At 71.7% G+C, this 55,372-nt stretch carries 54 protein-coding genes and 7 tRNA genes (2 of these 61 only partly in view); 39 read left to right on the top strand and 22 right to left on the bottom strand.

Going from position 1 to position 55,372, the window contains the following annotated elements; all coding sequences use genetic code 11:
• Window positions 1-255, bottom strand: the 5' portion of a protein-coding gene (locus VT50_RS14760) for a hypothetical protein (protein ID WP_046089179.1). Its footprint begins 42 nt before the window's first position; the window shows 255 of its 297 coding nt (coding positions 1-255); its start codon is at window positions 253-255; the stop codon falls past the left edge of the window.
• A 31-nt stretch (window positions 256-286) separates the two neighbouring features.
• Window positions 287-1,003, bottom strand: a complete 717-nt coding sequence (locus VT50_RS14755; protein WP_046089178.1) for an SDR family NAD(P)-dependent oxidoreductase — start codon at window positions 1,001-1,003, stop codon at window positions 287-289.
• A gap of 65 nt (window positions 1,004-1,068) precedes the next feature.
• Between VT50_RS14755 and VT50_RS14750 the strand changes: the two genes are divergently transcribed.
• From VT50_RS14750 to VT50_RS14735, 4 genes are all read left to right on the top strand, one after another.
• Entirely contained in the window at window positions 1,069-1,647 is a 579-nt protein-coding gene (locus VT50_RS14750) for a MarR family winged helix-turn-helix transcriptional regulator (protein WP_046089177.1), read from the top strand.
• A gap of 82 nt (window positions 1,648-1,729) precedes the next feature.
• A complete protein-coding gene (locus tag VT50_RS14745; protein ID WP_046089176.1) occupies window positions 1,730-2,926 on the top strand; it encodes an argininosuccinate synthase in 1,197 nt (398 codons plus the stop codon).
• Window positions 2,927-3,041: 115 nt separating this feature from the next.
• Window positions 3,042-4,472: an argininosuccinate lyase gene (gene argH, locus VT50_RS14740; protein WP_046089175.1), complete on the top strand. Its 1,431-nt coding sequence runs from the start codon at window positions 3,042-3,044 to the stop codon at window positions 4,470-4,472.
• Window positions 4,473-4,535: 63 nt separating this feature from the next.
• On the top strand, window positions 4,536-5,525 hold the full coding sequence (locus VT50_RS14735; RefSeq protein WP_046089174.1) for an aldo/keto reductase: 990 nt from the start codon (window positions 4,536-4,538) through the stop codon (window positions 5,523-5,525).
• Between the two features lie 457 nt (window positions 5,526-5,982).
• Here the strand turns inward: VT50_RS14735 and VT50_RS14730 are convergent, their stop codons facing one another.
• Window positions 5,983-6,789 carry an alpha/beta fold hydrolase gene (locus tag VT50_RS14730; RefSeq protein WP_046089731.1) on the bottom strand — a complete coding sequence of 269 codons (807 nt, stop codon included), beginning with the start codon at window positions 6,787-6,789 and terminating at the stop codon, window positions 5,983-5,985.
• A gap of 437 nt (window positions 6,790-7,226) precedes the next feature.
• Window positions 7,227-7,901 (bottom strand): lysophospholipid acyltransferase family protein, encoded by a 675-nt coding sequence (locus tag VT50_RS14725; RefSeq protein WP_046089730.1) that lies wholly within the window; start codon window positions 7,899-7,901, stop codon window positions 7,227-7,229.
• Window positions 7,902-8,163: 262 nt separating this feature from the next.
• Between VT50_RS14725 and VT50_RS14720 the strand changes: the two genes are divergently transcribed.
• From VT50_RS14720 to VT50_RS14710, 3 genes are all read left to right on the top strand, one after another.
• Window positions 8,164-9,327, top strand: a complete 1,164-nt coding sequence (locus VT50_RS14720; RefSeq protein ID WP_107424803.1) for a glycerophosphodiester phosphodiesterase — start codon at window positions 8,164-8,166, stop codon at window positions 9,325-9,327.
• Window positions 9,328-9,450: 123 nt separating this feature from the next.
• On the top strand, window positions 9,451-9,972 hold the full coding sequence (locus VT50_RS14715) for a sigma-70 family RNA polymerase sigma factor (RefSeq protein ID WP_046089728.1): 522 nt from the start codon (window positions 9,451-9,453) through the stop codon (window positions 9,970-9,972).
• Window positions 9,973-10,095: 123 nt separating this feature from the next.
• Window positions 10,096-10,599 carry a GNAT family N-acetyltransferase gene (locus VT50_RS14710; protein WP_046089727.1) on the top strand — a complete coding sequence of 168 codons (504 nt, stop codon included), beginning with the start codon at window positions 10,096-10,098 and terminating at the stop codon, window positions 10,597-10,599.
• Between the two features lie 72 nt (window positions 10,600-10,671).
• On the opposite strand, the gene VT50_RS14705 is transcribed toward VT50_RS14710, so the two are convergent.
• Together VT50_RS14705 and VT50_RS14700 are read right to left on the bottom strand one after the other, a co-directional pair.
• On the bottom strand, window positions 10,672-11,133 hold the full coding sequence (locus VT50_RS14705; protein ID WP_046089726.1) for a hypothetical protein: 462 nt from the start codon (window positions 11,131-11,133) through the stop codon (window positions 10,672-10,674).
• 19 nt (window positions 11,134-11,152) lie between these two features.
• Window positions 11,153-11,521 carry a hypothetical protein gene (locus VT50_RS14700; RefSeq protein ID WP_046089725.1) on the bottom strand — a complete coding sequence of 123 codons (369 nt, stop codon included), beginning with the start codon at window positions 11,519-11,521 and terminating at the stop codon, window positions 11,153-11,155.
• A gap of 148 nt (window positions 11,522-11,669) precedes the next feature.
• Between VT50_RS14700 and VT50_RS14695 the strand changes: the two genes are divergently transcribed.
• The 9 genes from VT50_RS14695 (at window position 11,670) to VT50_RS14655 (ending at window position 24,752) form a co-directional block, all read left to right on the top strand.
• A complete protein-coding gene (locus tag VT50_RS14695; RefSeq protein WP_046089724.1) occupies window positions 11,670-12,317 on the top strand; it encodes an HAD-IA family hydrolase in 648 nt (215 codons plus the stop codon).
• A gap of 403 nt (window positions 12,318-12,720) precedes the next feature.
• The gene (locus tag VT50_RS14690) at window positions 12,721-13,803 is read left to right on the top strand and encodes a methionine ABC transporter ATP-binding protein (protein ID WP_046089723.1); all 1,083 of its coding nucleotides are present in this window, start codon (window positions 12,721-12,723) and stop codon (window positions 13,801-13,803) included.
• A complete protein-coding gene (locus VT50_RS14685) occupies window positions 13,800-14,591 on the top strand; it encodes a methionine ABC transporter permease (protein ID WP_046089722.1) in 792 nt (263 codons plus the stop codon). Before VT50_RS14690 ends, VT50_RS14685 begins: the two co-directional genes overlap by 4 nt.
• Before the next feature lie 97 nt (window positions 14,592-14,688).
• Window positions 14,689-15,513, top strand: a complete 825-nt coding sequence (locus VT50_RS14680; RefSeq protein ID WP_046089721.1) for a MetQ/NlpA family ABC transporter substrate-binding protein — start codon at window positions 14,689-14,691, stop codon at window positions 15,511-15,513.
• A gap of 197 nt (window positions 15,514-15,710) precedes the next feature.
• Window positions 15,711-16,358, top strand: a complete 648-nt coding sequence (locus VT50_RS14675; RefSeq protein WP_046089720.1) for a GNAT family N-acetyltransferase — start codon at window positions 15,711-15,713, stop codon at window positions 16,356-16,358.
• Window positions 16,359-16,709: 351 nt separating this feature from the next.
• Window positions 16,710-17,963, top strand: coding sequence for a precorrin-6y C5,15-methyltransferase (decarboxylating) subunit CbiE (gene cbiE / locus VT50_RS14670; protein WP_046089719.1), 1,254 nt, complete (start codon window positions 16,710-16,712; stop codon window positions 17,961-17,963).
• Window positions 17,964-18,244: 281 nt separating this feature from the next.
• Window positions 18,245-22,510 (top strand): nicotinate-nucleotide--dimethylbenzimidazole phosphoribosyltransferase, encoded by a 4,266-nt coding sequence (gene cobT, locus VT50_RS14665; RefSeq protein ID WP_046089718.1) that lies wholly within the window; start codon window positions 18,245-18,247, stop codon window positions 22,508-22,510.
• Window positions 22,511-22,617: 107 nt separating this feature from the next.
• The gene (gene cobA / locus VT50_RS14660) at window positions 22,618-23,853 is read left to right on the top strand and encodes a uroporphyrinogen-III C-methyltransferase (protein WP_046089717.1); all 1,236 of its coding nucleotides are present in this window, start codon (window positions 22,618-22,620) and stop codon (window positions 23,851-23,853) included.
• An 80-nt stretch (window positions 23,854-23,933) separates the two neighbouring features.
• The gene (locus VT50_RS14655; protein ID WP_046089716.1) at window positions 23,934-24,752 is read left to right on the top strand and encodes a TrmH family RNA methyltransferase; all 819 of its coding nucleotides are present in this window, start codon (window positions 23,934-23,936) and stop codon (window positions 24,750-24,752) included.
• A gap of 811 nt (window positions 24,753-25,563) precedes the next feature.
• Here VT50_RS14655 and VT50_RS14650 read toward each other — a convergent pair.
• Window positions 25,564-26,949, bottom strand: a complete 1,386-nt coding sequence (locus tag VT50_RS14650) for a serine/threonine-protein kinase (RefSeq protein WP_046087666.1) — start codon at window positions 26,947-26,949, stop codon at window positions 25,564-25,566.
• A gap of 313 nt (window positions 26,950-27,262) precedes the next feature.
• Between VT50_RS14650 and VT50_RS14645 the strand changes: the two genes are divergently transcribed.
• Window positions 27,263-27,499 carry a hypothetical protein gene (locus VT50_RS14645; RefSeq protein WP_037951761.1) on the top strand — a complete coding sequence of 79 codons (237 nt, stop codon included), beginning with the start codon at window positions 27,263-27,265 and terminating at the stop codon, window positions 27,497-27,499.
• Window positions 27,500-27,784: 285 nt separating this feature from the next.
• Complete coding sequence (locus VT50_RS14640; RefSeq protein ID WP_046087667.1) at window positions 27,785-28,003, top strand: hypothetical protein; 219 nt, start codon at window positions 27,785-27,787, stop codon at window positions 28,001-28,003.
• 180 nt (window positions 28,004-28,183) lie between these two features.
• Here VT50_RS14640 and VT50_RS14635 read toward each other — a convergent pair whose 3' ends face one another.
• The 4 genes from VT50_RS14635 to VT50_RS14620 form a co-directional block, all read right to left on the bottom strand.
• Window positions 28,184-28,540: an ASCH domain-containing protein gene (locus VT50_RS14635; protein WP_046087668.1), complete on the bottom strand. Its 357-nt coding sequence runs from the start codon at window positions 28,538-28,540 to the stop codon at window positions 28,184-28,186.
• Window positions 28,537-29,652, bottom strand: a complete 1,116-nt coding sequence (locus VT50_RS14630; RefSeq protein ID WP_046087669.1) for a hypothetical protein — start codon at window positions 29,650-29,652, stop codon at window positions 28,537-28,539. Before VT50_RS14630 ends, VT50_RS14635 begins: the two co-directional genes overlap by 4 nt.
• A 182-nt stretch (window positions 29,653-29,834) precedes the next feature.
• Complete coding sequence (locus VT50_RS14625) at window positions 29,835-30,311, bottom strand: hypothetical protein (protein WP_053048651.1); 477 nt, start codon at window positions 30,309-30,311, stop codon at window positions 29,835-29,837.
• Window positions 30,308-30,748, bottom strand: coding sequence for an ATP-binding protein (locus VT50_RS14620; protein ID WP_046087671.1), 441 nt, complete (start codon window positions 30,746-30,748; stop codon window positions 30,308-30,310). Before VT50_RS14620 ends, VT50_RS14625 begins: the two co-directional genes overlap by 4 nt.
• 153 nt (window positions 30,749-30,901) lie before the next feature.
• On the opposite strand from VT50_RS14620, the gene VT50_RS14615 reads away from it, so the two are divergent.
• From VT50_RS14615 to VT50_RS14595, 4 genes are all read left to right on the top strand, one after another.
• On the top strand, window positions 30,902-32,260 hold the full coding sequence (locus tag VT50_RS14615; RefSeq protein ID WP_046087672.1) for an NsdA family TPR-like regulatory protein: 1,359 nt from the start codon (window positions 30,902-30,904) through the stop codon (window positions 32,258-32,260).
• Window positions 32,261-32,740: 480 nt separating this feature from the next.
• Window positions 32,741-33,184, top strand: coding sequence for a hypothetical protein (locus VT50_RS14605; protein ID WP_046087673.1), 444 nt, complete (start codon window positions 32,741-32,743; stop codon window positions 33,182-33,184).
• A 225-nt stretch (window positions 33,185-33,409) separates the two neighbouring features.
• Entirely contained in the window at window positions 33,410-34,414 is a 1,005-nt protein-coding gene (locus VT50_RS14600; RefSeq protein WP_053048652.1) for a phosphotransferase, read from the top strand.
• 78 nt (window positions 34,415-34,492) lie between these two features.
• Entirely contained in the window at window positions 34,493-34,780 is a 288-nt protein-coding gene (locus tag VT50_RS14595; protein WP_046087674.1) for a TFIIB-type zinc ribbon-containing protein, read from the top strand.
• Window positions 34,781-34,855: 75 nt separating this feature from the next.
• On the opposite strand, the gene VT50_RS14590 is transcribed toward VT50_RS14595, so the two are convergent.
• The 5 genes from VT50_RS14590 to VT50_RS14570 form a co-directional block, all read right to left on the bottom strand.
• Window positions 34,856-34,927: transfer RNA gene (locus VT50_RS14590), tRNA-Val, on the bottom strand.
• Window positions 34,928-34,938: 11 nt separating this feature from the next.
• Window positions 34,939-35,010, bottom strand: a tRNA-Val gene (locus VT50_RS14585).
• 25 nt (window positions 35,011-35,035) lie between these two features.
• Window positions 35,036-35,107: transfer RNA gene (locus VT50_RS14580), tRNA-Val, on the bottom strand.
• A 1-nt stretch (window position 35,108) separates the two neighbouring features.
• Window positions 35,109-35,179: transfer RNA gene (locus VT50_RS14575), tRNA-Cys, on the bottom strand.
• Between the two features lie 28 nt (window positions 35,180-35,207).
• Window positions 35,208-35,280: transfer RNA gene (locus VT50_RS14570), tRNA-Gly, on the bottom strand.
• Between the two features lie 160 nt (window positions 35,281-35,440).
• Here VT50_RS14570 and VT50_RS14565 point away from each other — a divergent pair.
• The 3 genes from VT50_RS14565 (at window position 35,441) to VT50_RS14555 (ending at window position 38,320) form a co-directional block, all read left to right on the top strand.
• Window positions 35,441-36,550, top strand: a complete 1,110-nt coding sequence (locus VT50_RS14565) for a chorismate-binding protein (RefSeq protein ID WP_046087675.1) — start codon at window positions 35,441-35,443, stop codon at window positions 36,548-36,550.
• On the top strand, window positions 36,547-37,374 hold the full coding sequence (locus VT50_RS14560) for an aminotransferase class IV (RefSeq protein WP_046087676.1): 828 nt from the start codon (window positions 36,547-36,549) through the stop codon (window positions 37,372-37,374). Before VT50_RS14565 ends, VT50_RS14560 begins: the two co-directional genes overlap by 4 nt.
• A 100-nt stretch (window positions 37,375-37,474) precedes the next feature.
• Window positions 37,475-38,320 (top strand): GNAT family N-acetyltransferase, encoded by an 846-nt coding sequence (locus tag VT50_RS14555; RefSeq protein ID WP_046087677.1) that lies wholly within the window; start codon window positions 37,475-37,477, stop codon window positions 38,318-38,320.
• A gap of 29 nt (window positions 38,321-38,349) precedes the next feature.
• On the opposite strand, the gene VT50_RS14550 is transcribed toward VT50_RS14555, so the two are convergent.
• Complete coding sequence (locus tag VT50_RS14550) at window positions 38,350-38,865, bottom strand: DsbA family protein (RefSeq protein WP_046087678.1); 516 nt, start codon at window positions 38,863-38,865, stop codon at window positions 38,350-38,352.
• 133 nt (window positions 38,866-38,998) lie between these two features.
• Between VT50_RS14550 and VT50_RS14545 the strand changes: the two genes are divergently transcribed.
• Together VT50_RS14545 and VT50_RS39605 are read left to right on the top strand one after the other, a co-directional pair.
• The gene (locus VT50_RS14545; protein WP_063893231.1) at window positions 38,999-39,475 is read left to right on the top strand and encodes a hypothetical protein; all 477 of its coding nucleotides are present in this window, start codon (window positions 38,999-39,001) and stop codon (window positions 39,473-39,475) included.
• Between the two features lie 68 nt (window positions 39,476-39,543).
• Window positions 39,544-39,717, top strand: a complete 174-nt coding sequence (locus VT50_RS39605; RefSeq protein WP_167396601.1) for a hypothetical protein — start codon at window positions 39,544-39,546, stop codon at window positions 39,715-39,717.
• A gap of 90 nt (window positions 39,718-39,807) precedes the next feature.
• Here the strand turns inward: VT50_RS39605 and VT50_RS14540 are convergent, their stop codons facing one another.
• Both VT50_RS14540 and VT50_RS14535 read right to left on the bottom strand, forming a co-directional pair.
• A complete protein-coding gene (locus VT50_RS14540) occupies window positions 39,808-40,377 on the bottom strand; it encodes a CGNR zinc finger domain-containing protein (RefSeq protein ID WP_046087679.1) in 570 nt (189 codons plus the stop codon).
• A gap of 298 nt (window positions 40,378-40,675) precedes the next feature.
• Window positions 40,676-41,089 (bottom strand): SsgA family sporulation/cell division regulator, encoded by a 414-nt coding sequence (locus tag VT50_RS14535; RefSeq protein ID WP_003959770.1) that lies wholly within the window; start codon window positions 41,087-41,089, stop codon window positions 40,676-40,678.
• A 190-nt stretch (window positions 41,090-41,279) separates the two neighbouring features.
• On the opposite strand from VT50_RS14535, the gene VT50_RS14530 reads away from it, so the two are divergent.
• The 5 genes from VT50_RS14530 to VT50_RS14510 all read left to right on the top strand — a co-directional run bounded on the left by VT50_RS14530 (window position 41,280) and on the right by VT50_RS14510 (window position 43,339).
• On the top strand, window positions 41,280-41,735 hold the full coding sequence (locus VT50_RS14530; protein ID WP_046087680.1) for a TIGR02611 family protein: 456 nt from the start codon (window positions 41,280-41,282) through the stop codon (window positions 41,733-41,735).
• A 66-nt stretch (window positions 41,736-41,801) separates the two neighbouring features.
• A tRNA-Val gene (locus VT50_RS14525) sits at window positions 41,802-41,873 on the top strand.
• 307 nt (window positions 41,874-42,180) lie between these two features.
• Window positions 42,181-42,693 carry an SRPBCC family protein gene (locus VT50_RS14520; protein WP_046087681.1) on the top strand — a complete coding sequence of 171 codons (513 nt, stop codon included), beginning with the start codon at window positions 42,181-42,183 and terminating at the stop codon, window positions 42,691-42,693.
• Between the two features lie 66 nt (window positions 42,694-42,759).
• A tRNA-Val gene (locus VT50_RS14515) sits at window positions 42,760-42,834 on the top strand.
• A gap of 133 nt (window positions 42,835-42,967) precedes the next feature.
• Window positions 42,968-43,339: a VOC family protein gene (locus VT50_RS14510; protein ID WP_046087682.1), complete on the top strand. Its 372-nt coding sequence runs from the start codon at window positions 42,968-42,970 to the stop codon at window positions 43,337-43,339.
• Between the two features lie 70 nt (window positions 43,340-43,409).
• Here VT50_RS14510 and VT50_RS14505 read toward each other — a convergent pair whose 3' ends face one another.
• Window positions 43,410-44,135, bottom strand: coding sequence for a 3'-5' exonuclease (locus tag VT50_RS14505; RefSeq protein WP_046087683.1), 726 nt, complete (start codon window positions 44,133-44,135; stop codon window positions 43,410-43,412).
• A gap of 161 nt (window positions 44,136-44,296) precedes the next feature.
• Between VT50_RS14505 and VT50_RS14500 the strand changes: the two genes are divergently transcribed.
• The 4 genes from VT50_RS14500 to VT50_RS14485 all read left to right on the top strand — a co-directional run bounded on the left by VT50_RS14500 (window position 44,297) and on the right by VT50_RS14485 (window position 48,968).
• Window positions 44,297-44,875 (top strand): DUF4365 domain-containing protein, encoded by a 579-nt coding sequence (locus tag VT50_RS14500; RefSeq protein WP_046087740.1) that lies wholly within the window; start codon window positions 44,297-44,299, stop codon window positions 44,873-44,875.
• Window positions 44,875-46,077 (top strand): hypothetical protein, encoded by a 1,203-nt coding sequence (locus VT50_RS14495; protein ID WP_107424802.1) that lies wholly within the window; start codon window positions 44,875-44,877, stop codon window positions 46,075-46,077. Before VT50_RS14500 ends, VT50_RS14495 begins: the two co-directional genes overlap by 1 nt.
• A gap of 226 nt (window positions 46,078-46,303) precedes the next feature.
• Complete coding sequence (thrS, locus tag VT50_RS14490) at window positions 46,304-48,283, top strand: threonine--tRNA ligase (RefSeq protein ID WP_046087685.1); 1,980 nt, start codon at window positions 46,304-46,306, stop codon at window positions 48,281-48,283.
• Between the two features lie 124 nt (window positions 48,284-48,407).
• On the top strand, window positions 48,408-48,968 hold the full coding sequence (locus VT50_RS14485) for an HIT family protein (RefSeq protein ID WP_046087686.1): 561 nt from the start codon (window positions 48,408-48,410) through the stop codon (window positions 48,966-48,968).
• 56 nt (window positions 48,969-49,024) lie between these two features.
• On the opposite strand, the gene VT50_RS14480 is transcribed toward VT50_RS14485, so the two are convergent.
• On the bottom strand, window positions 49,025-50,677 hold the full coding sequence (locus tag VT50_RS14480; protein ID WP_206269410.1) for a hypothetical protein: 1,653 nt from the start codon (window positions 50,675-50,677) through the stop codon (window positions 49,025-49,027).
• A gap of 301 nt (window positions 50,678-50,978) precedes the next feature.
• Entirely contained in the window at window positions 50,979-53,186 is a 2,208-nt protein-coding gene (locus VT50_RS14475; RefSeq protein WP_046087688.1) for an elongation factor G-like protein EF-G2, read from the bottom strand.
• A 206-nt stretch (window positions 53,187-53,392) separates the two neighbouring features.
• On the opposite strand from VT50_RS14475, the gene pgsA reads away from it, so the two are divergent.
• The 3 genes in view from pgsA to VT50_RS14460 are tightly spaced (each overlapping or abutting the next) and all read left to right on the top strand, a layout consistent with a single transcriptional unit that may run on beyond the window.
• A complete protein-coding gene (gene pgsA / locus VT50_RS14470) occupies window positions 53,393-54,061 on the top strand; it encodes a phosphatidylinositol phosphate synthase (RefSeq protein WP_046087689.1) in 669 nt (222 codons plus the stop codon).
• Window positions 54,058-55,011: a phosphatidylinositol mannoside acyltransferase gene (locus VT50_RS14465; protein WP_046087690.1), complete on the top strand. Its 954-nt coding sequence runs from the start codon at window positions 54,058-54,060 to the stop codon at window positions 55,009-55,011. Before pgsA ends, VT50_RS14465 begins: the two co-directional genes overlap by 4 nt.
• Window positions 55,008-55,372 carry the 5' portion of a glycosyltransferase family 4 protein gene (locus tag VT50_RS14460; RefSeq protein WP_046087691.1) on the top strand. Its footprint extends 796 nt past the window's final position, so 365 of the gene's 1,161 nt are visible here — the first part of the coding sequence; it begins with the start codon at window positions 55,008-55,010; its stop codon lies off the right edge, out of view. Before VT50_RS14465 ends, VT50_RS14460 begins: the two co-directional genes overlap by 4 nt.

The following is a 55,372-nucleotide window of genomic DNA, read 5'->3' as shown; positions in this document are numbered from 1 at the left end:
CGGTGCGGGCCGCTTCTCTGCGCCCTTCCCGCCGTCCTTCTTCCCGCCGTCCTTCTTCCCGGTCCCCTTCTCGAAGTGGACGGGGTACCGGGCCGTCTGATGGGGGTTCGGCGACGTGCCGTCGCGGGTGTTGCCATCACCGTTGTGGTTGATCCACAGGACCCCGACCACGAATACGCCGAGCACCATCATCTGCTTCTTCTGCACCGGTCCCGACTCCCCCTCGGTCCGCAGCTGCGCTCCCCGCCCCGCCATGGTCTCAGCCGGGCGGCCGAATGGGCAGGTGCTACCGGGTGGTGAAAGCGCCTCCGTTGACGTGGAGGGTCTGGCCGGTGATGTGCCGCGCGCCGGACGAGGCCAGGAAGAAGGCGGTCCGGGCGATGTCCCAGGCCGTGCCCGCGCGCTTGTTGTGGGTCTCCGCCACGAGCGCGGCGCGGCGCTCGTCGGTCATCCCGCCCTGGAAGAAGTTCGTACCGGCGATGAAGCCCGCGGAGATGACATTGCAGGTGATGCCCTTCGGCGCGAGTCCGGCGGAGGCCGAGGCGTTCCACGCCGCCAGGGCGGCCTTCGCCGCGCCGTAGGAGCCGCCCCCGCGCTCGGCGCCGATCGAGCCGATGCTGATGACGGAGCCGCCACCGGCCAGCTTCTCCTGGACCGAGGCGGTGGTCAGCACCGCGGTGAGCAGGTTCTGGGAGAGGCTGCTGTGCCACTGGGCGAGCAGCGCGTCCAGGGGCGGGAGGCCGTCGGACGCCGCCTCCGGCAGCCCACCGGCCGCGTTGACCAGGACGTCCAGCGTGCCGAGCCGGTCGGCGAGGGCGGCGACCGACTCGGGGGAACCGGCGTCACAGACGACGCCGTGCGCACCCGTCTCCTTGGCGGTCCGTTCGACGGTGTCGGGGTGCCGGCCGGTGACGAAGACCTCCGCCCGGTCGGCGATGAACGCTTCGGCGATGGCGCGGCCGATGCCGCTGGTGCCACCGGTGACGAGCACGGTCCGGCTCACAAGTCCTCCTGCGCTGAGTTACGTTTAGATCTAAACGTAACTCATGGCGACAGGAGAACGCACCCATGGCCGATCCCGCCCTCGATGTCCCCGCCCCCGATGTCCCGGAGCCCGGCGCCCCCGGCTCATCGGAGGACCCCAGGGGCGTCCACTCCGCCGCGGACATCGCCACCGCCTGGCAGCGGGAGCGCCCCGGCGCCCCGACCGAGTCGATCGAGATCGTCACCCCCATCTGGTGGCTGGGGAAGCTCTTCGCCGACGACCGCGACCGGGCGCTGCGCGCGGCGGGGATCGACGCGGCCACCCTCGATCTGCTCTCCGTCATCCGTCGCTCCGGCCCGCCCTACGCCCTGAGCACGCGCGAGATCGCCTGCCGGACCCTGGTGACCGCCGGAGCGATCTCGCAGCGCGTCGCCCGGGCCGAGCGGGACGGCCTCGTCGTGCGCAGGCCCGGGACCACCGGCCGTCGCTCCGTCCTGGTGTGTCTGACGGCCGAGGGTCACGCCCTCATCGAGCGGTCCGTCGACACCGTGCTCGGCCGCGAGGCCCGGCTGGTGCGCGGTCTGTCGGACCAGGAGCGCACGGTGCTCGCCGGGCTGCTGGTCAAGCTGATGGCGGACGTCCGGCGGCGGACGGGGCGGTGACCGGACGCGGCGCCGCTTTGACGAAACATACGGTTCAGTGCATACTCATGCAGAGAAACGTATGGATCGTAAGGAGGCACCCGTGACCGAGCGCGTCGTACTCGCCTACTCGGGCGGCCTGGACACCTCCGTCGCCATCGGCTGGATCGCCGAGGAGACGGATGCCGAGGTCATCGCCGTCGCCGTGGATGTCGGCCAGGGCGGTGAGGACCTGGACGTCATCCGCAAGCGGGCACTCGCCTGCGGGGCGGTCGAGGCGGAGGTCGCGGACGCCAAGGACGAGTTCGCCGCGGAGTACTGCCTTCCGGCGATCAGGGCCAACGCGCTGTACATGGACCGCTACCCGCTGGTCTCCGCCCTCTCCCGGCCGACCATCGTGAAGCACCTGGTGGCCGCCGCCCGCAAGCACGGCGCCGGGACCGTCGCCCACGGCTGCACCGGCAAGGGCAACGACCAGGTGCGGTTCGAGGCCGGTATCTCCTCACTGGCGCCGGAGCTGAAGTGCATCGCGCCGGTCCGGGACTACGCCATGACCCGGGACAAGGCCATCGCCTTCTGCGAGGCCAAGGGCCTGCCGATCGCGACCACCAAGAAGTCCCCGTACTCGATCGACCAGAACGTCTTCGGGCGGGCCGTGGAGACCGGCTTCCTGGAGGACATCTGGAACGCGCCGATCGAGGACGTCTACGAGTACACCGCCGACCCGGCCACCCCGCGCGAGGCCGACGAGGTGATCGTCACCTTCGACAAGGGCGTCCCCGTCGCGGTCGACGGCGAGCCGGTCACCGTGCTCCAGGCCGTCCAGCGGCTGAACGAGCGGGCGGGTGCCCAGGGCGTCGGCCGGATCGACATGGTCGAGGACCGGCTGGTGGGCATCAAGTCGCGGGAGGTCTACGAGGCGCCCGGCGCCATCGCGCTGATCACCGCCCACCAGGAGCTCGAGGCCGTCACCGTCGAGCGCGAGCTGGCCCGCTACAAGCGGCAGGTCGAGCAGCGCTGGGGCGAGCTGGTCTACGACGGCCTGTGGTTCTCACCGCTCAAGCGGGCCCTGGACGGCTTCATCACCGAGGCGAACGAGCAGGTGTCCGGCGAGGTCCGGATGACCCTGCACGGCGGCCGGGCGGTCGTCACCGGACGGAGGTCGCACACCTCGCTGTACGACTTCCACCTGGCGACCTACGACACCGGCGACACCTTCGACCAGTCGCTGTCCAAGGGCTTCATCGAGATCTTCGGGATGTCCAGCAAGATCGCCGCGAAGCGGGACCTGCGGCAGTAGCCTGCGTACCAGCGTCAAGCCCGCGTACCCGACGTACGCGACGCGTCATGAGCCGCCTCCCCGCCCCGCGGCGGGGAGGCGGTCGCACATCCACAGCAGCCTGAGGAGCAACACCGTGAGCAACGGCAACAGCGGCGACGTCCGGCTCTGGGGCGGCCGCTTCGCCGACGGCCCGTCCGAGGCACTGGAGAAGCTCAGCGCCTCCGTGCACTTCGACTGGCGCCTGGCGCCGTACGACATCGCCGGATCCCGCGCCCACGCCCGGGTGCTGCACACGGCGGGGCTGCTCACCGCCGATGAACTGGAGCGGATGCTGGCGGGCCTGGACCGGCTGGAGGCCGATGTCGCCTCCGGTGACTTCACCGGCACCATCGCCGACGAGGACGTCCACACCGCCCTGGAGCGCGGACTGCTGGAGCGGCTGGGCCCGGACCTCGGCGGCAAGCTGCGCGCCGGACGGTCCCGCAACGACCAGATCGCCACCCTCTTCCGGATGTACCTGCGCGACCACGCCCGGATCCTCGGCGGGCTGATCGCCGACCTCCAGCAGGCCCTGGTGGGGCTCGCGGAGGCCCACCCGGACGTGGCGATGCCCGGCCGCACCCACCTCCAGCACGCCCAGCCGGTGCTCTTCGCCCACCACGTGCTCGCCCATGTCCAGGCGCTGTCGCGGGACGCGGAGCGGCTGCGGCAGTGGGACGAGCGCACCGCCGTCTCGCCGTACGGCTCGGGCGCGCTGGCCGGGTCCTCGCTGGGGCTCGACCCGCGGGCGGTCGCGGCCGACCTCGGCTTCGAGCGGGGCTCGTCCGCCAACTCGCTCGACGGCACGGCCGCGCGTGACTTCGCCGCCGAGTTCGCGTTCATCACCGCGATGATCGGCGTCGATCTGTCGCGGATCGCGGAGGAGATCATCCTCTGGAACACGAAGGAGTTCTCCTTCGTGACCCTCCACGACGCCTTCTCCACCGGCTCCTCGATCATGCCGCAGAAGAAGAACCCGGACATCGCGGAGCTCGCGCGCGGCAAGTCCGGGCGGCTGATCGGCAACCTCACCGGGCTGCTGGCCACGCTCAAGGCCCTGCCGCTCGCGTACAACCGCGACCTCCAGGAGGACAAGGAGCCGGTCTTCGACTCCTGCGACCAGCTGGAGGTGCTGCTCCCGGCCTTCACCGGGATGATGGCCACGCTGACCGTCAACCGCGAGCGCATGGAGGAGCTGGCCCCGGCCGGGTTCTCGCTGGCCACCGACATCGCCGAATGGCTGGTGCGGCAGGGCGTGCCGTTCCGGGTGGCGCACGAGGTCGCGGGGGAATGCGTCAAGGAGTGCGAGCGGACGGGCATCGAGCTCGACCAGCTCACCGACGAGCAGTTCGCCAAGATCTCGCCGCATCTGACGCCGGAGGTCCGCGGCGTCCTGAACGTGCAGGGCGCGCTGGCCGCGCGCGGCGGCCGTGGCGGCACCGCCCCGGTGGCGGTGCGGGCCCAGCTCGCGGAGGTCAAGGAGGATCTGGCCGCCCAGTACGCGTGGGCGGGCGCGAAGCGCTGACAGCGGGAGCCGTACAGGGAGCTGACGGCGAGAGCCGGACAGGGAGAGGTGGCGATACGGCGTATGGGCGTCGAACGTCTCATGGAGATCGCGGCCCCCGGGGCCGGGGCGGCCCGGATCGGGCTCGGCCTGGCCGCGGTCGGCCGCCCCGCCTACATCAACCTCGGCCGGGACCGTGACCTCCCGGCCGAGCGCCCGGTCGAGGTGATGCGGCGACGCAGCCATGAGCTGCTGGACGCCGCGTACGCCGCCGGGGTGCGCTATCTGGACGCGGCGCGCTCCTACGGCCGGGCCGAGGAGTTCCTCGCCGACTGGCTGCGGAACCGCCCGGACGCCGCGCGGGACGTGGTGGTCGGCTCCAAGTGGGGCTATACGTATGTCGCCGAGTGGCGTACGGACGCCGAGACCCACGAGGTCAAGGACCACGGCGCCGAGACCTTCGAGCGCCAGCGCGAGCTGACCGACGCGCTGCTCGGGGACCGGCTGGACCTGTACCAGATCCACTCGGTGACCCCCGAGAGCCCGGCCCTCACCGATCCCGAGCTGCACGCACGGCTGGCCGGGCTCGCCGCGGAGGGCGTGACGGTCGGCGTCTCCACCAGCGGCCCCCACCAGGCCGAGGCGATCCGCGCGGCGCTGGCCGTGGAGGTCGACGGGCGGCCGCTCTTCCGTACCGTCCAGTCCACCTACAACCTGCTGGAGCCCTCGGCCGGGGCGGCGCTGGCCGAGGCCCATGAGGCGGGCCGGGCGGTCATCGTCAAGGAAGCCGTGGCCAACGGCCGGCTCACCGAGGCGGCCGAGCGGCTTCCGGAGGCGCTGCGCCGGGTGGCCGAGGAGACGGGCGCCACGCCGGACGCCGTCGCACTGGCCGCGGTGCTGCACCGCCCCTGGGTGACGGTCGTCCTCTCCGGCGCCGCCACGACGGCCCAGCTGCGCGCCAACCTGACCGCCGCCGACCTCCCCCTGGACGAACGTCAGCTCACCGACCTGGACCAGCTGCCCGAGCTCCCGGAGACCTACTGGCAACACCGCGCGAACCTGCACTGGTCCTGACCCACACCCCCGCGACAAGGCAGCGCCCCGGACCCGGTACCACGCGGCTCCACCGCGAGGCAGGGCCCCACCAGGGGACCCGGACCCCGGACCCCGGAGCCTGGGGCGGTGCCGCGTCCCGGTGTTTACCCGTTCCCGCAGTACCGCTATGCGGCTGCGCCGCGCGGTGGGGTCCTCACCAGGGACCTGGGGTCTGGAGCCTTGGGTGGTGTCGTGTCTCGGTGCTTACCTGTCCCGGCACCTTCCCCGGAGTACCGCTATGCGGCTCCGCCGCGCGGTAGGGCTCCACCGGGAGCCGGGAGCCGGGAGCCGGGAGCCGGGAGCCGGGAGCCGGGAGCCGGGAGCCGGGAGCCGGATCCCGGAGTCCGGGGTCTGGGGCGGAGCCCCAGTTTCGGGAAGGGGCGGGGAGGGGAACAGCCCGCCGCAGGCGCCAACCCCCACCAGCCCCCCCGCCCGCTCACAGCGCGCTCAGGAACGAGCGCACCGCACGGGCGTACGGCCGCGGCGCATCGTCATGGATCCAGTGACCGCACCCGGCGAACTCACGGAGCCGCGTGTTGGGACGGCGGGTGGCCATCTCATGCGCGTGCCCCGGCGGCAGCAGCGGACTGTGCTCACCGCGCATCAGCAGCGCGGGACACGACGAGCCCAGCCAGTCGTCCCAGAAGTCACCGCACATGGCCTGCTGCGACGCCATCATATGGCTGGGCTCGAACAGCAGCCGCCAGCCCCCGGTCTGCGGATCCCGTTCGGCGCTGTCCAGGAAGTACGAGGCGTCCGGTATCCCCCGGGACTCGATGGCGGCGCGCAGCTTCTCCCGGTCCACGGCCCACGTCGGCCACCCGGAGACATCGAGCACCGGATGGCTGACCACCGGACGGTCCGTCACCGCGCCGATGTCCTCGACGACGAGCGCGCTCACCAGCTCCGAATGGCGGGCGGCCAGCGCGTACGCACCGACCGCGCCGGTGGAGTGGGCGACGACCGGGACCGGGCCAAGGCCGAGCTCCCGCAGCAGCGCGGCGGCGTCGGCCACATACTCGTCCAGCGTGAAGGGGCCACCGCCGCCGGTCAGCCCGTGCCCCCGCTGATCCAGGGCTATCACCCGCCGTTCGGGGGCGAGCGCGGCGGCCAGCGGCGCGTACATCCGGCCCCGGCCGAAGTGGCCGTGCAGGGCCAGGACCGGGGCGCCCGGCCCACCGAAATCGGTCACGGCGAACCGCCGACCGCGCAGCATCACGAAGTCGGGGGAGGGCACGGTCATCGTGGTCACCCGCGGCACCATAGTGGCCGGGCCCGGTGGTGACCAGCGGGTAACGGAACCAGTTCCTCCGCAAACTTGCGGGGCCACCACACGGATCGGGCCTTCGGCCCGGCGGACCGAGACCGCGTCGTTTTCGGCCAAACCCGGCCCAGAAACACAAGTACGACGACCTGTACAGACCCCCACGGCCCGGATGCGCCACCGCGGTGGCCCGGACACACCGCAGCGGTGGCCCGGAGACAGATGGCCCGGAGACAGGTGACCCGGAGACATAAGTGCCGCGCCCCGCACAGAACCGCCACGGCGGGACACACGCCGTGGCGGCGCGGGCAAGATACGGCGGCGCAGGCCACCACCACGGCGCCGCGAACAGACCACCGCGGTGGCCCGGACACACCGGACCACCGCGGCTCGCGCGAAACCTCAGGCGGCAGCCGCTACGCGGCCGCCTTCGCCTTCGTCGCGTAGATGTCCACGTACTCCTGGCCCGACAGCCGCATGACCTCGCTCATCACCTCGTCGGTGACGGCCCGCAGCACATAGCGGTCGCGGTCCATGCCCTCGTAACGGGTGAACTCCAGCGGCTCGCCGAAGCGGACCTCGACCTTGCCGGGCCGCGGCAGCCCCTTGCCGCCCGGCTGGATCCGGTCGGTGCCGATCATCGCGAACGGCACCACGGGCGCGCCGGTCATCAGCGCGAGGCGGGCGATACCCGTGCGGCCGCGGTAGAGGCGGCCGTCGGGGGAGCGGGTGCCCTCGGGGTAGATGCCGAAGACCCTGCCCTCCTCCAGCACCCGGCGTCCCGTCATCAGCGCCGCGACACCGCCGCGTCCGCCGTCCCGGTCCACCGGGATCATGCCGACGCCGGTGAAGAACCAGGCCATCAGCCTGCCCTTGAGGCCCTTGCCCGTGACGTACTCGTCCTTGCCGATGAAGAAGACCTGGCGGTCACAGACCAGCGGAAGGATCATCGAGTCGATGAAGGTGAGATGGTTCCCGGCGAGGATCACCGGGCCCGAGCCCGGAATGCCCTCGGCCCCCTCGACCCGTGGGCGGAACATCAGGCGCATCAGCGGACCGAGTACTGCCTTCAGAAACGCGAATCGGGACACGGGCCCTCCGGTCGGGGTCAAGGTCTGGGGCGCACCGTCGTACGGTCCGTCAACCTCGTACCGCACCCGAGCGCCGATGAGGACGATACTCGCCGGTCGCGCTCCGGCGCACACCAGGTTCACCCACCTGGTACGTGGTGTTGACCCCTGTTACCCACGCGTTTCGCCCGATGACTCCCACAGGAAAGCCCTTCACGCCTACCATCAGGCCGTTCTCTGACCGGATTTGACAGGTGTTGAACACCACATCAAGGAGTGCTGCATGGAGCGGGAGCAGAAGCCCGGACGGCGCGCGCTGCTGGGGGCCGCGGCCCTCGGCGCGGGAGCGATGGCGCTGAGCGGTGCGGGCACGGCGACGGCCGCGGAGCCGCGGACCGCGCCGGGCACGGCCACCCGAACGCCCGGCCGGGGCCATGAGCTCCCGGTTCCCACCGTGATCGGCCACCGCGGCGCCAGCGGCTACCGGCCCGAGCACACCCTGGGCTCGTACCAGCTCGCCCTGGACCTGGGCGCGGACATCATCGAGCAGGACGTGGTGCCCACCAAGGACGGCCATCTGGTCTGCCGCCATGAGAACGACATCACGGCCACCACGGACGTCTCAGCCCACCCGGAGTTCGCCGACCGCAAGACCACCAAGACGGTCGACGGCACCAAGCTCACCGGCTGGTTCACCGAGGACTTCACCCTCGCCGAGCTGAAGACGCTGCGCGCCAAGGAGCGCATCCCGGGCAACCGCCAGCGCAACACCCTCTACGACGGCCGTTGGGAGGTGCCCACCTTCGAAGAGGTGCTTCAGTGGGCCGAGCGCGAGGGCCGCAAGCGCGGTCGCCGGATCTGGCTCTACGTGGAGACCAAGCACCCCACCTACTTCCGCAAGCTCGGCCTCGGCATCGAGGAGCGGGTGGCCAAGCTGCTCCGCCGCTACGGCCGCCACCGCCAGGACGCGGCGCTGTTCCTTCAGTCCTTCGAGCCCAGCAGCATCCAGCGGCTGCGCAAGCTGGTGGACACCCCGTCGGTGGTGCTGCTGTCCACCGTCGACAGCCAGCCCTGGGACTTCGTCGAGGCGAACGACCCGCGGACGGTCGCGGACCTGGTCAAGCCCGACGGGCTCAAGTGGATCGCGAGTTTCGCCCAGGGCATCGGCCCCGATCTGTCGGTCATCATCCCCCGGACGGCGGACGGCAAGCTGGGCACGCCGACGAGCGTGGTGAAGGACGCGCACGCGGCGGGGCTGATCCTGCACCCGTACACCATGCGCAACGAGAACACCTTCCTCCCGGCCGACTTCCGCCGCGGCAGCGACCCCAACGCCTACGGTGACGCCTTCGGAGCGTTCAAGGCATACTTCGCGACCGGAATCGACGGAATCTTCTCCGACAACGCGGACACCGCACTGCTCGCGGCGGCGGACTTCCGCAAGTGATCCGCCCGTGAGGGGAGCGGCGGGGGCGTGCGAGCGTCAAGGCGCGGCCCCGCCGCTTCCCCGGTCGGGTGACACCACGGTCACCCGGCAACCACCCCACGACCGGCCCTCGTCCCGCCCGGCATGGACCTTGTGAAGCAGCTGGGCCCGTTGCTGGCCGCCGAAGCGGCGGCCGAGGCACACGGCTTCGGCGTCGAGCCCGCCGAACTCGAACAGGCCGTCTGGCTGCGGCTGCTGGAACGCACCCGGGACACCGGACCGCCGCCCCACCCCGCCCGCTGGCTGCGCCGCGCCGTACGGGCCGAGGTGCGCGGGGCAAGGCGCCGGGCGCGCCGCGAGGTGCCGTACGACCCGGTGGCCGGCGGCCCGCCCAGCGGCGCCGAGGCCCGTCCGGCCGAACACGCCGTCCTGGCCGCGGAGACCCGCAGGACGCTGCGCGCCGCGGTGCGGCGGCTGCCCGGCCGCTGCCCCGCGCTGCTCGCGGCGATGCTCTCCCGCACCGACCCCACGTATCGCGAAATCGCCGGTCAGTTGGGAATGTCACAGGGCAGCCTGGGGCCGGTACGTTCCCGATGTCTGGGTTGCCTGCGCAGAATGCTCACGGCGGAGGTTGCGGCTCCTGAACCGTGGGGAAAGGAGCGGTAGACAACCGGCGCCTCGGAGGCGGTCGCCCACCACGCGGCGCCTCCACCCAGGCCATGAACCCCCGGTCGCACTCCTACCCTCGACGCGGCCGGCGGACTGACGACATAGGGGAGGCATGCGCACATGGGCATGAGCGTGACCATCTCCGCGGCGACCGCGGACGACGCCGAGCAGATCCTGAAGCTGCAGTATCTGTGCTACCAGGGCGAGGCGGAGCTCTACGGCGACTATTCGATCGAGCCGCTGACGCAGTCGCTCGACGACCTGCGCGCCGAACTGAGCGGGGGCTGTGTGCTCGTGGCCCGGCTCGGCGAGGAGGTCGTCGGCTCCGTCCGCGGAGTCGTCGACGACAAGGGGACCGCCGCCATCGGCAAGCTGATCGTCCACCCCCGGATGCAGCGCCACGGCCTGGGCGGACGGCTGCTCGCCGCGATCGAGGGGCGGCTGACCGAGGACCGGGCCGCCAAGCGGTACCGCCTGTTCACCGGCCATCGCAGCGACGGCAATCTGCGGCTGTACCGCCGCTATGGCTACGCCCAGGTGGGCACCGAGGAGGTCAACCGCCGACTGAGCCTGGTCACCCTGGAGAAGGACGCCACGGCCACGGCGTACGCCGCCAGCGCCTGACGCGGTCGACCGCCGGACGGGCCGACACCCCGGCCCGTCCGGCGACGGACCCGGCCCGTGCGGCGGCCGACGTCAGCCCCGCCGCGACCGCCGCAGCCACATCAGGCCCGTGACCGGCAGGAAGACCGGGATGAAGAGATAGCCCATCCCGTAGTCGGACCACACGGTCTGGTCAGGGAAGGCCGACGGGTCGGCGAGGGTCCAGGTGCCCACGGTCAGCACCCCCAGCAGCTCCAGCGCACAGCAGACGAACGCCGCCTTGCGGGCGCCCTCGCCGCCGCGCACCAGCGAGACCGTGATGAACGCGTACACCGCGGCGGAGACCGCCGAGAGGATGTACGCGAGCGGGGCCTCCTGGTACTGCGCGATCAGCTGGTAGACCGAGCGGGACGCGGCGGCCACCGTGAAGACCCCGTAGAGCATCACCAGCAGCCGCCCCGGGCCCTGCCCGAGCCCGGTGCGCGCGGTGGATTCCGGATGCGGATTCCCGGCCGCCCGCTTCGCCGTCTCCCCGCCCGCGGAGTCCCCGGTCATCGACGACGCCTCCCGTGATTCAGCCACCGACGCCTCCCCAGATGTCGTAGAGCCGCACCTCGAGCACGGCCAGCACCACGGCCGCCGCCGAGACCGTCGCCGACCCCCACCGGGTCCGCTCCGTCAGCGACATGAACGCCGCGATCGGCACCGCGAACGCCGAGCCGATGAGATACGCCACGAAGATGGCCACCCCCTGCCGGGGGTCGGCCCCGCCCGCCAGCCGCACCACCCCTATGACCAGCTGCACCATCGCCAGCAGGGCCACCACGGCCATGCCGATGAAGTGCCAGTCCTTGGTCGGCTGGTCCCGGTAGGCGGCGAAGCCGCACCACGCGGCGAGGAGGAGCGCGGTCACACCGAGCGCGACCGTCAGCGCGTCGATCAACGGGACCTCCGCGCCGTGCGGCGGCGCACCCTACGGCGGCGCACACAGGGAGTGACAAGCATGGGACGAGGGTAATCGGCCCGGCCCGGAGCACCGCGCCCGGCCCCGCGCCCAAGGGCCCCCGCCACCCCCACGTACGCTGCGGCGCATGAAGATCTCCGCTGACGCGCTGCTGTTCGACAACGATGGAACCCTCGTCTCGTCCCTGGACTCGGTCCGGCGCTGCTGGACCCGCTGGGCGGGGGAGCAGGGGATCGCGGCGGAGGACTTCGCCCGGGTCGAGCTGCACGGCCGCCCGGCCGACGACATCATCGCCGAGCTGCTTCCCGCCGACCGCGCCCCGCAGGCCCGGGCGCGCATCGACGAGCTGGAGCTGGAGGACGTACCGGGCGGGGTGAAGCTGCTCCCCGGCGCCGCCGAGCTGCTGGCGGGACTGCCCACCGGGCGCTGGGCCGTGGTCACCTCCGCCTACCGCGAGCTGGCCGAGGCCCGCCTGGCGGAGGTGGCGATACGGCCGGGAACGCTGATCAGCGCCGACGACATCACCCGCGGCAAGCCCCACCCCGAGCCGTTCCTGCTGGCCGCCGAGCGGCTTGGAGTCGACCCGGCGCGCTGTGTGGTCTTCGAGGACGCCCCGGCCGGGCTCGCCGCGGGCCGCGCGGCCGGGATGCGGACCGTGGCATTGGCCACAACGACCGACCGGGCCAAGCTGGTCGCCGATGTCGTGGTCGAGGACCTGTCGGCCGTGTCCGCACAGGTCTCCGACGGGGGAGTGGAGATCACCTGCCGGATCTGAACCGGATTCCGGCCACCCCCACCGCCGTCCACGGACCGAGCGGTGCCGTCCGTTATGCGGACGAGCTTGATGGGTCCGTACCGGTGTCTGTTTTACTTGTGGCCATGACCACGACGAGCTTCCGCACCCCTGCGACCGAGGCGATCCCCGCGCCCGGTGCTCGTTGTCGGTGTCGAATGTGTGACCGCTGAGGGCCCCTGCCTGAGTCTCGCGCCCCGAAGCGAGACCCGCTGAGCCGGATCCGCGCGCCCATCGCGCCGGACCGCGCCGCCCCGCGTCACCGGAACCCGAGCCGCGCCCGCCCACCGGGCCCGCTCCCGGGTCAACCCCTGCCGCGTTCCGCAATGAACGAGCCGTGCACGGCGGCACCCGCCGCCGTGCACTCAACAGTGACGGAAACCCTGTGATCACGACCACGGACCTGACCAAGGTCTACCGCTCACGAGGCCGCGAGGTCACCGCCCTCGACGGCGTCGATCTGCATGTCCGCGAGGGTGAGGTGTACGGCGTCGTCGGCCAGAGCGGCGCCGGGAAGTCCACCCTCATCCGCTGCGTCAACCTCCTGGAGCGCCCCACCTCCGGCACGGTCAGCGTGGCCGGACAGGACCTGACCGCACTGGCCGGCCGAGGGCGGGGGGCACCTCCCGGCGGTAGCTGGGGGAGCGCGGGGTCCGCGCTGCGCCAGGCCCGCAGCCGTATCGGCATGGTGTTCCAGCACTTCAACCTGCTCTCCTCGCGCACCGTGCGGGACAATGTCGAGCTGCCCCTGGAGATCCTGGGCGTCTCCGGCAGGGAGCGCACCCGCAAGGCCCTGGAGCTGCTGGAGCTGGTGGGCCTCGCCGACAAGGCGAAGGCGTACCCCGCACAGCTCTCCGGCGGCCAGAAGCAGCGCGTCGGCGTCGCCCGCGCGCTCGCCGGGGACCCCAAGGTGCTGCTCTCGGACGAGGCGACCTCCGCGCTCGACCCCGAGACCACCCGCTCGATCCTCCAGCTGCTGCGCGACCTCAACCGGCAGCTGGGCCTGACCGTGCTGCTCATCACCCACGAGATGGACGTCGTCAAGACGATCTGCGACTCGGCCGCGCTGATGCGCGACGGGCGGATCGTGGAGTCCGGCAGCGTCAGCGAGTTGCTGGCCACGCCCGGCTCCGAGCTGGCCCGGGAGCTCTTCCCGGTCGGCGGGGTGCCCTCGGGCGAGGACCGCACGGTCGTGGACGTCACCTTCCAGGGCGAGGCGGCCACCAAGCCGGTCATCTCCCAGCTGTCCCGCATGTACAACATCGACATCTCGATCCTGGGCGCCGCCATGGACACCGTCGGCGGCCACCAGGTCGGGCGGATGCGGATCGAGCTGCCCGGCCGGTTCGAGGAGAACGTCGTTCCGATCGGCTTCCTGCGGGAGCAGGGCCTCCAGGTCGATGTGGCGGCCATCGCCGACGGCCCGCGCGCGAACCCAACCCCGCTGCTCAAGGAGGGCGCCAAGTGACCTGGTCCGAGATGGAGCCGCTGCTGGAGCAGGCGTGTTGGGACACCCTCTACATGGTCGGCTGGTCGGCGCTGATCGCCGTCCTCGGCGGACTGCCGCTCGGCGTGCTGCTGGTCCTCACCGACCGTGGCGGAGTACTCCAGAACGTCGTGGTGAACAAGGTCGTCGGACAGGTCGTCAACATCGCCCGCTCGATGCCGTTCATCATCCTGATGGTCGCCCTGATCTCCTTCACCCGGGCGATCGTCGGCACCACCATCGGGCCCGAGGCCGCCATCGTGCCCCTGGCCATCGGCGCCATCCCCTTCTACGCCCGGCTCGTGGAGACCTCGGTGCGCGAGGTGGACGGCGGACTGGTGGAGGCCGTGCAGTCGATGGGCGGCTCCACCTGGACGGTGGTCCGCAAGGTGCTGCTGCCCGAGTCGCTGCCGTCGCTGATCTCCAGCGCGACCACCACGGTTGTCGCGCTGATCGGCTACTCCGCGATGGCCGGTACGGTCGGCGCCGGCGGCCTCGGTGACCTGGCGGTCCGCTACGGCTATCTGCGGTTCGAGACCAAGCTGATGTGGATCACCGTCGCCATCCTCGCGGTGGTCATCGCCATCATCCAGTTCGCGGGCGACCTCGCCGCCCGCGGTCTGTCGCACCGCGGCCGCTCCTCGGCCGCCCCGCGGCTGGTGCTGCTGCGACGCGGCGGCGTCTCCCGGGCCGGGAAACCCGCGCCGGAGCCGGAGCGGCAGGACGCACCCGCCGAGATCGAGACCGCGGAGCCCACCAAGGTCCCCTGAGCCCCCACCCCTTCACCCCTCACCCCGTACCGCCCCGCCCGCATTCCGCTTCCGCACCCGCGGCGGATTCGTGCGCCCATGAAGAAAGGCACTTTTCGTGCGTAACACCACCAAGACCGTCACCACCGTCCTCGCCGCCGGAGCGCTGGCCCTCGGTGCCGCAGCGTGCGGCGCCCCGGGCTCTTCGGACGACAAGGACGGCGCGCTGGTCGTCGCCGCGAGCCCCGTCCCGCACGCGGAGATACTCAACTACGTCAAGGACCACCTGGCCGACAAGGCGGGCCTCAAGCTGGAGGTCAAGGAGTTCACCGACTACAACACGCCGAACCTGTCGACCCAGGACGGCTCGGTCGGTGCCAATTACTTCCAGAACCAGCCGTTCCTCGACGACTTCAACAAGAAGAAGGGCACCGACATCGTGCCCGTCGTCACCGTGCACCTCGAACCGCTCGGCCTCTACTCGCACAAGGTGAAGAAGGCCGATGAGCTCAAGAAGGGCGCCACCGTGGCCGTCCCGAGCGACACGGTCAACGAGGCCCGCGCGCTGAAGCTGCTGGACGCCAATGGGGTCATCAAGCTCAAGGGGGGCGTCGGCAACGAGGCTACCCCCAAGGACATCGCCGCCAACCCCAAGGGCCTGAAGTTCAAGGAGCTAGAGGCCGCCCAGCTGCCGCGGTCGCTCGATGACGTGGACGCCGCGGTCGTCAACGGCAATTACGCCATCGAGGCGCACCTCAAGCCCGCCAAGGACGCCATCATCCTCGAATCGCCCAAGAACAACCCGTACGCCAACTTCCTGGCCGTGAAGAAGGGCGACGAGGACGACCCGCGCGTGAAGAAGCTGGCCAAGCTCCTCACCTCCCCGCAGGTGAAGAAGTTCATCAAGGACCAGTACCAGGGATCCGTACTGCCGTCCTTCTGATCCGGGGCACACCGTCACCACCGCGGCGAATTCGCCAACATTCACCGCCCGTCGGCGGATCCCCGAGGCTCCGCGTCCGGACCACCACCGGACGCGGAGCCTTCCGATTCACCCCCCGTGGTGCATTTTCCCTGCGTGATGCTGCATGCTGGGCCTTTCCACGGCCCAGACAACGACCCCCGGTTACGGAGCGGCGCATGACCTCCACCTTCCCGGACATCTCCATCAGCACGGAACGGCTGGTGCTGCGCCCGTTCGAGGAAGCGGACATACCCGCGCTCGCGGACATGATGAACGACGAAGGCGTCATCGCCTGGACCCGGGCGCCCCATCCGTACAGCCTCGCCGACGCCCGCGACCAGGCGCTGCGGCTCGCCCCGGCGGAACGGACCACCGGCCGCGGAATCGTCTTCGCGGTCGCCGAATTCCTCACCCAGCGGCTCGTCGGCATCGTGCATCTGAGCAATACCGACTGGCGGCTGCTGGCCACCGAGGTCAGCTATATCGTCGCCCACTGGGCGCGCGGTGAGGGCTATGCCTCGGAGTCGGTGCTTGCCGTGGCCCGCTGGCTGTTCCAGGACCAGAAGTTCGAGCGCCTGGAGCTGCGCACCGCCGCCGGAAACACCGCCGCCCAACAGGTCGCCCAGAAGGCCGGCTGCATCAGCGAGGGCGTATTGCGCCACGCCTGGATAGCGCGCACCGAGACGGAGGACGGCGGCTGGACCGATCTGCGCACCGACCTCATCGTCTGGAGCCTGCTCGCCGAGGACCTTGACGGCGCCCCCGACCGGATCTCCGGGCCCGACGGATTCGGGGTCTACCCCAGCTACTCCGACTGGGGCTGACGCTGGGGCTGACACCCCCACCGGGCCCTGGCCGGGGCGGAGATACGGCGCGTTCGTGCCGTTCGCGCCCTCTGCGCACCACCCCAGCGCCCGCCCCCGCTCCGGCGGTACGGACCAGCCGGGGTACTCTCGGTCCGCGCCGAGCACCCGCGCCCCGGCGAACGTCCGGGGCCGTGCCCCGCGCATCCGCGGCACCTTGGCCGCGGCCCGCCCGTGGCCCCCACGGGCACCCCAGCCCGCGACGCGTCCGCACCCCGCCGCGACGCACCCGACAGACCCGAACCGCCAGCACACCCGCCGCACACCGCACACCCGCCACACACCCGTCACACATAGGGGAGAACAAGGACGATGGCCGACCGCGTCACGGTGATCGGTTGGGACGGCACCCCGCTCACGGACGCGGCCCGCTCCGCCCTCGGCGCGGCCACCCTCGTGGCCGGTGCCGCCCATCACCTGGCGCTGCCCGAAGTCCCGCCCGGAGCCGAGCGGATCCGGCTCGGCAGCGTGGACCTCGCGGCCCGCAGGATCGCCCAGCACCGCGGCTCCGCCGTGGTCCTGGCCGATGGCGACCCCGGCTTCTTCGGCGTCGTCCGCGCCCTGCGCGCCCCCGAACACGGGCTCGAGGTCGAGGTCGTCCCCGCCGTCTCGTCCGTCGCCGCCGCCTTCGCCCGGGCCGGGATGCCCTGGGACGACGCCCAGGTGGTCGTCGCCCACAGCCGCGATCTGCGCCGCGCGGTCAACGTCTGCCGCGCCCACACCAAGGTCGCCGTCCTCACCTCGCCCGGTGCGGGGCCCGCCGAACTCGCGCTGCTGCTCGGGCCGGTGCACCGCACCTTCGTCATCTGCGAGGCCCTGGGCACCGACCGTGAACAGGTCACCGTGCTGACCTCCGACAAGGCCGCCGACCACGCCTGGCGCGACCCCAACGTCGTCATCGTCATCGGCGGCTCCGGCATAGCGCCCGCGCGCGGCGACTCATCGGCCGGTGCCGCCCGCGGCGCGCTCCAGGGCAGCGGCTGGATCGCCGGACGCGAGCCCGGCTACCCGGGCACCGTCCGCGGCTGGGCGCTGCCCGGCCCCGCGTACGGGACCGCGCTGAGCGAGAGCGAGTCCCCGCAACTGCGCGCCCTCCAACTCGCCCGCCTCGGCCCCCGCCTGGGCGACCTGGTCTGGGACATCGGAGCGGGCAGCGGCGCGGCGGCCGTCGAGACCGCCGGGTTCGGCGCCGCCGTCATCGCCGTCGACCGCGACCCGGACGCCTGCGAGCGCGCCGCGACCCTGGCCCGCCGCTTCGCCGTACAGCTCCAGGTGGTCCAGGGCGTCGCCCCCGAGGTGCTGGAGGACCTGCCGGAGCCGGACGTGGTGCGGATCGGCGGCGGGGGCGCGTCCGTGGTCGCCGCGTGCGCCGCGCGCCGCCCCGAGCGCATCGTCACCCAGGCCGCGACCCGGGACGAGGCGGAGGCCATCGGCGCGGCCCTGGAGGACGGCGGCTACGCCGTCGAATGCGTGCTGTCGCAGTCCGTCGAATTGGACACGCGGGGCTGGACCGAACGGGAGCGCGCGGTCGCCTTCATGCTGTGCGGCCACCGCCCGCACCAGTGATTTTGTCCTTGTGACGTTCGCCCCGTGCTTCGCCCCGGTGACCTTCCCGGGCCACCGCGCGGGGTAGGCTGGCGGATCGTTGTACTGCCTGTACCGCTGCCCGGCGTTCGGCGCTTTATTGGCCAAAGGCCGGAATGTGCCCCTCCCTTGGTGGGGCCGCGGTAGGCAAGCCTCGGGCGTGTCTACGTGCCGCGCACGGCGCATGCTCGTTCTTGCTCAGGGGGGCTTGCTCTCGGTGGTAGGCGGTTGGAAGGAGCACTAGCGATGGGCGAGGGGTACGCATGACCGACACCGGCCAGGTCCCGGGCGAGGGACTGCCGGAGAACGCAGGCGGACGACTCGGACACCCGCACCCGGCGGATGTCCATGCCCCGCCGGCCGACGCCGGTTACATCGAACAGTCGCAACCCGGTGTCCCTCCCGGTGCCGCCTACACCTTTCTCGACGGCCCGGAACACGTGGGCGAGGAGGACGATCTGCTGCTGATGCCGGGTGCCCAGGGCGCCTGGAGCGAGCAGCAGGGCCAGTATCAGAACGGGGGGTACGAGGCGGGTGTGCTCGACCCCGCGTACGAGGCGGGTGCGCTCGACCCCGCCGCGTACGCCGAGACCCAGATGCCCGAGCCACAGCCCGTGGCGGAGCAGCCCGTACCGCAGCCCACCCCCGCCCCGGTCGCCTACGCGGCGCCCACCGCCCCCGCCCGGCGGCCGCTCCACATGGGCCCGCCGGTGCCCGACACCTCCGGCGGTGTGGTGCGTTCGCTCGCCGACCGGGGTCCGGCGGCGGGTCGGCACGCCGCGCCCGTACGCCAGCCGGATCCCCAGCCGCGGGCGGTACCGGAGCAGCAGGTTCCGCCCGAGCCGCATGCCGTCCAGGAGGCCCCGGAGGCCCCGGAGCAGCAGGTCGCGCCTGAGCCGCAGCCGCAGGTGCCGCATCAGGCCGCGGCCCAGCAGGAGGTACGGGCCGAGCCGCAGCCCGAGTACGGGGTGGGGGTGCAGCCCGAATACGAGGCGGGGGCGCAGCATGGCGTCCCGGGGCCCGAGCAGGGCGGGATGGCCGACCAGGACGGGGTGGCGCCCGAGCAGGGCGGAATGGTCGGACAGGGCGGGATGGCCGGGCAGCAGTTCGCCGGGCCACAGCAATTCGTGATGCCTGAGCAGCCGTTCGCCGCGCCCGAGCAGTTCGTCGTCCCCGAGCAGCAGCCGGTCATGCCTGGGCAGCAGCCGGTCATGCCCGAGCAGCATCTCGCAGTGGACTACTCGACCGCGCCCCAGTACGCCGCCGGGCCGCAGTACTTCACCCCGCAGCCCGACGACCCGGGGCGGCTCCCCGGGCCCCAGCTCGCTGACCTCTCCCAGCTCGTCGACGCCCCGCCGCCGGGGGACGCGTGGGACTCCACGCCCCCGGTGCACCAGGCCGCCCCCGTGGAGACGGGCGTTCCGGCAGAGGAGCCCCAGGTCGCGGAGGCGCCCGAAGCGGAGCCGGCACCCGAGCAGTTCGCCCAGCCCGGGGCGGTGGCGCCGGAGGCGCAGCCGCTCGCGATGGATCAGGGGTATGTGGACCCGGCCGTCGTGGACCCGCACCAGACGGGTGCGGCCATCCCGGCCCAGGCCGGGGAGCCCGTACCGCAGCCCGCCCCGGCCGAGGAACAGGCTGTCGACATCCCGGCCCAGGCCCAGACCGAGCCCGTCACCGAACGGCCCGGGGTCCAGCCGGTCCCGGGCCCGGTCGCGGAGGCCGCGCCGGAGATCCCGGCCCAGCTGGCCCATGAGCCGATCGCGATGCCGCCCGCTCCCGCCGCCGAGGCCCCCGCCCAGGATTCCGCTCAGCAACTCCCGGAGCAGCCCGCCGAAACGGTGGAGCAGGGCGCCGTGGACCCGGGTCACTCGATAGTGGCCGACGAGACGCCGCAGCCCGAGGTGTTCAACGCGGAACCGGCCGTTGTCGAGGCGCCTCGGCAAGAGGCGCCCGCCGAGGAGCAGTCGGCGGCCGAGCCGGAGCCCGGACCGATCGCTGCTGAGGCGGAGACCTCCGAGACAGCGGCCGGTGCCGTGGCTGAGGTGCCGTCACCGGAGGGGCAGGCCCCCGAGGCCGAGGCGGTGAACACCCCGGACGCCGAGGCCGCCGCGAGCGAGGCGCCCGAGGCACAGGCGTCCGAGCATGCCGAGGCAGAGGCGACGGTCGCCGGGGCGGAGGCGGGAGCGACCGCAGAGGCAGCGCCGGAGACCGGTACGGAGGCCACCGAGCCCACGGCGGAGGCCGAGGCAGGGGCGGGCGCCGAACCCGCCGAAGCCGAGGCCACGGCCCCCGAAACGGCTTCCGAAGGCGAAACCGCCGAGGCCGAGACCCGGGCCACCGATCAGGCGGCCACGGAGCCGGAGGCCGGTACTCCGGCATCCGACGCCACGGAAGCCACCGAGCCCGAGCCCGAGACCGCCGAGCCGGACACCACGGACGCGGAAGCCGTCGAACCCGCCGAAGCCACGGAGCCCAACGCAAGCGCCTCCGAAGCCGCTGACGCCGAAGCCACCACCTCCAACGGCGAGAACGCCGTCAGCCCCGCCCCGGAGTCCGAGCCCGCATCGGATCCCGAGACGGCCCCAGAGGACGTGACTCCCAAGACGGCCCCCGAGGACGCAGACCCCAAGCCGGAAACCGAATCGAAAACCGAGCCGGAATCCGAGACGGCCCCCGAGTCGGAAACCGACGCAGAAGCCGACGCAGAAGCCGAGCCAGACACCGACCCCGAATCCGACCCGGAATCCGACCCCGACCCCGACTCGGACCCCGAAGCGGACCCCATCCCCTTCGGCCCCCGCGCCGACGGGTACGACGAGGCCGAGCGCGCCGCCGTCCACCGCGTGATGCGCGAGCGCCGGGACATCCGTAACGGCTTCCGGCCCGACCCCATCCCGCACGAAGTCCTGCTGCGCGTGCTCGAGGCCGCGCACACCGCGCCCAGCGTGGGGCACTCCCAGCCGTGGGACTTCGTCGTGATCCGCTCGGCGGAGACCCGGCGCGCCATGCACGAGCTGGCCACGCGCCAGCGGGACGCGTACGCCAAGTCCCTCCCCAAGGGCCGGGCCAAGCAGTTCAAGGAACTGAAGATCGAGGCCATCCTCGAGACCCCGGTCAACATCGTCGTCACCGCCGACCCCACCCGCGGTGGCCGCCACACCCTCGGTCGGCACACCCAGCCGCAGATGGCGCCGTACTCCTCCGCGCTCGCGGTGGAGAACCTCTGGCTCGCCGCCCGCGCCGAGGGCCTGGGCGTCGGCTGGGTCAGCTTCTTCGACGAGCGCGAGATGGTGCGGGAGCTCGGGCTGCCCGAGCACCTGGAGGCCGTGGCGTATCTGTGCGTCGGATACGTCGACGAGTTCCCGGAGGAGCCGGAGCTGATGAAGGCCGGGTGGTCCAAGCGCCGCCCGCTGTCCTGGGTCGTCCACGAGGAGGCGTACGGCCGCCGCACCCTGCCCGGCGGGGACCCGCACAACCTGCTCCAGGAGACCCTGCGGGGCATCCGCCCGCTGGACGCCAAGGCGCTCGGCGAGGCGTGGGAGCGGCAGAAGCGGATGACCAAGCCGTCCGGCGCGCTCGGCATGCTGGAGATCATCTCGGCCCAGCTGAGCGGGCTGTCCCGGCAGTGCCCGCCGCCGATCCCGGAGCCCGCCGCCGTGGCGGTCTTCGCGGGCGACCACGGGGTGCACGCCCAGGGCGTCACCGCCTGGCCGCAGGAGGTCACCGGCCAGATGGTGGCCAACTTCCTGGGCGGCGGCGCGGTCTGCAACGCCTTCGCGGGCCAGGTGGGCGCCGAGGTGTGCGTCGTGGACGTCGGCGTGGCGAGCGAGCTGCCCAGCACCCCCGGTCTGCTGCCGCGCAAGGTGCGGGCGGGCACCGGGGACTTCACCGTCGGCCCCGCGCTCAACCGCGAGGAGGTGCTGCGCGCCATCGAGGTGGGCATCGAGACCGCCCGCGATCTGGTGGCCGCGGGGAACAAGGCGCTGCTCACCGGGGAGATGGGGATCGCCAACACCACCGTGTCGGCCGCCCTGGTCTCCATCTACACCGGCGCCGACCCGGCCGAGGTGACCGGGCGCGGCACGGGCATCAACGACGAGATGCACGCGCGCAAGATCGATGTCGTACGGCGCGGGCTGGAGCTGCACCAGCCCGATCCGGCCGACCCCATCGCCGTCCTGTCGGCGATCGGCGGCCTGGAGCACGCCGCGATCGCCGGGCTGTTGCTGGGCGGCGCCTCGCTGCGTACGCCCGTGATCCTGGACGGGGTGAGCGCGGGCGCCGCCGCGCTGGTCGCCCGCGCCATCGCGCCCGAGGTGCTGGCGGCCTGCATCGCGGGCCACCGCAGCGCCGAGCCGGGCCATGTGGCGGCCCTGAACAAGCTGGGGCTGCGCCCCCTGGTCGACCTGGACCTGCGGCTCGGCGAGGGCACCGGGGCGCTGCTCGCCCTGCCGGTGGTGCAGAGCGCCGCACGGGCGATGCACGAGGTGGCCACGTTCGACTCCGCCGGGGTCACGGAGAAGAACTGACGCGTGCCCCCGCCGCGTAGGGTGGCGGCGGGGGCTCCGCCCCACAGACGATCAGCCGCTCCAGCGCCGCAGCGGCCGTTGCTTCGCACGAGGAGAGCCGCACCGCCATGTCCGAAAACTTCGCATACCCGGTCGGGCTGCGCCTTTCCGGGCGGCGTGTCGTCGTCCTCGGGGCGGGTCAGGTCGCCCAGCGCCGGCTGCCCGCGCTGATAGCGGCCGGTGCGGACATCCTGCTGATCTCGCCGTCCGCCACGGCCTCCGTGGAGGCCATGGCGGAGGCGGGGGAGGTGCGCTGGGAGCGCCGCCGCTACCAGGAGGGCGACTTCGAGGGCGCCTGGTACGTCCTGATCACCACCGACGACCCGGAGGCCAACGCCGCCGCGTCCGCCGAGGCCGAGGCGCGCCGCGTCTGGTGCGTGCGCAGCGATGACGCCGAGGCCGCCTCCGCCTGGACCCCGGCCACCGGGCGGAGCGAGGGCGTCACCGTGGCCGTCCTCACCGGACGGGACCCGCGCCGCTCCGCCGCCGTGCGGGACGCCGTGGTGGAGGGGTTGCGGGACGGCACCCTCGCCGCGCCCCGCCACCGCACCCGCGGCCCCCATGTGGCGCTGGTGGGCGGCGGCCCGGGCGATCCGGACCTGATCACCGTGCGCGGCCGCCGTCTCCTCGCCGAGGCGGACGTGGTGGTGGCCGACCGCCTGGGCCCGCGCGATCTGCTCGATGAACTGCCGCCGCATGTCGAGGTGATCGACGCGGCGAAGATCCCGTACGGCCGCTTCATGGCCCAGGAGGCGATCAACAACGCGCTGATCGAGCACGCCAAGGCGGGCAAGTCGGTGGTCCGCCTCAAGGGCGGCGACCCCTTCGTCTTCGGGCGCGGCATGGAGGAGGCGGAGGCGCTCGCCGAGGCGGGTGTCCCGTGCACCGTCGTGCCCGGCATCTCCAGCTCCATCAGCGTTCCGGGCGCGGCCGGGATCCCGGTCACCCACCGGGGCGTCGCGCATGAGTTCACGGTGGTCAGCGGCCATGTCGCCCCCGACGACCCCAGCTCCCTGGTGGACTGGGCGGCGCTGGCCAGGCTGCGCGGCACGCTGGTGCTGCTCATGGCCGTCGAGAAGATCGGCGCCATCGCCGCGGCCCTCGTCGCCCACGGCCGCGCCGCAGACACCCCCGTCGCCGTGGTCCAGGAGGGCACCACCCCCGCCGAGCGCCGGGTGGACGCGACCCTCGCCACCGTCGGGGAGCGGGTCGCGGCCGAGGGCGTACGGCCCCCGGCGGTCGTGGTGATCGGCGAGGTGGTAGCCCTGTCGTCCCCTGACCACCGATCCCACGGCCGCCGCTGACATCACTAGGCGTAACCGCCGGTAACTTATTCGCGTCGGGCTCATTGGCACGGCATCCAGGACAAGGCAGTATCACTTAAGTGGCTGATCTCATCACCGTCGATGATCCGGACGACCCGCGGCTGAGCGACTACACGGGTCTGACCGATGTGGAGCTACGACGCAAGCGGGAACCGGCCGAGGGCCTGTTCATCGCCGAGGGCGAGAAGGTGATCCGGCGCGCCCGGGTCGCCGGTTACGAGATGCGCTCGATGCTGCTGTCGTCCAAGTGGGTCGATGTGATGCGGGACGTGATCGAGGACGTCCCCGCCCCCGTCTACGCCGTCAGCCCCGAACTGGCCGAACGCGTGACGGGCTACCACGTCCACCGCGGCGCCCTCGCCTCCATGCAGCGCAAGCCGCTGCCGGACGCGCAGACCATCCTGGCGGACGCGCGGCGCGTCGCCATCATGGAGTCCGTCAACGACCACACCAACACCGGCGCCATCTTCCGCAGCGCGGCGGCCCTCGGCATGGACGCCGTGCTCCTCTCCCCGGACTGCGCCGACCCCCTCTACCGCCGCTCGGTCAAGGTCTCCATGGGCGCCGTCTTCTCCGTGCCGTACGCCCGGCTGGAAAGCTGGCCGCGCGGCCTGGAGGCGGTACGCGAGGCGGGCTTCAAGATCCTCGCGCTGACCCCCGACGAGAAGGCCACCACCATCGACGACGCGGCCCCGCACCGCCTGGAGCGGGCCGCCCTGATGCTGGGCGCGGAGGGCGACGGCCTCTCCACCCAGGCGCTGATGGCCGCGGACGAGTGGGTCCGCATCCCCATGGCCCACGGCGTGGACTCCCTCAACGTAGGCGCGGCGGCGGCCGTCGCCTTCTACGCGGTCACATCGGGCAGACCGATTCCCTGACGACTGCGGGACCCCCACGCACCAGGGGCGCCACCCCTGCCCGACGGGGGCCTGAGACGGGCCCCAGACCCGGCACTTTCCCCTCCCCCCCCACATCGGTATGCGATTCCGCCGCACAGCAAGGACTTCGCCCCGGCCCCCGGAGTCTGGGGCGAAGCCCCACAGATCGGGCTGTGGCTCTGCTGTGTGGGCAGGGGTGTCGCCCGCGGGCCTCTGGGGTTTGGGGCGGTGGCCCGCAGTGTCGGGCTGTGGTTCTGCCATGTGGGCAGGGGTGTCGCATGCGGGTCTCTGGGGTTTGGGGCGGTGGCCCGCAGTGTCGGGCTGTGGCGCCGCCGTGTGGACAGGGCCTCACCCTTGGATCCTGGGGTCTGGGGCAAGTCCCGCACGCGGCGGACCCGCGTCTTGGCGCTTCCTGTCTCTGCCCCTTCCTGCGGCGTGGGTACGCGCGTGTGCCGCGTGGCAGGAGCCCCGGGCCTCGGGCCCCTGGGGTCTGGGGCCCCTGGGGTCTGGGGCCCCTGGGGTCTGGGGCGGCGGTCCGCAACGCCGGGCTGCCGTGTGGCAGGGGCTTCGCCCTGGACCCTGGGGCCTGGGGCGGAGCCGCGTTTTGGTGCCTTCCTCTCGCCGCCCCATCGTGCGGCGTCGGTACGCGTTTGTGCCGCGTGGCCGGGGCCCCGGTCCCCGGGGTCTGGGGCGGAGCCCCAGTTGTGGGAAGGGGCGGGTAGGGGAATAGCCCGCCGCAGGCGCCACGATCCGTCGCACGCGCCCTAGCGGCCGTCAGGTTCGGCCACCACCGAGCCCACCACCGAGTCCGCTACGGAGCCCCCACCGCATCCGCCACCAAGCCCGGCGCCAAGCCCGGCGCCGCCGACGAGACCGCCCCCGTCGGCCCGGGCGGCGGCGCGCCCAGCCCGCTCGCCGGACCCTGACAGCCCTGCGCCGCCGCGATCCCCAGCGCCACCAGCAGCGTCACCACCACGAACACGGTCAGCCGCTGCCGCAGCAGCCGACGGTTCGGCCCGCCGGGACGGCGTCCGTTCGCCGACGTACGCACGGTCTGGGCCGGACGCCCCGAGCGGTCCGTCCGTGCGGGCGGCCGCGAGCCACTCCGGCGCTGTGCCGGGCGCGCGGGCGTGTTCCGCCCCGCGGGGCGGCCCGAGCCACCACCCGTACTGGCCCCCGGCCGCTGGGACGGCGGCCCACTCCGCGGCGCGGGCGTTCCACCGGGGCGCCGCTCCGTCTGCTGGTCGGCGTACGCCTCGGGGCGCCGCGCAGGGGGACGCCCCGGCCCGCCACCGTAGCCCCCGCCCCCGCCACCGTGCCCGCCAGCACCGGCACCCGCAGCACCCGCACCGGTACCGGCACCGGTGCCGGCACCATGCGCCTCCCGCGCCGCGATCTCCTTAAGCCGCAGCGACAGCTGCAACGTGCTCGGCCGGTCCTCCGGGTCCTTCGCCAGGCAGGCGTGCAGCAGCGGCGCCAGCGCGTCCGGAACGCCGATCAGCTGCGGCTCCTCATGGACCACCCGGTACAGCATCACCTCGGAACTGCCGTGGCCGAACGGCGAGTCCGCCGTCGAGGCGTACGCGAGCGTGGCGCCGAGCGCGAAGACGTCGGTCGCCGGGGTCACCGCCGCGCCCCGCACCTGCTCGGGCGCGAGGAAGCCCGGCGAGCCGACCGCCGTACCCACGTGGGTGAGGGTGCTGGCCCCGGTCGCCCAGGCGATGCCGAAGTCGATGATGCGCGGGCCCTTGGGGGAGAGCAGGATGTTGGAGGGCTTGAGGTCGCGGTGGACGACCCCCGCCTCATGGACCGCCAACAGCCCCTCCGCCAGCGCCGACCCGATCGACGCGACCTGAGCGGCGGGCAGCGGGCCCTCCTCGTTCACCTTGTCGTGGAGGGACGGGCCCGGTACGTACTGGGTGGCGAACCAGGGGCGGTCGGCCTCCAGGTCGGCGGCCACCAGCCGGGCCGTACAGCCGCCGCGGATCCGCCGCGCGGCGGAGACCTCCCGGGCGAACCGGGACCGGAACTCCCGGTCCTCCGCGAGATCCGGACGGATCACCTTCAGGGCCACCCGCTGCCCGCGCCGGTCGGAGCCGAGGTAGACCACCCCCATGCCGCCCGCGCCGAGCCGCCGGTGGAGGCGGAAGGAGCCGACGACACGCGGGTCCTCGCGCCGGAGCCGCATCATCGCCATGTCCGTCCCCTACCTCCGGTGGGGAGTTAACCCCTGGTGGGGAGCCCCATCCGCTGCCGTCTGCTTGCCGTGTCCGCTTGCTGCTTGCCGTCGAACTGCCGTCGGTTCGCCGCGGTTGTTCCGTTGTCGTCCGTCTGACGTGCACAGCTTACGGATTGACGGCCCCTCGCGCTGAGAGGCCGCGCATGCGTCGGCCGATGGATTGTCAGTGGTGCCTGGGATCCTGGAGAAGTGGGCCGGAATCGTGGCAATCCGTGCTCGGGCCCGCTGCTGCGTGATCTCAAAAGGCCGTCTCAGAAGGGGGATTGAGACCGTGAAGGGTGATCGTGTGGAGATAGTGGTGGACGCGGGTGACACCACGCGGACATATGAAGTGGTGGCCACCAGGGCGGGCCGGAGGGTCGAGACGGCGGTCCGGCGGGGGGTGGTGGAAGTGAGCGAAGTCACCCGTAATGGGTCCGTGGTGCGGACGGCCCGCTTCATGGCCAACCGGGTCCTGGCCCTGGTGGAGCAGCCGGTGCCGAGGAGCGAGGAGGGGGAGGGTGAGTAGGGCTCGCACCCGCTCGGAGGGACACACTCCGTCGGTTCCTGAGGGCCTTCGGAGGGATCTCTTCCGAGGCCCCCTCCGGGAAGACCCCAAGAGCTGAGGGCGCGTCTCCACCCAGGGGAGTAGTCGGGGCCTCCCGGGGTCATCCTCCGGGAGGCCCGCCAATCGGTACGAAGGCATGACGCCGATGACAGGGCCGCGCGCCTAATGTTGTCGTCAAGCGGCGGGCGCAGCACTCGTCCCCCGAGGTCAGACGCTCGCCGCCCCAGATGTGACGGAGGAGGGACGATGGCGGACACGGCTGGACGCACGGTCATCGGAACACGTCGTCGCAGGCCCGTGAGCGCGGCGGTGGACGCGCTCGGCGGCCCGCGGACCGGCACCCGCCATCCTCTGGTCGCGGCGGCGATGGTGCTGCCGATGGCCATTCTCCTGATCATCACCTTCGGCGGCTGGGAGGCCGTCGTCACACAAGCGTCGTCCGTGGCGGGAATGTTGGGGCGCTGAGCGCCCCGGGCCCGGGAGAGCGGCCCGGGCCGGGGACTTCCGGCCATTAACCCCGTGGGGACGGGGGTGCGGCGGACGGCACGAATGCCCGGACAGCTGGGGAGCTGTCCGGGCATCGCGCCTTTCGGGACCGACGCGAACGACCGCGGCCCCCGCGGGGGAATGAGGGCGGCGCGGCTGTCAGGGGGCGAGTAGTTCGATCTTGATTGCGAGGGCGCCCAGCGCTTCCTTTTTGGGCGGGTAGATGGTGCGGATGTTCGCGAGTTGTTCCTCGCGGGTCGCCGTCGGGTTGACGTTCGCCGGCCCCTCGCCGTCGAGCAGGGCCTCAAAATCGGGATACTCCGTGACCTGCCTCACGAGCACGTCGCACGTCTCATCTGTGCCCTTGATCCGGAATCGGATCACGTCGCCTGCGGCGAGATCGGCGAGACGCGGGTACTTGACCCGTACCTCGGTCGTCTTCTTGCCTGCGGTGACCAGATCGAAGTATCGCCGATAGAGGTTCAGCTCGCGTACGCGAGCGGCCGTGTCCGTCATGAGGCGGAAGCGCTCCTAGCTGCTGGTGCGGTCATCATCCGGCCGAGTTCGCCGGCGGAGTACGAGCGGAAGAAGTGCCGGGGGTCCGAGAGCACGATCTCGGTCGTGTTGAGCAGGCGGTCGATGTACTCGGGCAACGACCCGGGCCATTCCCGAGTATCGAGCATCCAAGGGGCCGCGCCCTCGGGCAAGGACGCGCGCCCTTCCCGTATGAGCGACTTCGACAGCTTGGCGCCTGTGCCGCTGACGATCTGCGGGCAGAACAGACGTGCGGGCAGCTGCCCGCGGGTGAGGCCGACAGCCTGTAAGGCGCCGTCGACCAACTGCGAGCCGAACACCCAATCGCCGCCCTTCACCATCACGTACAGGGTGCCGCGCGTGCCGGTAACGGCGAGTCCCTTCACGAGGTTGCGATACAGCGTGGCGAGGTCGAGGTACCCCTCGCTGGTCGGGTCGATGGTGACCTCGTACTCGCCGTGGTGCAGGCAGACGGCCGAGATCGTCGCGCTCTCTGCCTCGTCGTGCTGCACATGTGTGCGCTGCGCGTACTTCTCGGCCCACCCACAGGCGGGCCGCGGGCAGGGGACTCGCAGGTGAGCCACGCCCGCGGATGGTGCGAGCCACCATCGGGCGGCGTCCATCCGTGGGAGCACGCGCAGCCACGTGCGGCGGAAGTCCTCGCCGGCCTGCTGCTGGCTATACGTCTCGACGGAGTACGGCACATGTAGCCGCTCGGACAGGGCGTTGAACAGCGGGCGGTACAGCTTGTCGATCTGCTCGGCGATGCCCTGCTCGCCGAGCGCTTGAGCGTATGCCCGCTGGTAGCGGTGACCGGTTTCACGGTCGGTGACGATGGCATACGGCGCGTTGTCGAGCGCGCCGAACTGGACCTCGGCAGGTACGCCGAACTTGTCCCGGAGACGGGCCGCCGTGGCGAATGTGAGGGACTGCACCAGCGACGTGCCGATGTGCGGGGCCCCGTTGATCTGCGTCCCTACGACGAACACAATCCGCTCGGGCGCGGCGTCGAGGACTCGGGGTGTGAGCACGTCCTCGGCGCGGCTGAGCGCGTTCGCGAGGACCGTGTTCGGTGATACGGGGTGTGTGGTCACCCTGTCTTCCCCCTCGGTAGATGGGCAGGAGTGCGCCGCGATTGCGGCGGGTGTGCTTCGGCGTGCTGGGGCCGAGCGGCGGTGTCCGGTTCGCTGTGTGCCGTCGGAGCACCTTGTACGCTCGGCCCCAGGGTCGGCCCGGGGTCCAATCCACCTCGGGGCGGCCCGTCCTTCGTGGTCGATCAGAAGCGGCGGCGGGCGAACGTGCTCCCCCACATGACCTGACCGTGGGCGAGGCTGGCGCGTACGTGCGCGTCGGTTTCGGCCTGGTCGGCGGCCAGTGCGAGCGGGGCGGTCACCAGACAGACGCGGCACAGGGCTCCGTGCGCGACCAGGGCTAACCAGTCCCGTGACGGCGGGGGGATCGTCATCACGTACTTATCGTGGCCGTAGTCCAGCGCGGCGCACCCGCGGCGGATCGTGAGCCGTGCGCCGATCACAGGCGGCTCTTTATCGCCGGGGCCAAGGTGCAGCGAGGTTGCGAGGCGCCGCATTCCGTCTTCGACGGTCTCAGCAGACTCGTTCTGTCGGCGTGGTCCGGGGTGTGTGATGAGCAACTGCGCGAGGGCGAACCCGTCGGCGCGGTGAATGCCGGTCGCGGCGGCCACTGTGGCGACAAACCCGGGGCCCGGGGGAACGTCGAGATGCGGGGCAGTCACGATGCCTTCACCTCCGCCCATACGACCTTTCCGGGCGGGGCATCGGTGACTCCCCACGCCGTGCATAAGGCGTCGAGGATGATCAGGCCGCGTCCACGGTCGCGGTCGTGCGACGTGGGGCGCGGGTGGGGATGGCGTCTCACCGGGTCTTGTACCTCCACTTTGGTGCGGGTGTCGTCGGCGTCGACCGTGACTCGTATCGAGTCGCCGGGTTCGGTGCCGTACCTGATCGAGTTGGTGACCATCTCGCAGGTCACCAGCACGACGGTTTCGAGATAGTCCTCGGGTGCGTCCGGCACGTGGTACCGGATGAACTCGCGTACGAACTTGCGTGCCGCGCGGGCCGATTCGGGATCCTTCTCCAACAGCAGTACCGGTGGGGGGCCGACGGGTGGGGCGCAGCAGACGGGAGCGGTGTCCCGCCGTCGTTCGATCATGTGTCTCCCCTTACGGGCGGACAGTCGTAGCCCGGGTCGCGGGCCAGGTGGTTCCTCTGACTAGGCAACACGCGTGCGGAAAGTCGGGGTACCGTCTTGGGGGGTGTCGAAGGGTGTTGCTTCGACTACCCGTCGTCGCAGGAGGGTCTGAACATGAAGACACCGAACGACAAGCTCGCACAGTGGTTAGACCGGTCGGGCATGAGCCGCGGAGAGTTGGCGCGGCGCGTGAAAACCAAGGCGACCCAGTGGAAACAGCCGCATATTTCACCGGACGCGACGCGTGTTCGCTGCTGGCTCCAAGGCGAGACGCCGCGTGCCTCGATTCCAGACATCCTTGCTGGCGTGTTCTCGGACCACTTCAGTTTTCGGGTCACGACGTACGATCTCGGGCTTGGAGACAGCGGCGCCGCCGACGCTGCGCTCGTTTACAACTCCTCGTACGCGGCTACGGTGGAAGTCGTCGCAGACCTGGGGAGAGCTGACGTGGACCGACGCAAGTTCCTTGCAGCCGCGCCGTTTGCGGCCGTCGCGGGGGTGGGTCCCTCGCGGGACTGGCTGTTGAACACCCTTGATCAGGCACCCAAGCCGAGTTGGGGCCCGCGGGTGCGACTTGAGGACGTGACCGCGGTGAAGAACATGTTCACGACCTTTCAGCGCATGGATATTTTCCAGGGCGGGGGGTCGGGCCGGCTGGTACTCGCCGACTACATGAACGCCCACGTCTACCCGCTATTGCGCCGCGCTCATAGCGACGACGTGCGCCGTCCGCTGTGCGAAGCGGCGGCAGAGCAGACGTACCTTTTGGGCTGGATGGCCTACGACAACGGCGAGCACAGCGTCGCACAGCGCTACTTGATCCAGTCGCTGCGCCTTGCCGAGGAGTCGCGGAACCCGGCGCTCGGCGCGCACGTCCTCGCGGGCATGGCCGATCAAACGACGCTGCTCGGAAATCCGGCCGAGGGGAGGCGCCTCGCGCAGGCTGGCCGGCAAGGGCTGTCGCGAGCCACGTCGCCGGCGTGCATGGCTGACTTGTGGTGCCTCGAGGCGCGGGCGCTCGCGCTGCTCGGCGAGAAGTCGGCAGCAGCGCACGCGGTCGCCCAGTCGGAACGGGCGTATGAACACGTCAACCTCGATAAGGAACCGGACTGGGCGGCATTCATCGATCCGGCGTACCTGCACGGGGAGCACGCAAACACCTTCCGCGATCTGGGCGACGCTGCGGCGGCCGAGGAACACGCCCGCCGGTCCATCGGGCACGCGCACATGCAGAAGCGCGCCCGCCGGGGTGCGATGTCGCAAGCTGCCCTTGCCGTGTCCCACCTGCAACGGCGCGACCTCGAGGCCGCGTATTCCGCGGGTCTACGGACGCTTAAGCTGTCGGGACTGGTCAAGTCGTCGCGTGCGGTCGAGGCGGTCGAGGATCTACAGTGGCGCATGCAGCCGTTCGGCGGGCATCGGCTCGTCGCTGACTTCAACGAGCGGGCCCGCGAACTGGTCGCGGCGGCATAGGGCTCCGGAACGCACAGAGACGCCCCCGCGCGGCCGTACAGGGGGCCATCGGCTGGTGAGCTGCCATAGGGACAGCAGCAGCCCGCACAGGGCGACCAGCGCGGCCACGGACGGGAGCGGCCAGCGTGCGCGCTCGAGGGCGTCGAGGCGGTCGCCGTGGGCGTCGAGGCGTCGGGCGTGTCGGGCCGTCGGTGAGTTGCTGAGCGATCACTGAGCGTTGGTTTATGTTTCTGGCCATGGCCAACTCGCTTGATGCTCTGGCTGCCGTCTTCGCCCTTCTCGTAGCTCTCGCCAGACTCACAAAGGGGAGTGACCGACGGCCTCGGCGAGGTCGAGGCCGACCCGTACGACAGTGTCGTCCCACCCGGCCTCCATCGCTGAGTGTTTTACCGCAACAGCTGGGGAGCTGTCCGGGCATCGCGCCTTCTGGAGCCGATTCCAACGACCGCCACCGCAACGTTTATCGCATGAATTTGCAATATGGCCCAGAGAGAGATGCCGGGCGGTTCCTGGCCAACGGTCGCCGAAGTGGGCGCGGTCATGGCGGCGGGCGCGTTTGTACAAGCGGTGGCGCAGCACTTCGGAAACCGGGTTGCCGGTGCTTTGGATGAGGGCGCGCGCTCGGCGGTACGCCGATTCAGGCGCCGTACCTTCGATGGACGCACCGACCGACAAGGCCGCCGTTGCCGGTGGATCAAGCTGAAGACCGAGCGTGGCTGGACGATCTTCCTCCCCGAGCGGCTGCCCGCTGAAGCTTTGGGACAGCTGGCCGATCTCTGCGATGCCGATCCGCCGTGTGGCGAAAGCAGCGGGCTGGTCCGCTTTGGACAGGGGGTGCATGCGTGGTCCATGGTGAGCCGCGTTGACGGTGAGTATGTCGTGTTTGATTGGGATCCCGCGAAACAGCTGTGGATCACGCGCTGAGAGGCGGACTGTGTCCGGGGCCAGCGTGGCCCGGCCGAGCCACGTCAAGCACCGTGGCCTTCTCCGGTCCATGGCGGCGCGGTACGCCCTCGGTGGCCCTCAGAACGGTAGGACGACGGTCTCGGCGTCGAGGGACCCGAACGCAGCAGGGCTCGCCGTTCCGTACGAACCGCTCCGCGTGGCAAGAGCTACGATCCCGGGGCAGCCGATGACATGGGGGAAGCCGTGAGCCAAACCGCGGCGCAGCTCATCACCGCCCTTCGCCGGGCCCAGCGCGACGCCACCGCCGAGGTGACCGTCCTGGCCGACCGGCCGGACGGCACCGTCGTCCGGTGCGGCCACGTCGTCGCCAAGGCACATCCGCCCGGCACGGACCCGGCCGAGCTGGCCGTCCGGCTCGGCGTCGCGGCCCACCCCCGGTGTGCGGAGATCCTGCTGCCGCCGGTCGACGGCATGGGGGCGCTGCCCGACGGGCGGCAGGTCACTCTCTGGCCGTACGGCGAACCCGTGGCGCCCGACGCGCCGGACGCCGCCCCCTGGGTCGGGGCGGGGAGGCTGCTCGCCCGGTTGCACGCCGTGCCGATCGCCGAACTGCCCGGCCCGCTCCCGGCGATGCGCGGCCCGGCCAAGGCGGCCCGCGCCATCGCCCGGCTGCGGGCGGCGGCACTCCCCGACAGCGTGGCCACCCGGGCCGTGCTGCGAGCCTGGGCCGGACTGCCCGGCTGGGCGCGGGGTGTGGACCGTACGGAGCGTACGGGCCGTATGGATCGCATGGGCCGACGCGACGGCAACGACGGCAACGACGGCAACGGAGGTCGCGACGAAGGCGGCGACGGCGACGTGACCCACACGCTCTGCCACGGCGATCTCCACCTCGGCCAGCTCATCCGCCACCGCGCCACCGACTGGCGGCTGATCGACATCGATGACCTCGGCCTCGGCGACCCGGCCTGGGACCTCGCACGCCCCGCCGCCTGGTACGCCGCCGGGCTGCTCGCCGCCGAGGACTGGGAGCGGTTCCTGGGCGCGTACCGGGCCGCGGGCGGCTGCGCCGTCGGACAGCGCGACCCCTGGCCCCGGCTGGACGTACCCGCCCGCGCCCTCACCGTCCAGACCGCCGCGCTCGCGCTCGCCAAGGCGGCGGCCGCCGGGCGGGCGTTGGACGAGGCAGAGGAGGCGATGGTGGCGGCGTCGGTCCGAATCGCCCACTTCATGGAGGCCGCGGGATAGGGGCCGTAGGGTGAAGTCCATGCGCCCGGACGCGAGTTCCGGCGCGCTCTGTCCGAAGCATGAGGAGTTGAGCGGACCATGCAGTGTCCCAAGTGCCATGCGCCGATGCACACGTACAACCGCAATGGCGTGCAGATAGAGCAGTGCAGCGGCTGCCGGGGGATCTTCCTGGACTATGGGGAGCTGGAGGCGCTGACCCGCCTTGAGTCGCAGTGGACGCAGGCCGGGCCACCCGCTCCGCCCGCTGCCCCGCAGGCGTACCCGGCCGCACCTGCGTGGGGCGCTCCGCAGCACGGGCACTACGGCCACCATGGCCATCACGGCCACCACAAGCGCGGCTTCGGGCACATGCTCTTCTCGTCCTGAGGGGCCTCAGAGGCCTCTGGGCCTGAGTAACGTCGGAGGGCCGGAGCTTTCGCTCCGGCCCTCCGACGATCGATGTGGACGATACTGGGATTGAACCAGTGACCTCTTCCGTGTCAGGGAAGCGCTCTCCCGCTGAGCTAATCGTCCGCGGGACCGCGTGCGCGATACTGGGATTGAACCAGTGACCTCTTCCGTGTCAGGGAAGCGCTCTCCCGCTGAGCTAATCGCGCCGGGATGGATCCGTGAGGATCCGAGTGGACGATACTGGGATTGAACCAGTGACCTCTTCCGTGTCAGGGAAGCGCTCTCCCGCTGAGCTAATCGTCCGAGGTGGAGACGGGATTTGAACCCGTGTAGACGGCTTTGCAGGCCGTTGCCTCGCCTCTCGGCCACTCCACCAGCCGTGGAGGTCGAAACCCCCACACCGAGCGGACGACGAGATTCGAACTCGCGACCCTCACCTTGGCAAGGTGATGCTCTACCAACTGAGCCACGTCCGCAGGTGTCGTTTCTCCGGGGCGCTTCCGCGTCCCGGCGACGTGTTGAACTCTAGCGGATTCCGGGGCCAGCTCAAATTCCGTTTCCGCAGCGTGCTGCCCTGCTCGCGCGCCGCACTCCCTCCCGGGGCCGCCCTGACCTGGGCACCATAGACTCGCGACCGTGCACGACCTGACCCCGCTCGCCCGCTTCGGCGGCCTGCTCGCGACCGATCTACGGGATGTCACCAGCGACCCGTCGGCGCTGGACACCCGGGGTTTCTGGGCCGTTGTCGCGGACTTCGAAGGCCGTCTGGTCTGTGCTCGCTTCGGCGACGTACGGGCCGAGCCGGTGCCGCCGCCCGCGCCCGGCGGCTGGCGCGGCCCCGGGGCGGGGGAGTGGACCTCGTCACTGGACCGGGCCGCCTACACCGCGGGGGTGCGCACCGTCCGGCGGCGGATCGCCGCGGGCGAGGTCTACCAGGCCAATCTCTGCCGGGTGCTGTCCGCGCCGCTGCCCGATCCGGCCGGGGCCGATGTGGACGCGCTGACCGCGCTGCTGGCCCTGGGCAACCCCGCCCCGTACGCGGGCACCGTAAGGCTGCCGGCCCACGGGGTGGAGGTCGCCACGGCCTCGCCCGAACTCTTTCTGCGGCGCACCGGGCGCACCGTGGAGTCCGGCCCCATCAAGGGCACCGGCCGCGTCCCCGGGGACCTGCTGGAGAAGGACCGCGCCGAGAACGTGATGATCGTGGACCTGGTCCGCAATGACCTGGGCCGGGTCTGCGCCACCGGCTCGGTGACCGTTCCGGCGCTCTGCGCGGTCGAACCGCACCCCGGTCTGGTCCACCTCGTCTCCACGGTGCGGGGCGAGCTCGCCCCGGGCACCGGCTGGCCGGAACTGTTCGCGGCCGCCTTCCCGCCCGGGTCGGTCACCGGCGCGCCCAAGTCCAGCGCGCTGCGCGTCATCGAGGAGCTGGAGACCGCGCCTCGCGGCCCGTACTGCGGCGGTATCGGCTGGGTCGACGCCGACCGCGGCACCGGTGAGCTGGCGGTCGGGATACGGACCTTCTGGATCGACCGCGGCCAGGCCGGGGCCGTGCTGCGGTTCGGCACCGGGGCTGGCATCACCTGGGGCTCGGAGCCGGAGCGCGAATGGGATGAAACGGAACTCAAGGCCGCCCGGCTGCTCGCGGTAGCGTCGGGTGTACAGCGGACGCCGGGTGTACATCCGACGTCGGCTGTACGGAAGACGTCGGGTGTACGGCAGACAACGGGAAGGGCGACGCGATGAAACCGGCCATCTGGCTCGATGGATCACTCTGCGACCCGGACAGCGCCATGGTGTCCGTGTTCGACCATGGGCTCACGGTCGGCGACGGCGTCTTCGAGACCGTCAAGGCCACCGAAGGACGGGCCTTCGCCCTCACCCGCCATCTGCGGCGGCTGGCCCGCTCGGCCGCGGGCCTGGGGCTTCCCGAGCCGGACCTGGACGAGGTGCGGCGGGGCTGCGAGGAGGTGCTCAAGGCCCACCCCGTGGCGTTCGGACGGCTTAGGATCACCTACACCGGAGGGATCTCGCCGCTCGGCTCCGACCGGGGCACGGCCGGGCCCACCGTAGTGGTCGCGCTGGTCGAGGCGGCCCGCAGGCCCGACACCACGGCCGTGGTCACCGTCCCCTGGGTGCGCAACGAGCGCGGGGCGCTCACGGGTCTGAAGACCACCTCGTACGGCGAGAACGTGGTCGCGCTCGCCCGCGCCCACGCGCAGGACGCCACCGAGGCCCTTTTCGGCAACTCGGTCGGCGCGCTCTGCGAGGGCACCGGTACCAATGTCTTCGTGGTCCTCGACGGCCAGCTGCACACCCCGCCGCTCTCCTCCGGCTGCCTCGCCGGGATCACCCGCGCCCTGGTGCTGGAGTGGGTGGGCGCCAAGGAGACCGATCTGCCGCTGGACGCGCTGTACCGGGCCGAGGAGGTCTTCGTGACCTCCACGACCCGCGATGTACAGGCCGTCCACCGCGTGGACGGTCACACCCTGCCCGGCGCCCCCGGCCCGGTCACTGCCGAGGCCCTGCGGATCTTCATCGAGCGGGCCGCCGCGGACATCGACCCCTGAGCGGGCCGATCGCGGCGGATCCGCGCCGTCGGCGCCAGTGCGTGCCAGTCCGTGCCGGAAAACGGGTGACGATCGTCCGGCGGGCCGGTAGAACACCTTCGTGACCACCACTCTGCGGCCCACCGGGCCCGAACGGCACACCGACGGCGGCGGGCGTGCCCGCGCGTACGAGGTGTGCGTCAACGGCCGCCCCGTCGGCTCCGTGAGCCTCGCCACCGACGCCCGTCTGGGCCCGGCGGCCGGGCGCATCGAGCGGCTCCACATCGACGGGGCCGAGCGGCACCGGGGCCGCGGCACGGTCGCGGCGCTCGCCGCCGAGGAGGTGCTGCGCGGCTGGGGCTGCACCCAGCTGATGGTGAGCGTCCCCGCGTCGGCCACGGCCGCACTCGGGCTCACGGCCGCGCTCGGCTACCGCGAGCGCGGCCGCAACATGCTCAAGCGGCTCACGGACCCGCCCGAGCTGCCCGAGGGCAGCGCGATACGTCCCCTTACGGCGGCCGACTACCCGGCGTGGCAGGCGCACGAGCGGGACCGATACGTGGCCGAACTGGCGGCGCGGGGGCTCACCCGGCGGCAGGCCGAGACCAAGGCGGACACCGACCAGGCGAGCCTGCTGCCGCAGGGCCCGGACACCCCCGCGGCCCTGCTGCGGGTCCTCGCCCACGGCGGCACGGACGTGGGCACCATATGGATCGCACTGCGCGAGGGGGAGCCCGACGCCGCCGAGAGCGGGGAGGCGTACGTCTACGCCGTCGAGGTCGCCGAGGAGCACCGCGGCCACGGACACGGCCGCACCCTGATGCTGGCCGCCGAGCGCGCGAGCCTGGCGAGCGGGGCGCGCAGTCTCGGCCTGTACGTCTTCGGTGACAACACCCCCGCGCTGCGGCTGTACGAGTCGCTGGGCTACGAGTCGACCGAGTACCAGCTCTACAAGCCGCTGCTGTGAGGGCCGGTCCAGCCCTGCAAGCCGCTGCTTCAGGACCGCTCGGCGACGAGCCGTGCGGCGATCTCCTCCACCCGCTCCCGCAGCCCCTCCTGGCTCTTGCCGCCGTCGAGCCGTTCGCCGTCGATCACATACGTGGGGGTGCCGGTGACTCCGATCGCCCGGCCCTCGGCCTGGTCCGCGTCCACGATCAGGATGTGTCGGCCGTCGACCAGCGCGGTGTCCATCTCCTCGGCGTCCAGCCCCAGTTCCCCGGCCACCTCCATCAGCACCGGCTCACCGCGGGTCCCGAGCTCCTCGGTGCGCTCCAGGACGGCCTCGACGAACGGCCAGCCGCGCCCCTGGGCGATGGCCTCCTCGGCCGCCTGGGCCGCCGCGTGGGCGTGCCGGTGGCGCTCCAGCGGGAAGTGGCGCAGCCGGATGTCCAGCGCGTCCTGGAAGCGGTCGCGCAGCGCGCGCACATCGCCCAGGGCGGTACGGCAGTCGGGGCACTGCAGCTCGCACCAGACGTCGAGCACGGGGCGCGGGGAGGGGTCGGTGTGGCTCATGGGGCCAGTCTTCCAGCCCCCGGACCCCGATCCGTACCCGGAGATGTCCCTGATCCCGGGCCCGGGCCATGGCCCCGGCAGCCTTACGGGGTGCACGATGGACATACCGGAAGCCCAGTCCGCGGGAGGAACGATGCTGACCGACACCATCTGCGCCGCGCTGTCCGCGGCCGGTCTGGGCATCGCCGGGCTGACCGCCTACCGCAAGCGGTTCCTGGCGGCGGCGCGGATCGCCGCCTATGCCCTGATCCCGCTGGGCCTGGCCTTGACCGGCGTCCTGGACTGGCTGACCGATGTGGTCTTCAAGCCGAGCATCTGGCTGGGCTTCGGCCTGCTGGGCCTCTCCTGGGCGCTGTTCATGATCACGCGGGCGGTCGAGCACCGCTCCGGTGGCGCCCGTCAGGACGGCACCCGTAAGGAGCGCCGCGCGGCGGCCGCCGCCGAACGTGCCGGCGGGGTGTCCGCGGGGGCCTCGGAGCCCGCCCTGGGGCCCGGCGGGGGAGCCACTGCGGCCAAGGCGCCGGGGAAGCCGAAGACCAAGGGCGGAACGAGCTCTGGCACAGATGACTTCTCCGACATCGAGGCCATACTCAAAAAGCACGGGATCTGACAGGCGACCGATCAAATAGCGATCACTGGTCGCAGGCGGGGTCATGGCTAGGTCATGATCTCCGCGAGATGTTGCAATCACCGCCCGGGGAGCAGTCCCCCATCGAAGGACCCCCTGTTCCGCCGAGCGACGAGGCCCGTGGCTGTCTCTACGCCCTCTCGCAGCCGCCGCTGATGCTGTTCCTGGCGTTCATCGGCACCCTGCTCTTCGTGACCGCCGTCCACGACCTCTACCGGTGGTGAGACGGCACCCCGCCCGGTCACCCAGGGTGACAGGCCCGGCCACCGGTGGCGAGGCGTCCCGCGCGGCCTCCGACCGCCGTACGCGGGTGGTCAGCTCGCGGCCTCGCGGCGCCGGGCCCGGTAGGCCGCGACATGCAGCCGGTTGCCGCAGGTGCGGCTGTCGCAGTAGCGCCGGGACCGGTTGCGGGACAGATCCACGAAGGCGTGGCGGCAGTCCGGCGCCTCACAGCGGCGCAGCCGCTCCCGCTCGCCCCCCACCACCAGGAACGCCAGTGCCATCCCGCAGTCGGCGGTGAGGTGGTCGGCCAGCGAGGCACCGGGCGCGAAGTAGTGCACATGCCAGTCGTAGCCATCGTGGTCGGTGAGCCGGGGCGTGGTGCCGGCCGCGGCGATCATCGCGTTGAGCAGTTCGGCGGTGCGGTGGGCGGAGTCCTCGCTCCCGGCCGTCGCGAAGACCTCGGCGAACCGCGCCCGTACGGCACGTACCGCGGTGAGGTCACGCTCCCCGAGCGTGCCGATGTCGCTGATGGCGTTGCGCTCGACGAACCGGCGCAGTGCGTCGACATCGGCGAGGTCGTCCCGGTCCGCGCCCTCCGGCGCGGTGTTCACCAGATCGATGACGGCGTCGAGCGCGCACCGGGTGTCGTGGTTGATCAGCACGATTGGCTCCCTGACCGGCTGGGTCGGCGGCTGCCCCTGGGCTGCCCTCGATCTGCCCGACTCTAGTCCTGCCGGGCCCCGGACGTTCACCAGGCGGCCCCGGACGGTCATCCGGCGGTGCCGTACGGTCACACGACGGTGCCGTCACCGCGGGTGCTGCCGCGGTGACGGCACCGTCACCTGCCTCTGCCGTTGTCGGGATTGCCATGGTCGGGATCGTCGGTGTGTGATGCGGTCGCACCCCGGCTCGCGCCGTCTCCCCGAGTCGGACGGTCGAGCGCTCAGCTCTCGCCGGGTCTCAGCTCTCCGCCAGGATGTGGGAGAGCTCTGTGTCGAGGTCGAAGTGGCGGTGTTCGGTGCCGGGTGGCACCGCGGCGTCGGTCCGCTTCAGGAACGACTCCAGGGCCCGCGCCGGGGCTTCGAGCAGTGCCTCCCCTTCCGGGGAGCTCAGGGCGATGCAGACGACTCCCTGGCCGTGGCTGCGGGACGGCCACACCCGGACGTCGCCGGTGCCGGTGGGCCGGTGCAGACCCTCGGCGAGAAGATCGCGGGCGAACACCCATTCGACCGTCTCTTCGGCTCCGGTGTGGAAGGTGGCGTGCACGGCGTAAGGGTCGGCCGTGTCATACCGCAGGCCCGCGGGTACAGGCAGTGAGGATTCGCTCGACACAACGAGGCGCAGGTGCAGCTCGCAGCTGACCGTGGTGTTCATAAGCGCCAGGGCCTTTCGCTCAGTGTGCGCTCGGGGATTCGCACGTCGGCGAAATCGACATGCCACCTACGGTGCCGTTGTAAACCCCTCTGACCGTTTTGCGGCTCTTCTGGTAGCTCATGCGGCCCAGCTCCGGACCGAGCGCTACCGCCGTTCCGGTGACTTCAAACGATCAGGTAAGTTGGGTCACATGAATGCGGAGAGTGACGAGCGGCGCGGGGCGGCCGAAGCGGGGCCCCGGGTCGCTACGGGGGGCGATGCGCCGAAGAAGGAGCCCGTATGGGGCTCCCGGGCGCCGCGGTTCATCAAGCGGTCCCGTCCGCTCCACCTGAGCTGGCAGGTCGGCGTGTTCATCGTCGGCCTCGGGGTCGTGGGCCTGGGTGTCGTCCTGCTGCCCCTGCCCGGCCCCGGATGGCTGGTGATCTTCGCGGGCATGGCGATCTGGGCGACCGAGTTCGTCTGGGCCCAGCTGGTGCTGGCCTGGACCAAGCGCAAGGTCACCGAGGCGGCGCACCGTGCCCTGGACCCGAGGGTGCGCAGGCGCAATCTCATACTGACCACGATCGCGGTGGTGATCTGCGCCGTGGCGGTCTCGGCCTATGTGTGGAAGTTCGGCGTCGTGATGCCGTGGAAGATCGAGCAATGAGCGGTCCGGCGTCGTGGGACTGGTCATGAGCACGGTCCGGCATGCGCTAATGTTGGGCGTGCGCCAGGGCGATTAGCTCAGTGGGAGAGCGCTTCGTTCACACCGAAGAGGTCACTGGTTCGAACCCAGTATCGCCCACCCTGGACCGAGGGCCCGGAAGGCATCCGCCTTCCGGGCCCTCGGCGTTGTGGTCCGGAACTCCTGCGCCTTTCTGTGCACATACGGCGAAAAGAACCTCCTGCTCGATCTGAAATCCCCGACTGAAGGGATTCCGCGACGGCTAAGGAAAGGCCGGGGAGGCCGGGGATATCGACGGCAAGTTCCTCGGAGTGCCCGGTCGGCGTCAATGCCTTCGCCTTCTTCCGCGACCCGGACGCGTTCCAGAAATCCGGAATGACCGGCGGTCACGCTGGCCACGCCGGCACGGCCGGACCACACTGTGGGCATGGACTGGTGCCATTACCGCTTCCGCAGCCGATGGGACCTCGACGCCCCGCCCGCCGCCGTCTTCGCGGTGCTGGCGAACGGCGACGACTATCCGCGGTGGTGGCCCCAAGTCCGTGAGGTCCGGCGGATCGACGAGCGCAGCGGCGCCGCCCGCTTCCGCTCCCTCGTCCCGTACGATCTGCGGCTGATCGTCAGCGAGGCGCGCCAGGACCCGGCGGACGGCGTGCTGGAGATCGGCTTCGCGGGCGATCTGGAGGGGTGGGCGCGCTGGACGGTGCTGCCCCAAGGGACCGGCACCCGCGCCCACTTCGAGCAGGAAGTGGTGGCCCGCAAGGCCCTGCTGCGCCGTCTCGCGCTTCCCGGGCGCCCCGTCTTCCGGGCCAACCACGCCCTGATGATGCGGTCCGGGCTGCGGGGGCTGCGGGCGCACCTCGCGGCGCGGCCCGCCGGTCCGGCCGGGACGGCGCCGCCCGGTCCGGCCCCCGGGCCCTCCGGCGGAAATGCGGTTTGAACCAAACCCGCCGCGACCTGTATCGTTCAGGTCGTTCCGCCGGGCAGACCCCGAAGGGAACAATCCGGGCGATTAGCTCAGTGGGAGAGCGCTTCGTTCACACCGAAGAGGTCACTGGTTCGAACCCAGTATCGCCCACCACCCCAGGAGGCCGGGCCGCCAGCAGGCGGCCCGGCCTCCTTCTTTGTGTGCTTGGACGGCTTTGTGTGCTTGTACGGCCAGCGGCGGGGTATCCGGATAAAACTTCCGTGGGTGACGATGTGGAGGGGAACTCATGGCCGTCGCGACCGCAGCCGTCCTGTCCTTGGACTGTGCCGAACCCGAAGAGCTCGCCGAGTTCTACGCCCGGGTGCTCGGCGCGGAGATCCAGCCGCTGACCACCCCCGACCGGGTCGAGATCGTCGCCCCCGGCGGATCGCGGATGGCCTTCCTGCGGGACCACGGCTTCGCCCCGCCGAGCTGGCCGCGGCCGGACGACTCCCAGCAGGCGCATCTGGACCTGCTGGTGGAGGACATCGACGCGGCGGAGCGCCAGGTCGTCGACCTGGGCGCACGGCCGCTGGACACCAAGCACAACGGTGGGCTGCGCGACATACGGATCTACGCCGACCCGGCCGGGCACCCGTTCTCGCTCCGCCGGACCTGAGCGTTGGGGCGCGGCCGAGCCGGGGCGTTCGGACGCGCCAAGCCGGGGCCGGGCGCGCCGAGTTCGAGCGTCAGGCCGCGGCCGGAAGGTCAGGACGCAGCGGCCAGGCCGGATCGCAGACCTCGTCCGAGCCGTTGAGCGCGAACCACGCCTGCAGCCCGCGGGCCTGGGCCGCGTACCAGACCGTCTGGCGGGCGTGCAGTTCGGTGGGCGTCAGCGTCTCCAGACGGGAGGCGAACCGGCGGCCCACCGCCCGTACGACATGCAGTGCGGCCGCCGCGTCCGCCGCCGCGTCATGGGCGCCGGTCAGCTCCACTTCGTACTGCGCACACAGATCGACCAGGGTGCGGCGGCCCTTGCGATAGCGGTCCAGGTGCTTGTCCAGCACCCGCGGATCCAGCACGGTCATCGAGCGCAGCGAAAGATAGCCCGCCAGGCTGGAGTTGCGATGCCGCTTCAACTCCCGGTCCAGCAGGGTCAGATCGAACGGCGCGTTCATGATCACTAGCGGGGTGCCCCTTGCGACCTGCTCCGCTATCGCCCGTGCCACCTCGTCCACCACCGGCGCCGGCCATCTGCCGTGACGCTGGAGGTGAGCGTCGGTCAGACCGTGTATCTCGGTGGCGGCCGGTGGCACCGGCACCCCCGGACTCACCAGCCAGCGCCGGACCTCCGGCAGACTTCCGGTGCCGCGCTGCACCACCAGGGACGCCGATACGATCCGGTCATTCTCGACATCGACACCCGTGGTCTCCGTGTCAAAGGCGGCGAGCGGCCCCTCGAACCAGGACGGCATGGCCTCAACTCCTCGTGCATGTCCCCTCGATGACATCCGGTCCCGCCCCGACCAGGTGATACCCGGAGGGAGGACCGTGAACCGCCGCTGTTTGCCGGGGTCCTGACGCGGAGACAACACAGGTGTACGAGCCCGGCGTACGACCGGAAGGCGTCACGGACATGGCGCTCGCAGCACCCGACCCGGCCCCGACGGTGAGCGGCCTCGCCCTGAGCGGACCGCCTCCCGTGCGTGGCCACATCGCCACCACCGCCTGTATGGAGACCCTTCAGGTGGGCTATCTGCACGCGGTGGCCGCCGCCGCGGGCTGCTCACTGGCCCAGCCCTTCCCCGACCACGGCATCGACTGGCACGTCAGCCACACCGCGCCCGGCCACGCCGTGGACGACGAGGTCACCATCAAGGTGCAGCTCAAGGCCACGTACCAGATCGCGCCCGACCCCCCGGGGCCGACCTTCGCCTTCACGCTCGACAACGACCACCTGGTCAAGCTGGCCCGCAGCCCGGTCTCCGTGCACAAGATCCTCGTGGTGATGATCGTGCCGCGCGGCCAGGAGGACTGGCTGCGGGCCGGGCATGACCGCCTGTCCCTGCGCCACTGCTGCTACTGGATCAACCTGGCCGGTCACGCGGTCACGGGCCGCCGCCGGACCACCGTGCGGATCCCGACCTCGCGGATCTTCGACGACCGCGCGCTCTGCGAGATCATGACCCGGGTCGGGGCGGGAGGGAGACCGTGATGGACCGGCCATGGCCCCAGGACGAACCGGCACCCCTGGCGGTCCCGCGCCCCGACGAGGTGGATCCGGCCGTCCTCGGCGCCCTGCTCGCCCGGCACGGCTGGCGCCGCCGCGGCGGCGCCCCGGGGGCGTATGCCCGCTGGACCCCGCCGGGCAGGCTCGCGGGCGGCACCAGCCTGCTGGTGCCCGAGAGCCGGGACTTCCCCGACAGCGGCGATCTGCTCGCCGAGGCGCTGACGGCGCTCAGCCGCAGCGCCGCGCCCTCGGCCCGCGAGGTGCTCACCGGCCTCGCGGTGCCCAGCGACGAGATCCGCTGGCGGCGCGAGGTGCCCGAAGCCCCCGGTGGCACCGCCGCCTGGACCGCGCAGGAGCGGCTGCGCGCCGCCGCCAGGGACACCCTGCTGGCCGGGGCGCTCGCCGCCCGCGGCCGGGCGGGGTACTACGGCGCCCGGCATCGCCGCGCCGCCGAGGCGTCCCTGGAGCGGGTGCTGACCGGGCCCCCGGGCGCCGGGTCCGGCGGCCGTGAGCTGACCGTCTTCGTGCCCGTCGAGGAGGACGGCCGCACCACCGCCGTCACCCTGCTGCGCGCGCTGTACGCCCTCCGGGACGCCGCCGACTACCACCGGACGACCGGCGGCATGGAGGCGTACGACGGGGCGGTCGCGGCGGGGGTCAGCCGTGAGCTGACCGAGGCGGTGATCGCGCTGGTCCAGGGCACCGAGGGGGCGCGGGTGGCGCTGGAGTGGTCACCGGCCGCCGGTCCGCCGCCGGGGTTCGCGGCCCGGCCCGATCCGGTGGAGTTCTCGCCCGGGGACCTCCCGGGGCTGAGGGAGGCGGGTGCCCGCTATGTCCGGGATGAGCCCTCCGTTCCGGTGTGCCTCACCGGCGCGGTGGTGCGACTGCGCCGTACCGGCCCCGGCGGCCCCGGGACGGTGCGGCTGCGGGTGCTCTCCGGCGCGGAGGTCGCACAGGTGCGGATCACCCTGGACGAGGAGGACTACCGCATCGCCGGGCATGCCCATCTGGTGGGGCTGCCGATCCGGGTGCGGGGGCGGCTGGAGAGCCGCGGCGGCTTCCGGCGGCTCAGCGGGGCGGGCGGCGTCACCCCGGTCCAGGTGGACGAGGCCGAGCGGGACCGGCTGGTCAAGTCGCTCCAGGAGAACCTGGACTTCTTCGAGGAGGCGTGCGGCGGCGGCCCCTGACCGCGGCTACTCGTCATGGCGTGGGGTGGGGTGGCCCGGGCGGCAAGGGCGGCAAGGGCGTCATGGCGTCGGGCGGGGGCCGCCCGGACGGTGACGGCGCCCGGAGGCCGTCACCCCGGGCGGTGACGCCGTTCACAACCGTTTCGCGGTCCCGCCCTTCGGCTCGGTACGATTCACGCTGCGCGGCATTCGCCGCGGGGAGCCATCCATCAGTCAGGAGAGACCGGTGTCAGACGTCCGTGTGATCATCCAACGCGATTCCGAGCGGGAAGAACGCGTGGTGGCCACGGGCACTACGACGGCGGACCTCTTCACCGGCGACCGCTCGATCGTCGCCGTGCGCGTGGGCGGCCACCTCAAGGACCTGGCGTACCAGCCGGTCGAGGGCGACGAGATCGAGCCGGTGGAGATCACCAGCCAGGACGGTCTGGACATCCTGCGCCACTCCACCGCGCATGTCATGGCCCAGGCGGTGCAGGAGCTGTTCCCGGAGGCGAAGCTGGGCATCGGCCCGCCGATCAAGGACGGTTTCTACTACGACTTCGACGTCGAGACCCCGTTCCACCCGGACGATCTCAAGCGCATCGAGAAGAAGATGCAGGAGATCCAGAAGCGGGGGCAGCGGTTCTCCCGCCGCGCGGTCACCGACGAGGAGGCGCGCGAGGAGCTGTCCGCCGAGCCGTACAAGCTGGAGCTGATCGGGCTCAAGGGGTCGGCCGCGGACGCAGCCGAGGGCGCGTCCGCCGAGGTCGGCGCGGGCGAGCTGACCATGTACGACAACCTCGACGCCAAGACCGGCGAGCTGTGCTGGAAGGACCTGTGCCGCGGTCCGCACCTGCCGACCACGCGGAACATCCCGGCCTTCAGGCTGATGCGCAGCGCCGCCGCGTACTGGCGGGGCAGCGAGAAGAACCCCCAGCTCCAGCGGATCTACGGCACCGCCTGGCCGACCAAGGACGAGCTCAAGGCGTACCTGGACTTCCTCGCCGAGGCCGAGAAGCGCGACCACCGCAAGCTGGGCGCGGAGCTGGACCTGTTCTCCTTCCCCGACGAGCTGGGCTCGGGCCTCGCGGTGTTCCACCCCCGGGGTGGAGTGATCCGCAAGGAGATGGAGCAGTACTCGCGCAAGCGCCACGAGGAGGCGGGGTACGAGTTCGTCAACACCCCGCACATCACCAAGGCCAAGCTCTTCGAGACCTCCGGCCATCTGCCGCACTACATGGACGGCATGTTCCCGCCCATGGAGTTCGAGGGCCAGGACTACTACCTCAAGGCCATGAACTGCCCGATGCACAACCTGGTCTTCCGGGCGCGCGGGCGGTCCTACCGCGAGCTGCCGCTGCGGCTCTTCGAGTTCGGCACGGTCTACCGGTACGAGAAGTCCGGCGTCGTCCACGGCCTGACCCGGGCCCGGGGCTTCACCCAGGACGACTCGCACATCTACTGCACCAAGGAGCAGATGGCCGATGAGCTGGACAATCTGCTCACCTTCGTGCTGGACCTGCTCCGCGACTACGGACTGAGCGACTTCTATCTGGAGCTGTCCACCCGGGACGACTCCGACAAGTTCATGGGCAGCGACGACCAGTGGGAAGAGGCCACGGAGGAGCTGCGCAAGGCCGCCGAGAAGCAGGGCCTGGAGCTGGTCATGGACCCGGGCGGCGCGGCCTTCTACGGCCCGAAGATCTCGGTCCAGGCCCGGGACGCGATCGGCCGCACCTGGCAGATGTCGACCATCCAGGTCGACTTCAACCAGCCCGCCCGGTTCGAGCTGGAGTACACCGCGGCGGACGGCTCCCGCCAGCAGCCCGTCATGATCCACCGGGCCCTCTTCGGGTCGATCGAGCGCTTCTTCGCGGTGCTGCTCGAGCACTACGCGGGCGCCTTCCCGGTGTGGCTCGCCCCGGTCCAGGCGGTCGGCATCCCGATCGGCGACACCCATGTGCCGTACCTGGAGGAGTTCGCCGCGCAGGCCAAGGCGAAGGGGCTGCGGATGGAGGTGGACTCGTCCTCGGACCGGATGCAGAAGAAGATCAGGAACGCCCAGAAGTCCAAGATCCCGTTCATGGTGATCGCCGGTGACGAGGATGTCGCGAACGGCGCGGTGAGCTTCCGCTACCGCGACGGCTCGCAGAAGAACGGCATCCCGGTCGACCAGGCGCTGGCCGAGATCGCCGAGGCCGTGGCGCGCCGGATCCAGGTCTGATCCGGGTCTGGTCCGGGTCTGGTCCGGGTCTGATCCAACAGCGGTCTCCACGGACGCCGGGATTCCGAGGGGCGGCCCTGATCAGGGCCGCCCCTCGGCTCTTCCTCACCCCCGCGGGGCGAATATGCTGGCCCGCATGACGAGTGAGCCGGAACAGCAGATCGGAGTGGGGACGCCTGACGCGTTCCAGCGCCTGTGGACGCCCCATCGGATGGCCTACATCCAGGGGGAGAACAAGCCGACCGGCCCGGGTGCGGGCGATGGCTGTCCGTTCTGCTCCATTCCGGAGAAGTCCGATGAGGACGGCTTGATCATCGCTCGCGGTGAGTCCGTCTACGCCGTGCTCAATCTGTATCCGTACACCGGCGGCCACCTCATGGTCGTCCCGTTCCGGCATATCGCCGACTACACCGATCTCACCGCCGAGGAGACGGTGGAGCTCGCGGAGTACACCAAGGCCGCCATGACCGCGCTGCGTACTGCCTCGGGTGCGCACGGTTTCAATGTCGGCATGAACCAGGGGACCGTGGCGGGCGCCGGGATCGCGGCGCACCTGCATCAGCATGTGGTGCCGCGCTGGGGCGGGGACACCAACTTCATGCCCGTGATCGGCAGTACCAAGGTGCTGCCGCAACTCCTCGCCGACACCCGCCGGTTGCTCGCCGACGCCTGGCCCAAGTCCTAGCCACCCACTGGCCGGGCTGGGCCAGGGCCCAGCCCGGCCAGCGGGCGCGGAGCGCCTTACGCGTCGTACAGATCGGCCTTCTTCGGGGCCGTGTCCTGGACCTGGCCGCTGAGGGCCAGCGAGCGGTTGCCGAAGCGCTCGGTGTCCACGCCGTGGTGCTTGAGCACCCCGATGGCCGCCTCATGGACGACCCGCAGCACGGGGGTGGCGGCGCGCAGCGCGTCGTCCGCCATGAAGCGGTGGCGCCAGGGCTTGTCCGCCCAGGCGTGCCGCAGACCGAACGGCTCGGGCAGCGCCAGCTTGCCCCCGAGGTGGTCCAGGATCGGCGGGTACCAGGTGAAGGGGGCGCGCGCGGTCAGTCGCACGACCTCCTTCGTGTTCACCAGCGGCAGCGGGATGGACTTGGTCTCCCAGAACCGGAAGGTCTTGGAGACCGTCTTGCTGGGCGCCGAGGGCTTGCTGGTGAACAGCGGGTGCACCGGCCCCAGAGCATGCCCGGTGACCTCGATCCGCAGCGTCTTGTGCAGCAGGGTCACCGTGATCATCAGGGTGATCACCAACTGGCCGTCCCAGAGCACGAACTGCACACCCAGGTAGTGCCGGTCACCGGCGCCGAACTGCTGCTGGTCGCAGATCCGCTGCAGCTCGACGCCCTTTATCTGGAAGCCCTCCTCCTCGGAGGTGCCGCCGCGCTCGACCGCCTTGGCCCCCTCGCCGATCGGCGAGACCACCCAGTGGCGCACGGAGGGGGTGGGGAAGCCGCCGGTGTGCAGCGGGGTGCGCTCCAGCATGCGCAGCTGGTCATGGATCGCCCGTATGACGTCCCAGCTGCGGAAGGGGTCGATCTCCTTGTCGGGGTCGGCCGAGACCAGGTCCTCGGCCAGCTGCCAGCTGCCCCAGCGGGTGCCCATGCCCAATATGCCCTTGGGACCGGCGTAGAAGACCACATTGCTGTACTGCTCGGCGGTGAGCTTGTGGAGCGCCTTGCGCAGCTCCTCGGCGGCGGTCTGGCCCGGGTGGTTGGGCACCGTCTCGGGCACCTTGGCGCCGACGCCGCCGCCGGAGAGCAGCCCGCCCCAGGAGTCCCGGAGGTCCTTGGCGGTACGCTCGCAGATCTGCTTGGCGATGTACCAGCCGATGATCGGGGCTATCACCACGCCCCGGAGGTAGATCCCCCAGAAGCCTCCGAAGGGCAGCTTGACCAGGAAGATGACGACCATCACGCCGAGCGCCACCAGCAGTGCCGTGCCGAGCGCGCCCATCCGCTTGTCCTGGGCCCCGGCGACCGAGCGGCGCAGCTGGAAGGCGCCGAGCCAGAGCAGCACCCCGGGCAGGAACAGCAGCCCGAAGATCACCATGACGGCGGTCAGCCGGGCGTCACGGGTCTTGCGGATGCGGTTGGCGGCCAGACAGTGCTCGACGACCGTCTGGGGCTCCATGCCGAAGGACTGGATCACCTGGCCCCGGCCGCCGCCGAGCATTCTGGTCTGGACGGCGCGCGCGAACGCCTCGCCCAGATTCGGCTCGAAGAGCGAGATCCTCGGCTTCTTGACCTCCGAGACCGTCCACTCCGAATTGGCGTCGAGCAACTTTGCCACGGGGTCGTCGCGGTAGGCGGCCGACGCGAGTGCCTGCGTCGCCGCCGTCTGCCCCGCCGCTCCCGACAGGGGAACCTGCGCCCCGGGACTGAAGTCGAATCCGTCCGTCACCAACGCCCCCAATACGGCACGCTCTTGCGCTGCGACCTCAGCGTATCCGGGGTGTGCGCCACCTGTCGCCAGGGCGTGTGCGGCCTGTGGAAAACCCTCGTGGGGAAAACCGCCGGCGGAACCGCCCACGGATCCGCCCGTGGAGCCGCCGGTGGACGGCCCCACGTCGGCGCGGACGGCCCGTAGACGGCCGGACGGCGAAGGCCCGCCCGCCCCGGCGCGGTTGGGGCGGGCGGGCCGTGGCCTGCGCCGCGGGCGGGCCGTGACACCGTCGTGCGCTCCCTCACGGACGGGCCCTGAACTACGCCTCCGCGGCGACCTGTTCGCGCATCCGCTCGGCCAGCTGATGGGGCATCGGCTCATGCCGGGCGTAGGAGCGGCTGAACCGACCCGTGCCATGCGAAAGCGATCGCAGATCGACCGCGTACCGACCGATCTCGATCTCCGGCACATCCGCCTTGATCAAAGTCTGTCCGCCGCCGGACTGTTCGGTGCCGACGACCCGGCCGCGCCGCCCGGACAGATCGCTCATCACGGCGCCGACATAGTCGTCCGAGACCAGCACGGCCACCTCCACCACCGGTTCCAGCAGATCGATCCGGGCGTCGGTGGCCGCCTCGCGCAGCGCGAGCGCTCCCGCCGTCTGGAAGGCGGCGTCGGAGGAGTCCACCGAGTGCGCCTTGCCGTCCAGCAGCGTGACCCGCACATCGACCAGGGGGTATCCGGCGGCGACGCCGCGCGCGGCCTGGCCGCGCACGCCCTTCTCGACGGACGGGATGAACTGCCGGGGCACCGCGCCGCCCACGACCTTGTCCACGAACTCGATGCCCGAGCCCTCCGGCAGCGGCTCCACCTCGATCTCGCAGATCGCGTACTGGCCGTGCCCTCCGGACTGCTTGACGTGGCGGCCGCGCCCGGCCGACTTCGCCCCGAAGGTCTCGCGCAGCGAGACCTTGTACGGCACCGCGTCCACCTGGACGCCGTACCGGCTGCGCAGCCGCTCCAGCGCGACGTCCATATGCGCCTCGCCCAGGCACCACAGCACCACCTGATGGGTGTCCGGGTTCTGCTCCAGGCGCATCGTCGGATCCTCGGCGACCAGCCGGGACAGGCCGAGCGACAGCTTGTCCTCGTCCGGTTTGCTGTGTGCCTGGATGGCCACCGGCAGCAGCGGATCCGGCATCTGCCAGGGCTCCATCAGCAGCGGCTGGTCCTTGGACGAGAGGGTGTCCCCGGTCTCGGCGCGGGTCAGCTTGGCCACGCACGCCAGATCGCCCGCGATGGCCTGGGGGAGGGTGTGCTGCTGTTTGCCGAAGGGCGCGGACAGGGCGCCGACCCGCTCGTCCACGTCATGGTCCTCGTGGCCGCGGTCCTCCAGACCGTGTCCGGACACATGGACGGTCTCGTCGGGGCGGAGGGTGCCGGAGAAGACCCGCACCAGGGAGATCCGGCCGACATACGGATCGGAGGAGGTCTTGACCACCTCGGCGGCCAGCGGACCGTTCGGATCGCAGCTCAGCGGCGGGCGCGCGGCGCCCTGCGGAGTGGTCACCGCGGGCGTCTCGCGCTCCAGCGGGGACGGGAAGCCGCCGGTCACCAGGTCCAGCAGTTCGATGGTGCCCAGGCCCTGCTTGGACCCCGGCGCGGCGGGCGCCGCCGCCAGCACGGGGTGGAAGCTGCCGCGTGCGACGGCCTTCTCCAGGTCCTCTATCAGCGTTTTGACGTCGATCTGCTCCCCGCCGAGATAGCGGTCCATGAGGGTTTCGTCCTCGCTCTCGGCGATGATCCCCTCGATGAGCCGGCCGCGGGCCTCCTCGACCAGCGGCAGCTGGTCCTCCCGGGGCGGCGATTCGGCGCGCACCCCGGAGGAGTAGTCGAAGACCCGCTGGGTGAGCAGCCCGATGAGCCCGGTCACGGGGGAGTGTCCGTCCGGTCCCGGCTCGCCGCGCAGCGGCAGGTACAGCGGCAGTACGGCGTCGGGGTCGTCGCCGCCGAAGCTGTCCCGGCACAGCTCGGTCATCTCCTCGAAGCTGGCGCGGGCCGCTTCGAGATGGGTGATCACGATGGCGCGCGGCATCCCGACCGCGGCGCACTCGTCCCAGATCATGCGGGTGGCCCCGGTGATCCCCAGGGCGTCCTGGGCGGCCGAGACAACGAAAAGGGCCGCGTCCGCCGCTCGCAGACCGGCCCTGAGCTCCCCGACGAAATCGGCATAGCCGGGGGTGTCCAGGAGATTGATCTTCATCCCGCCCCATTCGACGGGGACCAGCGACAGCTGGATCGAACGCTGCTGCCGGTGCTCGATATCGTCGTAGTCCGAGAGACAGCCGCCGTCCTCGACCCTGCCTGCCCGGTTGACCGCGCCCGTCGCCAGCGCGAGGGCCTCCACCAGCGTCGTCTTTCCGGTCCCACTGTGGCCGACCAGAACCACATTCCGCAGGGAGCTGGGCCGGTCGGCCGCCACTGCCCTTCCGGCGGCCCCTGGGTGGGTACTCGTCTTGTCGCCCATGTGTCTCGCCTCCCGGTCGACACCTTGCGATACTTCGAGCTTTCCACCGCTGTAACGGTGCGTCCATACGTCACACATGCGGCCGTACCGCGCACGGGGTCGCAGAGCCGTCCGACAGGTGCACGGCGCCCCTCCGGGGCGTGGCTACGATGGGCGCGCCGGTGGCCCCTTGACCACCCGGCCCGTTTCGACCCCCCGGGAAGGCCATGCTGAACAAGTACGCGCGTGCATTCTTCACGCGTGTTCTCACACCGTTCGCCGCCCTGTTGATCCGTCTCGGGGTCAGCCCGGACGCGGTGACCCTGACCGGCACCGCCGGCGTGTGCGCGGGCGCACTGGTCTTCTATCCCCGGGGGGAGTTCTTCTGGGGCACCGTCGTCATCACGCTGTTCGTCTTCTCCGACCTGGTCGACGGCAATATGGCGCGGCAGCTGGGGCGCTCGAGCCGCTGGGGGGCGTTCCTCGACTCCACGCTGGACCGGGTGGCCGACGGCGCGATCTTCGGCGGTCTGACGTTGTGGTACGCGGGCCGCGGGGACGACAATGTGCTGTGTGCGGTGACCATCTTCTGCCTCGCCAGCGGCCAGGTGGTCTCGTACACCAAGGCCCGCGGCGAGAGCATCGGCCTGCCGGTGAACGTCAACGGGCTGGTGGAGCGCGCCGAGCGGCTGGTGATCTCGCTGGTGGCGTGCGGCTTCTCCGGGCTGCACAAGTTCGGCGTGCCGCATATCGACATCCTGCTCCCGATCGCGCTGTGGATCGTGGCCGTCGGCAGCGCGGTGACCCTCGTCCAGCGGGTGGTGACGGTGCGCCGGGAGGCCGCCGAGGCGGACGCCGGGGAGCCGACGGTGCCCCAGGGGGGCGAGGCGCGGTGAAGGAGAGGCTGACCGACGCGCTGTACGGACTCGGCTGGAGCGTGGTCAAGAAGCTCCCGGAGCCGGTCGCCGTGGCGCTGGGGCAGCGCATCGCCGATCAGGCGTGGAAGCGGCGCGGCAAGGGCGTGCTGCGCCTGGAGGCCAATCTGGCGCGGGTGGTGCCGGACGCCTCGCCCCGGCGGCTGGCCGAGCTGTCGCGGGCGGGCATGCGCTCGTACCTGCGCTACTGGATGGAGTCCTTCCGGCTCCCGGCGTGGAGCCCGGAGCGGATACGGGGCGGCTTCGACGTCAAGGACGTGCACTATCTGGTGGACGGTCTCGCCGAGGGCCGGGGCGTGGTCCTGGCGCTGCCCCACATGGGCAACTACGACCTCGCCGGGGCCTGGGTGACCACTCATCTGGGGGTGCCCTTCACCACGGTCGCGGAGCGGCTGAAGCCCGAGTCGCTGTACGACAGGTTCGTGGCCTACCGCGAGGGGCTGGGCATGGAGGTGCTGCCGCACCAGGGCGGGAGCGCCTTCGGGACGCTGGCGCGGCGGCTGCGCGCGGGCGGTCTGGTGTGTCTGGTGGCCGACCGCGATCTGTCGGCCTCGGGCGTGGAGGTGTCGTTCTTCGGCGAGCGGGCGAAGATGCCGGCCGGGCCCGCCGCGCTCGCCCTGCAGACCGGTGCCCTGCTGCTGCCGGTGACCCTCTGGTACGACGAGTCGCCGGTGATGCGGGGGCGGGTGCACCCACCGGTCGGGGTGCCCGGGGACGGGACCCGCGCCGAGCGGATCGCCGTCATGATCCAGGAGACGGCCGACGCCTTCGCCTCGGGGATCTCCGAGCACCCGGAGGACTGGCACATGCTGCAGCGGCTGTGGCTGGCGGACCTGGACCGCGGTCCCGGAAGCGCTGGACGTCCCCAGGGCCCCGGAAGCCCTGGGCCCCCCGAAATGGAGAAGCCTTGAGGATCGGGATCGTCTGCCCGTACTCCTGGGATGTCCCAGGCGGCGTCCAGTTCCACATCCGCGATCTGGCCGACCATCTGATCCGGCGCGGCCACCAGGTCTCCGTGCTGGCCCCGGCGGACGACGGGACGCCGCTGCCGCCGTACGTGGTCTCCGCGGGGCGCGCGGTGCCGGTGCCGTACAACGGCTCGGTGGCCCGGCTGAACTTCGGGCTCCTGTCGGCCGCGCGGGTGCGCCGCTGGCTCCACGACGGCGCCTTCGACGTCATCCACATCCACGAGCCGACCTCGCCCTCGCTGGGGCTGCTGGCCTGCTGGGCGGCCCAGGGGCCGATCGTCGCGACGTTCCACACCTCCAATCC

Source organism: Streptomyces antioxidans (assembly GCF_000968685.2).
In the GTDB taxonomy this organism is placed as follows: domain Bacteria; phylum Actinomycetota; class Actinomycetes; order Streptomycetales; family Streptomycetaceae; genus Streptomyces; species Streptomyces antioxidans.
This window is presented reverse-complemented; position numbering and strand designations above follow the sequence as displayed.

Excerpts from the sequence above, each read along its gene's own strand:
- VT50_RS14615 (WP_046087672.1), top strand. The coding sequence starts at position 30,902 with ATGAAGACACCGAACGACAAGCTCGCACAGTGGTTAGACCGGTCGGGC.
- VT50_RS14475 (WP_046087688.1), bottom strand. The coding sequence starts at position 53,186 with ATGGGCGACAAGACGAGTACCCACCCAGGGGCCGCCGGAAGGGCAGTG.
- VT50_RS14735 (WP_046089174.1), top strand. The coding sequence starts at position 4,536 with ATGGGCGTCGAACGTCTCATGGAGATCGCGGCCCCCGGGGCCGGGGCG.
- VT50_RS14535 (WP_003959770.1), bottom strand. The coding sequence starts at position 41,089 with ATGAACACCACGGTCAGCTGCGAGCTGCACCTGCGCCTCGTTGTGTCG.
- cobT (WP_046089718.1), top strand. The coding sequence starts at position 18,245 with ATGACCGACACCGGCCAGGTCCCGGGCGAGGGACTGCCGGAGAACGCA.
- VT50_RS14550 (WP_046087678.1), bottom strand. The coding sequence starts at position 38,865 with ATGAGCCACACCGACCCCTCCCCGCGCCCCGTGCTCGACGTCTGGTGC.
- VT50_RS14710 (WP_046089727.1), top strand. The coding sequence starts at position 10,096 with ATGGGCATGAGCGTGACCATCTCCGCGGCGACCGCGGACGACGCCGAG.
- VT50_RS14720 (WP_107424803.1), top strand. The coding sequence starts at position 8,164 with ATGGAGCGGGAGCAGAAGCCCGGACGGCGCGCGCTGCTGGGGGCCGCG.
- VT50_RS14705 (WP_046089726.1), bottom strand. The coding sequence starts at position 11,133 with ATGACCGGGGACTCCGCGGGCGGGGAGACGGCGAAGCGGGCGGCCGGG.
- VT50_RS14650 (WP_046087666.1), bottom strand. The coding sequence starts at position 26,949 with ATGGCGATGATGCGGCTCCGGCGCGAGGACCCGCGTGTCGTCGGCTCC.
- VT50_RS14750 (WP_046089177.1), top strand. The coding sequence starts at position 1,069 with ATGGCCGATCCCGCCCTCGATGTCCCCGCCCCCGATGTCCCGGAGCCC.
- VT50_RS14640 (WP_046087667.1), top strand. The coding sequence starts at position 27,785 with ATGGCGGACACGGCTGGACGCACGGTCATCGGAACACGTCGTCGCAGG.
- VT50_RS14545 (WP_063893231.1), top strand. The coding sequence starts at position 38,999 with ATGCTGACCGACACCATCTGCGCCGCGCTGTCCGCGGCCGGTCTGGGC.
- VT50_RS14595 (WP_046087674.1), top strand. The coding sequence starts at position 34,493 with ATGCAGTGTCCCAAGTGCCATGCGCCGATGCACACGTACAACCGCAAT.
- VT50_RS14635 (WP_046087668.1), bottom strand. The coding sequence starts at position 28,540 with ATGACGGACACGGCCGCTCGCGTACGCGAGCTGAACCTCTATCGGCGA.
- VT50_RS14530 (WP_046087680.1), top strand. The coding sequence starts at position 41,280 with ATGAATGCGGAGAGTGACGAGCGGCGCGGGGCGGCCGAAGCGGGGCCC.
- cbiE (WP_046089719.1), top strand. The coding sequence starts at position 16,710 with ATGGCCGACCGCGTCACGGTGATCGGTTGGGACGGCACCCCGCTCACG.
- VT50_RS14520 (WP_046087681.1), top strand. The coding sequence starts at position 42,181 with ATGGACTGGTGCCATTACCGCTTCCGCAGCCGATGGGACCTCGACGCC.
- VT50_RS14730 (WP_046089731.1), bottom strand. The coding sequence starts at position 6,789 with ATGACCGTGCCCTCCCCCGACTTCGTGATGCTGCGCGGTCGGCGGTTC.
- VT50_RS14560 (WP_046087676.1), top strand. The coding sequence starts at position 36,547 with ATGAAACCGGCCATCTGGCTCGATGGATCACTCTGCGACCCGGACAGC.
- cobA (WP_046089717.1), top strand. The coding sequence starts at position 22,618 with ATGTCCGAAAACTTCGCATACCCGGTCGGGCTGCGCCTTTCCGGGCGG.
- VT50_RS14485 (WP_046087686.1), top strand. The coding sequence starts at position 48,408 with ATGCTGGCCCGCATGACGAGTGAGCCGGAACAGCAGATCGGAGTGGGG.
- VT50_RS14495 (WP_107424802.1), top strand. The coding sequence starts at position 44,875 with ATGGACCGGCCATGGCCCCAGGACGAACCGGCACCCCTGGCGGTCCCG.
- VT50_RS14505 (WP_046087683.1), bottom strand. The coding sequence starts at position 44,135 with ATGCCGTCCTGGTTCGAGGGGCCGCTCGCCGCCTTTGACACGGAGACC.
- VT50_RS14510 (WP_046087682.1), top strand. The coding sequence starts at position 42,968 with ATGGCCGTCGCGACCGCAGCCGTCCTGTCCTTGGACTGTGCCGAACCC.
- VT50_RS14675 (WP_046089720.1), top strand. The coding sequence starts at position 15,711 with ATGACCTCCACCTTCCCGGACATCTCCATCAGCACGGAACGGCTGGTG.
- VT50_RS39605 (WP_167396601.1), top strand. The coding sequence starts at position 39,544 with ATGTTGCAATCACCGCCCGGGGAGCAGTCCCCCATCGAAGGACCCCCT.
- VT50_RS14695 (WP_046089724.1), top strand. The coding sequence starts at position 11,670 with ATGAAGATCTCCGCTGACGCGCTGCTGTTCGACAACGATGGAACCCTC.
- VT50_RS14500 (WP_046087740.1), top strand. The coding sequence starts at position 44,297 with ATGGCGCTCGCAGCACCCGACCCGGCCCCGACGGTGAGCGGCCTCGCC.
- VT50_RS14605 (WP_046087673.1), top strand. The coding sequence starts at position 32,741 with ATGGCCCAGAGAGAGATGCCGGGCGGTTCCTGGCCAACGGTCGCCGAA.
- VT50_RS14620 (WP_046087671.1), bottom strand. The coding sequence starts at position 30,748 with ATGATCGAACGACGGCGGGACACCGCTCCCGTCTGCTGCGCCCCACCC.
- pgsA (WP_046087689.1), top strand. The coding sequence starts at position 53,393 with ATGCTGAACAAGTACGCGCGTGCATTCTTCACGCGTGTTCTCACACCG.
- VT50_RS14715 (WP_046089728.1), top strand. The coding sequence starts at position 9,451 with ATGGACCTTGTGAAGCAGCTGGGCCCGTTGCTGGCCGCCGAAGCGGCG.